The sequence below is a fragment of the Rouxiella sp. T17 genome (assembly GCF_036663475.1).
Classification (GTDB): domain Bacteria; phylum Pseudomonadota; class Gammaproteobacteria; order Enterobacterales; family Enterobacteriaceae; genus Rouxiella.
On record NZ_JAWUEA010000037.1, the window covers coordinates 115,343 to 173,013 of the forward strand.

Annotated in this window: 49 protein-coding genes (2 of these 49 running past the window's edge); 26 read left to right on the forward strand and 23 right to left on the reverse strand. The window is 51.8% G+C overall.

What is annotated here, in order from left to right; all coding sequences use genetic code 11:
* From nuoN to SC206_RS15855, 5 genes are all read left to right on the forward strand, one after another.
* Positions 1-931, forward strand: the 3' portion of a protein-coding gene (gene nuoN / locus SC206_RS15835) for an NADH-quinone oxidoreductase subunit NuoN (protein WP_332738540.1). 527 nt of this gene lie to the left of the window's left edge; the window shows 931 of its 1,458 coding nt (coding positions 528-1,458); its start codon lies beyond the left edge, outside the window; the stop codon is at positions 929-931.
* 236 nt (positions 932-1,167) lie between these two features.
* Complete coding sequence (gene elaB, locus SC206_RS15840) at positions 1,168-1,476, forward strand: stress response protein ElaB (protein WP_332738542.1); 309 nt, start codon at positions 1,168-1,170, stop codon at positions 1,474-1,476.
* 205 nt (positions 1,477-1,681) lie between these two features.
* The gene (locus tag SC206_RS15845; RefSeq protein WP_332738544.1) at positions 1,682-3,004 is read left to right on the forward strand and encodes an MFS transporter; all 1,323 of its coding nucleotides are present in this window, start codon (positions 1,682-1,684) and stop codon (positions 3,002-3,004) included.
* Between the two features lie 203 nt (positions 3,005-3,207).
* Complete coding sequence (locus SC206_RS15850) at positions 3,208-3,753, forward strand: YfaZ family outer membrane protein (protein ID WP_332738546.1); 546 nt, start codon at positions 3,208-3,210, stop codon at positions 3,751-3,753.
* A gap of 29 nt (positions 3,754-3,782) precedes the next feature.
* Complete coding sequence (locus tag SC206_RS15855; protein WP_332738548.1) at positions 3,783-4,982, forward strand: nicotinamide mononucleotide deamidase-related protein YfaY; 1,200 nt, start codon at positions 3,783-3,785, stop codon at positions 4,980-4,982.
* 930 nt (positions 4,983-5,912) lie between these two features.
* On the opposite strand, the gene yfaE is transcribed toward SC206_RS15855, so the two are convergent.
* From yfaE to ubiG, 4 genes are all read right to left on the reverse strand, one after another.
* Entirely contained in the window at positions 5,913-6,173 is a 261-nt protein-coding gene (yfaE, locus tag SC206_RS15860) for a class I ribonucleotide reductase maintenance protein YfaE (protein ID WP_332738550.1), read from the reverse strand.
* 1 nt (position 6,174) lies between these two features.
* Positions 6,175-7,305 (reverse strand): class Ia ribonucleoside-diphosphate reductase subunit beta, encoded by a 1,131-nt coding sequence (gene nrdB, locus SC206_RS15865; RefSeq protein ID WP_332738552.1) that lies wholly within the window; start codon positions 7,303-7,305, stop codon positions 6,175-6,177.
* Between the two features lie 93 nt (positions 7,306-7,398).
* The gene (gene nrdA / locus SC206_RS15870; protein WP_332738554.1) at positions 7,399-9,678 is read right to left on the reverse strand and encodes a class 1a ribonucleoside-diphosphate reductase subunit alpha; all 2,280 of its coding nucleotides are present in this window, start codon (positions 9,676-9,678) and stop codon (positions 7,399-7,401) included.
* A 498-nt stretch (positions 9,679-10,176) separates the two neighbouring features.
* Positions 10,177-10,944 (reverse strand): bifunctional 2-polyprenyl-6-hydroxyphenol methylase/3-demethylubiquinol 3-O-methyltransferase UbiG, encoded by a 768-nt coding sequence (gene ubiG / locus SC206_RS15875; protein ID WP_332738556.1) that lies wholly within the window; start codon positions 10,942-10,944, stop codon positions 10,177-10,179.
* Positions 10,945-11,103: 159 nt separating this feature from the next.
* On the opposite strand from ubiG, the gene gyrA reads away from it, so the two are divergent.
* The 3 genes from gyrA (at position 11,104) to SC206_RS15890 (ending at position 17,206) form a co-directional block, all read left to right on the forward strand.
* The gene (gyrA, locus tag SC206_RS15880; RefSeq protein ID WP_332738558.1) at positions 11,104-13,767 is read left to right on the forward strand and encodes a DNA topoisomerase (ATP-hydrolyzing) subunit A; all 2,664 of its coding nucleotides are present in this window, start codon (positions 11,104-11,106) and stop codon (positions 13,765-13,767) included.
* 88 nt (positions 13,768-13,855) lie between these two features.
* Positions 13,856-16,726, forward strand: a complete 2,871-nt coding sequence (gene rcsC, locus SC206_RS15885; RefSeq protein ID WP_332738560.1) for a two-component system sensor histidine kinase RcsC — start codon at positions 13,856-13,858, stop codon at positions 16,724-16,726.
* A gap of 27 nt (positions 16,727-16,753) precedes the next feature.
* The gene (locus SC206_RS15890; RefSeq protein ID WP_332738562.1) at positions 16,754-17,206 is read left to right on the forward strand and encodes an acyltransferase; all 453 of its coding nucleotides are present in this window, start codon (positions 16,754-16,756) and stop codon (positions 17,204-17,206) included.
* 146 nt (positions 17,207-17,352) lie between these two features.
* Here the strand turns inward: SC206_RS15890 and rcsB are convergent, their stop codons facing one another.
* From rcsB to SC206_RS15910, 4 genes are all read right to left on the reverse strand, one after another.
* On the reverse strand, positions 17,353-18,003 hold the full coding sequence (gene rcsB / locus SC206_RS15895) for a response regulator transcription factor RcsB (protein ID WP_332738564.1): 651 nt from the start codon (positions 18,001-18,003) through the stop codon (positions 17,353-17,355).
* A gap of 4 nt (positions 18,004-18,007) precedes the next feature.
* The gene (rcsD, locus tag SC206_RS15900; RefSeq protein ID WP_332738566.1) at positions 18,008-20,749 is read right to left on the reverse strand and encodes a phosphotransferase RcsD; all 2,742 of its coding nucleotides are present in this window, start codon (positions 20,747-20,749) and stop codon (positions 18,008-18,010) included.
* 21 nt (positions 20,750-20,770) lie between these two features.
* Positions 20,771-21,937, reverse strand: a complete 1,167-nt coding sequence (locus SC206_RS15905; RefSeq protein WP_332738568.1) for an MFS transporter — start codon at positions 21,935-21,937, stop codon at positions 20,771-20,773.
* Between the two features lie 168 nt (positions 21,938-22,105).
* Positions 22,106-24,124 (reverse strand): DUF4034 domain-containing protein, encoded by a 2,019-nt coding sequence (locus SC206_RS15910; RefSeq protein WP_332738570.1) that lies wholly within the window; start codon positions 24,122-24,124, stop codon positions 22,106-22,108.
* A gap of 812 nt (positions 24,125-24,936) precedes the next feature.
* On the opposite strand from SC206_RS15910, the gene ompC reads away from it, so the two are divergent.
* Positions 24,937-26,037 carry a porin OmpC gene (ompC, locus tag SC206_RS15915; protein WP_332738572.1) on the forward strand — a complete coding sequence of 367 codons (1,101 nt, stop codon included), beginning with the start codon at positions 24,937-24,939 and terminating at the stop codon, positions 26,035-26,037.
* 153 nt (positions 26,038-26,190) lie between these two features.
* Positions 26,191-26,676 carry a nuclear transport factor 2 family protein gene (locus tag SC206_RS15920; protein ID WP_332738574.1) on the forward strand — a complete coding sequence of 162 codons (486 nt, stop codon included), beginning with the start codon at positions 26,191-26,193 and terminating at the stop codon, positions 26,674-26,676.
* A 20-nt stretch (positions 26,677-26,696) separates the two neighbouring features.
* Here SC206_RS15920 and SC206_RS15925 read toward each other — a convergent pair whose 3' ends face one another.
* The 4 genes from SC206_RS15925 to SC206_RS15940 form a co-directional block, all read right to left on the reverse strand.
* Entirely contained in the window at positions 26,697-27,083 is a 387-nt protein-coding gene (locus tag SC206_RS15925) for a helix-turn-helix domain-containing protein (protein ID WP_332738576.1), read from the reverse strand.
* Positions 27,084-27,437: 354 nt separating this feature from the next.
* Positions 27,438-29,201: a penicillin-binding transpeptidase domain-containing protein gene (locus SC206_RS15930; protein ID WP_332738578.1), complete on the reverse strand. Its 1,764-nt coding sequence runs from the start codon at positions 29,199-29,201 to the stop codon at positions 27,438-27,440.
* A 111-nt stretch (positions 29,202-29,312) separates the two neighbouring features.
* Positions 29,313-29,555 carry a DinI family protein gene (locus tag SC206_RS15935; RefSeq protein WP_332738580.1) on the reverse strand — a complete coding sequence of 81 codons (243 nt, stop codon included), beginning with the start codon at positions 29,553-29,555 and terminating at the stop codon, positions 29,313-29,315.
* Positions 29,556-29,789: 234 nt separating this feature from the next.
* Positions 29,790-30,125: a hypothetical protein gene (locus tag SC206_RS15940; RefSeq protein ID WP_332738581.1), complete on the reverse strand. Its 336-nt coding sequence runs from the start codon at positions 30,123-30,125 to the stop codon at positions 29,790-29,792.
* Positions 30,126-30,283: 158 nt separating this feature from the next.
* Here SC206_RS15940 and SC206_RS15945 point away from each other — a divergent pair, with 158 nt between their 5' ends.
* Positions 30,284-30,445: a YqaE/Pmp3 family membrane protein gene (locus SC206_RS15945; RefSeq protein WP_332738583.1), complete on the forward strand. Its 162-nt coding sequence runs from the start codon at positions 30,284-30,286 to the stop codon at positions 30,443-30,445.
* Positions 30,446-30,597: 152 nt separating this feature from the next.
* On the opposite strand, the gene SC206_RS15950 is transcribed toward SC206_RS15945, so the two are convergent.
* Entirely contained in the window at positions 30,598-31,422 is an 825-nt protein-coding gene (locus tag SC206_RS15950; RefSeq protein WP_332738585.1) for an alpha/beta fold hydrolase, read from the reverse strand.
* A 478-nt stretch (positions 31,423-31,900) separates the two neighbouring features.
* Between SC206_RS15950 and SC206_RS15955 the strand changes: the two genes are divergently transcribed.
* From SC206_RS15955 to SC206_RS15965, 3 genes are all read left to right on the forward strand, one after another.
* Entirely contained in the window at positions 31,901-32,575 is a 675-nt protein-coding gene (locus SC206_RS15955; RefSeq protein ID WP_332738587.1) for a YoaK family protein, read from the forward strand.
* A gap of 56 nt (positions 32,576-32,631) precedes the next feature.
* Entirely contained in the window at positions 32,632-33,903 is a 1,272-nt protein-coding gene (locus SC206_RS15960; RefSeq protein WP_332738589.1) for a Gfo/Idh/MocA family protein, read from the forward strand.
* A 97-nt stretch (positions 33,904-34,000) separates the two neighbouring features.
* Positions 34,001-35,266, forward strand: coding sequence for a phosphatase PAP2 family protein (locus SC206_RS15965; protein WP_332738591.1), 1,266 nt, complete (start codon positions 34,001-34,003; stop codon positions 35,264-35,266).
* 121 nt (positions 35,267-35,387) lie between these two features.
* On the opposite strand, the gene SC206_RS15970 is transcribed toward SC206_RS15965, so the two are convergent.
* Positions 35,388-35,885, reverse strand: a complete 498-nt coding sequence (locus SC206_RS15970) for a hypothetical protein (protein ID WP_332738593.1) — start codon at positions 35,883-35,885, stop codon at positions 35,388-35,390.
* A gap of 338 nt (positions 35,886-36,223) precedes the next feature.
* Here SC206_RS15970 and SC206_RS15975 point away from each other — a divergent pair, with 338 nt between their 5' ends.
* From SC206_RS15975 to umuC, 3 genes are all read left to right on the forward strand, one after another.
* Positions 36,224-36,736 carry an AAA family ATPase gene (locus tag SC206_RS15975; RefSeq protein WP_332738595.1) on the forward strand — a complete coding sequence of 171 codons (513 nt, stop codon included), beginning with the start codon at positions 36,224-36,226 and terminating at the stop codon, positions 36,734-36,736.
* A 341-nt stretch (positions 36,737-37,077) separates the two neighbouring features.
* The gene (gene umuD / locus SC206_RS15980) at positions 37,078-37,500 is read left to right on the forward strand and encodes a translesion error-prone DNA polymerase V autoproteolytic subunit (RefSeq protein WP_332738597.1); all 423 of its coding nucleotides are present in this window, start codon (positions 37,078-37,080) and stop codon (positions 37,498-37,500) included.
* Positions 37,500-38,765, forward strand: coding sequence for a translesion error-prone DNA polymerase V subunit UmuC (gene umuC / locus SC206_RS15985; RefSeq protein ID WP_332738599.1), 1,266 nt, complete (start codon positions 37,500-37,502; stop codon positions 38,763-38,765). Before umuD ends, umuC begins: the two co-directional genes overlap by 1 nt.
* A gap of 18 nt (positions 38,766-38,783) precedes the next feature.
* Here the strand turns inward: umuC and SC206_RS15990 are convergent, their stop codons facing one another.
* The gene (locus SC206_RS15990) at positions 38,784-39,551 is read right to left on the reverse strand and encodes a lysine exporter LysO family protein (RefSeq protein ID WP_332738601.1); all 768 of its coding nucleotides are present in this window, start codon (positions 39,549-39,551) and stop codon (positions 38,784-38,786) included.
* Positions 39,552-40,117: 566 nt separating this feature from the next.
* Between SC206_RS15990 and SC206_RS15995 the strand changes: the two genes are divergently transcribed.
* The 4 genes from SC206_RS15995 (at position 40,118) to SC206_RS16010 (ending at position 43,922) form a co-directional block, all read left to right on the forward strand.
* Positions 40,118-41,221, forward strand: coding sequence for a YncE family protein (locus SC206_RS15995; RefSeq protein WP_332738603.1), 1,104 nt, complete (start codon positions 40,118-40,120; stop codon positions 41,219-41,221).
* 161 nt (positions 41,222-41,382) lie between these two features.
* The gene (locus tag SC206_RS16000) at positions 41,383-42,192 is read left to right on the forward strand and encodes a hypothetical protein (RefSeq protein WP_332738605.1); all 810 of its coding nucleotides are present in this window, start codon (positions 41,383-41,385) and stop codon (positions 42,190-42,192) included.
* 93 nt (positions 42,193-42,285) lie between these two features.
* Positions 42,286-42,660 (forward strand): YebG family protein, encoded by a 375-nt coding sequence (locus SC206_RS16005; protein ID WP_332738607.1) that lies wholly within the window; start codon positions 42,286-42,288, stop codon positions 42,658-42,660.
* A 503-nt stretch (positions 42,661-43,163) separates the two neighbouring features.
* Positions 43,164-43,922, forward strand: a complete 759-nt coding sequence (locus SC206_RS16010) for a YoaK family protein (RefSeq protein WP_332738609.1) — start codon at positions 43,164-43,166, stop codon at positions 43,920-43,922.
* A 98-nt stretch (positions 43,923-44,020) separates the two neighbouring features.
* Here SC206_RS16010 and SC206_RS16015 read toward each other — a convergent pair whose 3' ends face one another.
* The 3 genes from SC206_RS16015 to SC206_RS16025 all read right to left on the reverse strand — a co-directional run bounded on the left by SC206_RS16015 (position 44,021) and on the right by SC206_RS16025 (position 47,194).
* Entirely contained in the window at positions 44,021-44,728 is a 708-nt protein-coding gene (locus SC206_RS16015; protein WP_332738611.1) for a phage antirepressor KilAC domain-containing protein, read from the reverse strand.
* A gap of 172 nt (positions 44,729-44,900) precedes the next feature.
* Positions 44,901-45,851 carry a cytochrome d ubiquinol oxidase subunit II gene (locus SC206_RS16020; RefSeq protein ID WP_332738612.1) on the reverse strand — a complete coding sequence of 317 codons (951 nt, stop codon included), beginning with the start codon at positions 45,849-45,851 and terminating at the stop codon, positions 44,901-44,903.
* Positions 45,848-47,194 carry a cytochrome ubiquinol oxidase subunit I gene (locus tag SC206_RS16025; protein WP_332738614.1) on the reverse strand — a complete coding sequence of 449 codons (1,347 nt, stop codon included), beginning with the start codon at positions 47,192-47,194 and terminating at the stop codon, positions 45,848-45,850. The genes SC206_RS16020 and SC206_RS16025 overlap by 4 nt, the downstream gene beginning before the upstream one ends.
* A gap of 202 nt (positions 47,195-47,396) precedes the next feature.
* Between SC206_RS16025 and SC206_RS16030 the strand changes: the two genes are divergently transcribed.
* Together SC206_RS16030 and SC206_RS16035 are read left to right on the forward strand one after the other, a co-directional pair.
* Positions 47,397-49,013, forward strand: coding sequence for an NAD-dependent malic enzyme (locus SC206_RS16030; protein ID WP_332738616.1), 1,617 nt, complete (start codon positions 47,397-47,399; stop codon positions 49,011-49,013).
* A gap of 209 nt (positions 49,014-49,222) precedes the next feature.
* A complete protein-coding gene (locus tag SC206_RS16035) occupies positions 49,223-50,281 on the forward strand; it encodes an NAD(P)-dependent alcohol dehydrogenase (RefSeq protein WP_332738618.1) in 1,059 nt (352 codons plus the stop codon).
* 89 nt (positions 50,282-50,370) lie between these two features.
* Here SC206_RS16035 and SC206_RS16040 read toward each other — a convergent pair whose 3' ends face one another.
* On the reverse strand, positions 50,371-51,696 hold the full coding sequence (locus tag SC206_RS16040) for a YsnF/AvaK domain-containing protein (protein WP_332738620.1): 1,326 nt from the start codon (positions 51,694-51,696) through the stop codon (positions 50,371-50,373).
* Between the two features lie 26 nt (positions 51,697-51,722).
* Positions 51,723-52,130 (reverse strand): DUF2382 domain-containing protein, encoded by a 408-nt coding sequence (locus SC206_RS16045; protein ID WP_332738622.1) that lies wholly within the window; start codon positions 52,128-52,130, stop codon positions 51,723-51,725.
* A 300-nt stretch (positions 52,131-52,430) separates the two neighbouring features.
* Between SC206_RS16045 and SC206_RS16050 the strand changes: the two genes are divergently transcribed.
* Complete coding sequence (locus SC206_RS16050) at positions 52,431-53,936, forward strand: SulP family inorganic anion transporter (RefSeq protein ID WP_332738625.1); 1,506 nt, start codon at positions 52,431-52,433, stop codon at positions 53,934-53,936.
* Positions 53,937-54,047: 111 nt separating this feature from the next.
* On the opposite strand, the gene SC206_RS16055 is transcribed toward SC206_RS16050, so the two are convergent.
* Both SC206_RS16055 and SC206_RS16060 read right to left on the reverse strand, forming a co-directional pair.
* Positions 54,048-54,527 carry a DMT family transporter gene (locus SC206_RS16055; protein WP_332738770.1) on the reverse strand — a complete coding sequence of 160 codons (480 nt, stop codon included), beginning with the start codon at positions 54,525-54,527 and terminating at the stop codon, positions 54,048-54,050.
* A 21-nt stretch (positions 54,528-54,548) separates the two neighbouring features.
* Positions 54,549-54,983: a DMT family transporter gene (locus SC206_RS16060; RefSeq protein ID WP_332738628.1), complete on the reverse strand. Its 435-nt coding sequence runs from the start codon at positions 54,981-54,983 to the stop codon at positions 54,549-54,551.
* A 97-nt stretch (positions 54,984-55,080) separates the two neighbouring features.
* Here SC206_RS16060 and SC206_RS16065 point away from each other — a divergent pair, with 97 nt between their 5' ends.
* Positions 55,081-56,016 (forward strand): LysR family transcriptional regulator, encoded by a 936-nt coding sequence (locus SC206_RS16065; RefSeq protein WP_332738630.1) that lies wholly within the window; start codon positions 55,081-55,083, stop codon positions 56,014-56,016.
* 100 nt (positions 56,017-56,116) lie between these two features.
* Here the strand turns inward: SC206_RS16065 and SC206_RS16070 are convergent, their stop codons facing one another.
* Positions 56,117-57,505, reverse strand: coding sequence for an aminotransferase-like domain-containing protein (locus tag SC206_RS16070; RefSeq protein WP_332738632.1), 1,389 nt, complete (start codon positions 57,503-57,505; stop codon positions 56,117-56,119).
* Positions 57,506-57,639: 134 nt separating this feature from the next.
* Here SC206_RS16070 and SC206_RS16075 point away from each other — a divergent pair, with 134 nt between their 5' ends.
* A protein-coding gene (locus tag SC206_RS16075) for a DMT family transporter (RefSeq protein WP_332738634.1) crosses the window boundary here: on the forward strand, positions 57,640-57,671 show its 5' portion. Its footprint extends 835 nt past the window's final position; only the first 32 of its 867 coding nucleotides appear in the window; the start codon lies at positions 57,640-57,642; the stop codon falls past the right edge of the window.

A 57,671-nucleotide genomic window follows, 5' to 3' on the forward strand; every position in this document is an offset into this window, starting at 1 on the left:
GCTTTACGCGCAGTCCGGCGACCTGTCGTTTATGGCGCTCGGTAAAAATCTTTCCGACGCCGTGATGCACGAGCCGCTGCTGCTGGCGGGTCTGGGCATGATGATTGTGGGGCTGGGCTTCAAGCTTTCGCTGGTGCCTTTCCACCTGTGGACGCCAGACGTCTATCAGGGTGCGCCAGCGCCGGTTTCCACCTTCCTCGCGACTGCCAGCAAGATAGCCATTTTCGCCGTGGTTATGCGCCTGTTCCTCTACGCGCCGGTTGCCAACAGTGAAGCCATCCGCGTGGTGCTGGGCATTATTGCCTTCTGCTCCATTCTGGTCGGTAACTTGATGGCGGTTAGCCAGAGCAACATCAAACGCCTGCTGGGTTACTCGTCGATCGCGCATTTGGGTTATCTGCTGGTGGCGTTGATTGCCGTGCAGACCCATCAGCTGTCGATGGAAACCGTCGGCGTTTATCTGGCCGGTTACCTGTTCAGCAGCCTCGGCGCGTTTGGCGTGGTTAGCCTGATGTCCAGCCCGTACAGCGGGCCGGATGCCGAATCGCTGTTCTCCTACCGCGGACTCTTCTGGCACAAGCCGATTCTGTCTGCCGTAATGACGGTGATGATGCTCTCACTGGCCGGTATTCCGATGACGCTCGGCTTTATCGGTAAGTTTTATGTTATTGCAACCGGCGTGACCGCGCACCTGTGGTGGCTGACCGGTGCTGTGGTAGTGGGCAGTGCGATTGGCCTCTACTACTATCTGCGCGTGACGGTGAGTCTGTTCCTGAATGCGCCAGCGAGTCTGGTCCGCGATACGCCAAACAACTGGGCGTTTACCGCAGGCGGCGTAGTCGTCCTGATTTCGGCGATTCTGGTGCTGATTCTAGGTATCTACCCGCAGCCGCTTATCTCGCTGGTACAGATGGCGCAGCCGTTGCTCTGATAGGTAAACAGCAAACTGCTTTAACTAAACCGCGCATCGAAAGGTGTGCGGTTTTTTTTCGCCTCGGCTTTGCGCATTCCTTACACTAAGGTCGGAAGGTTCTTAAAATCCTGACAGTTAGGCTTTTCTCTTCGCGAGATTTCGGCAACCCTCTGAAAAATAGGCTACGGTTAATGGGGTAAGGTTTAGCGACCGCGAGTGTTAACTCGCCGCAATCACATCATAAGGAGAATAGAATGGCTAACCAATTCGAACCACAGCAAACCAGTCTCGACGATGACCTGAAAATGCTGAGTGAAACGCTGGAAGAGGTGCTTAAATCTTCGGGTGATAAAGCCGATGAGAAATACATCGAAATAAAGACCCGAGCCGAACAGGCGCTGAGTGACGTGCAATCGCGTCTGAGTTCGGCTTCAGATACCTATTACGCCAAGGCGCGTACCGTTGCCCATCAGGCAGACACTTATGTGCATGACAAACCATGGCACGGTGTCGGCGTTGGCGCAGCCGTCGGTCTGCTGATCGGCCTGCTGGTTCGCCGCTAAGCGATTTACTGACCGCAGCACGTAAAAGAGACAGCTTAGGCTGTCTCTTCTTTTTTGCACCATGAGCAGTGCAGGTTATTTCAGCGGTTATACGGGTAAATATCGTGTTACCAAAATTCAAATAGCAGGCTAACAAAGTGTGAATATCCTCACATAACGCGATGATAAAGAGCGGTTAACTGGGTTTAAAAAACCGGGAGTTAACATGACATCATCACTGAATGCCGCCTCGGGCGCGAACAGGCAGGGCAAGGCGATTAATATTTTCCGCGTCGCCAGCGGGAATTTCCTCGAGATGTACGATTTCATGGTTTTTGGCTATTACGCCAATGCGATCGCCCACACGTTTTTCCCCGACTCCAACCCTTTTGCTTCCCTGATGCTGACGCTGATGACCTTTGGCGCCGGATTTTTAATGCGTCCGCTGGGCGCGATGGTGCTGGGCGCATACATTGACCATCACGGCCGTCGAAAGGGATTACTGATAACGCTCTACCTGATGGCGTTCGGCACGCTGACCATTGCCTGCGTTCCGGGTTATCACAGCATTGGCGTGGCGGCTCCGATTCTTATTCTGCTTGGCCGTTTGCTACAGGGATTCTCGGCGGGCGTCGAGCTGGGTGGCGTTTCCGTTTATCTTTCTGAAATCGCACCGGAAGGGCGCAAAGGCTTTTACGTGAGCTGGCAGTCGGCCAGTCAGCAAGTGGCGGTCGTGTTCGCGGCGCTGCTCGGCGTGCTGCTGAATCATCTTTTGGGCAATGCCATTATGAGCGAATGGGGCTGGCGTATTCCGTTCGCCATCGGCTGTCTAATTGTGCCGTTCCTGTTCTGGATCCGCCGCATGATGGAAGAAACCGATGCGTTTCAACAGCGTAAGCATCATCCATCAATGCGTGAGATTGCCCGTTCGGTCGCGACACACTGGCAGATAGTGCTGGTGGGAATGCTGATGGTGGTCACGACGACCGTATCGTTTTACCTGATCACCGCGTTTACGCCGACCTTTGGCAAAAACGTGTTGCAACTCAGCCAGCAGCAGAGCTTTATCGTGACGCTGTGCGTCGGCGTTTCCAATCTATTCTGGCTGCCGATTATGGGCGCGTTTTCCGATAAGGTCGGGCGTCGTCCGTTGTTACTGACTTTCAGCGCGCTGATGCTGTTCACCTCTTATCCCGCCTTGCATTGGCTAGTTGGCGCGCCAAGCTTTGCGCGACTGCTTGAAGTCGAGCTGTGGCTTTCATTTATGTATGCCAGCTATAACTCCGCGATGGTCGTGGCCTTGACTGAAATCATGCCGCCAGAGGTCAGAGCGACCGGTTTTTCAATGGCCTACAGTCTCGCTACCGCTATTTTTGGTGGCTTCACACCGGCGATTTCGAGTTATCTGATCCACGTCACCGGCAACAAGGCGATGCCCGGCGTTTGGCTCTCTTTCGCCGCCGTCTGCGGCCTGCTGGCCATCGTCGTACTACCGTGGATCACCCGCCAGCGCGTCTATCAGCAAAGCATGGTTAAATCCCACGGCTAAACGTTAACTTTACTCTTAAATCCTCTTTAACCCTAAATCCGTCCCGCATTCAGTCCCGTCTTTCCGGCGGGACTTTTTATGCAGACTCACTGCTTCTTAAATGAATTCAATTTAAGCCTTTGGCCTACTTACTCCCGCCAAAAATTGCTTTAGACTGCCCGTGAAGGATTCACTTATAGTTTAATGATTAATCTGGATAAAAAATGAAAAAGACTTTAGTTGCCTGCTCGGCTGCCGCACTGCTGATGACCACCGTTTCTGCCCACGCGATTGGCGTTAACGCGCAAATCGGCCAACACTATACCAATCTGGGCGTCGGTTTCGGCACCACCACGCCGGGTCTGGCGCTGAGCGGAAACTGGGCACACAGCGATAACGACGGCGACGTCGCGGGTGTCGGTTTAGGCTACAACATTGCGCTGGGTCCAGTGATGGCAACCGTCGGCGGCAAAGCACTTTACACTCATCCAAAAGATGGCGATGAAGGTTACGCTGTACCTGTCGGCGGCGGTTTGCAGCTGCCACTTGGTCGCTACGTCAGCCTGTATGGCGAGGGTTATTACGCGCCAGACTCACTGTCCAGCGGCATCAATAATTACAAAGAAGCCAACGGCGGCGTGCGTTTCACCCCAATCAGCCTTGTGACGGTTGACGTGGGTTATCGCTATCAGGCGCTGGAAGGCAAAGACGGTCATCGCGACAACATTATCGCCGACGGCGCTTACATTGGCGGCGCGGTGAATTTCTAAGGTCAGTCATGTAACGGAAGGAGAGGGTAATGCTTAGGGTTGAGATGCTTAGCACGGGCGAAGAAGTGCTGCACGGTCAAATTGTCGATTCAAACGCGGCGTGGTTGGCGAAATACCTGTTTGATCAGGGTTTGCCGATGACCAGCCGTGAAACCGTCGGCGACAGTCTCGAAGAGCTGGTGTCCGTAATGCTTGAACGTAGTCACATCGCCGACGTGCTGATCGTCAACGGCGGCCTCGGGCCGACCAGCGACGACCTCAGCGCGCAGGCGGCGGCGAAAGCCTGTGGCGTCGAGCTAATCGAAGATGCTGACTGGATTGCCACCATGGAGTCGTTTTTCGCCCAGCGTGGCCGCCCGATGGCGGAATCCAACCGCAAGCAGGCGCAAATTCCGTCCAATGCCGAGGTTCTCGACAACCCTGTCGGCACAGCCTGCGGCTTTACCCTCAAACTCAACCGTTGCCAGCTTTTCTTCACCCCCGGTGTGCCATCCGAGTTCAAGGTGATGGTCGAGCAGCAGATTGTTCCACGTTTGCACCGCGCCCATCCCGCGCTGGAAGCTCCGCTGTGTCTGCGTTTGACGACTTTTGGTCGCGGCGAAAGTGACTTAGCCAGCGAGCTCGACGGCCAGCCGCTGCCCGAAGGCGTCGCGCTGGGCTATCGTTCGTCTTCACCGATTATCGAGCTGAAACTCACCGGTCCGCGCGCGCAGGAGACTGCTATGCGTGAAATCTGGGAGCGGATTCGTGAAGTGGCGGGCGAAAGCACGATTTTCGAAGGGTTCGGCAGTTTACCGGCGCGTCTGGCCGAGCGTTTGCTCGAGCAGAATCTCCGTCTGGCGATCAGCGAAAGTTTCACCGGCGGACTCCTGAACTGGCGCTTGCAGAATGCCGAGGTTCCTCTGGTTGGCGGCGATCTCATTCCCGTTGACGGCACCGAAGATGAAACTTTATCTGCGCTGTTGGCGCGAGCACAGCTGTTGGCCGAACGCACCGGCGCACAGTTGGCGTTGGCGATTGGCGCGCTTTCGGAGAATCGTTTAAGTTTGGCGCTGCATACGCCGGGTGGCACGAGCGGCATGACGATTGAATACACTGCCGGACGCCACGGGTTGGAGTTACGACAGGAGACGATAGCGATGATGGCGATGGATATGTTGCGTCGTTATCTGAATGAGTGGCCGGTGGTGGCGGACTATCCATGGATCAACGTGTTGGAAAAAGTTTAATCAATTGTTTTTAGTGCTGGCGCGCACGCTTTGATCAAAATCTTTTTGCGTCAAAGGCTTTTAGGTCAAAAGCTTTAAAATCAACTGCATGCGCTTCGCTTACTGGGCGCTGGCCCAGACCAGGCAGAAGGTGCTTTAACGAGCACCCTCTGCACTCCCGCGTTTTTCTTCCAAATGTGCAACTTGAAAGCTTAAAAGTGAGATCTTTCCAGTAACTCCGAAGTGTGGCGTAGGTCGCGCGGCTTCGCCGTTCCTTCATTACGGATTTGAGCCAAAAACGTCTCAAATCACTCCACTCAGCGCCGCCCCGATCCCGCCAATTACAGCCTCTACTACAAAAGCGGAAACTCTTCGGCGGTCAAGGGCCGATTACTCAACCTTCATTTTAATAATTTGCTCGAATATCACTTTCAAAGTTTGAGTTGCCCGATAAAAACAAAGGATGTATTCATTCGGAAGGATCGGTCCTTGACCGCCTAAGAGTTATCGGTTTTTCTTTTTAGCTATTATTGGCGGGATCGGGGCGGCGCTGAGTGGAGTTGAGGAAGACGTTTTTGGCTTCCGAACGAAATGAAGGGAGTGCGAAGCACCGCGACCTACGCCACGCGCTGTGGTATCTGGAAAGATCTCCCTTTTTCAGCTCTCAAGTTACAGCTGTGGATAAAAAGCTTGGGATTCCAAAGGGGCGAGCGACTGCGCCTCTTTGGGCGGTCTGCGCCGCCGCGCAGTAAGCGAAGCGCATGAAGTTGAACTTGAAGTTGAACTTAGAAATTGCAATTAGATTCAAAATCTAAACCCAGCTGCGTCTCTTTGGGCGGTCTGCGCCGCCGCGCAGTAAGCGAAGCGCATGCACTTGATTTTAAAGCTTTTGACCTAAAAGCTTTTGAATCAAAAGATTGAAGAGCAAAAGCTTTTGACCGAAAGGGAGTCTTAGAGCGCCAGCTCTATATCCTCAACCGGTAGGCAACAACACGGCAGAATGTCACCCTCGTTGATAAAGGCCAGCGGCTTTTGACTGTAAATCACGTCGCCTTTAACCAATCGCATGCGGCACGACCCGCAATAACCTTCTCGACACTGATATTCCACCACCAGCTGATGCTGTTGGAACAGAGCCAGCAGGTTAGGGTGCTCGCCTTTACAGACGAGCGTTTTGCCATGATCGTGCAGCGTGATGGTGGAATCACTCATCTTAGAACTCGAAATCGCTCAGGTCGTCAGCGTTCATTTCTGAATCAATCTGACCGACCAGATAAGAGCTGACTTCAACTTCCTGCGGTGCAACCTGAACGTTATCAGAGACTAACCACGCGTTGATCCACGGAATCGGGTTGGTGCGGGTCTTGAACGGCGCGGTCAAACCTACCGCCTGCATGCGGATATTGGTGATGTATTCTATGTATTGGCAAAGAATATCTTTGTTCAGACCAATCATCGAGCCGTCGCGGAACAGGTATTCTGCCCAATCTTTTTCCTGCTCGGCCGCCAGCACAAACAGGTCATAACACTCTTTCTCGCACTCTTTGGCGATTTCGGCCATCTCGGGATCATCGACGCCGCTGCGCAGCAGGTTCAGCGCGTGCTGCGTGCCGGTCAGGTGCAGCGCTTCGTCACGAGCGATCATCTTGATGATTTTGGCGTTGCCTTCCATCAGCTCGCGCTCGGCGAAAGCAAATGAACAGGCGAAGCTGACGTAGAAACGTACGGCTTCCAGCGCGTTAACGCTCATCAGACAGATGTAGAGCTTCTTCTTCAGCTCGTGAAGGTTAACGACAACGGTGTTGCCATTGACCTGATGCGTACCTTCACCAAGCAGGTGATAGTAGCTGGTCATCTCGATCAGCGAATCGTAGTAACCGGAGATATCTTTCGCGCGCTTGAGGATCTCTTCGTTAGTCACGATGTCGTCGAATACCAGACCCGGATCGTTCACGATATTACGAATAATATGCGTGTAGGAACGCGAGTGGATGGTTTCCGAAAACGCCCAGGTTTCAACCCACGTTTCCAGCTCTGGAATAGAGATAAGCGGCAGCAGCGCGACGTTAGGGCTACGACCCTGAATAGAATCCAGCAGCGTCTGATATTTCAAGTTGCTGAGGAAGATGTGTTTTTCGTGCTCTGGCAGACCTTGAAAGTCGATACGGTCGCGAGCAACGTCAATCTCTTCCGGACGCCAGAAGAAAGAGAGCTGTTTTTCGATCAGCTTTTCGAAGATTTCATATTTCTGCTGGTCGAAACGCGCCACGTTAACGGACTGGCCGAAGAACATCGGTTCCAGCAGCTGGTTGTTTTTGTTTTGTGAAAATGTGGTGTAAGCCATGGTAATCCTCTGACCCCATGCCCCGAAACACTGCAAGCCGTAGCAGATTGATTTTCCGCTACAGCTTGCTGGTTAAGGCATCGGTAAAATTAATTAGATCTTGCAGGCACCGCTTTCGCAGTCGTCCACTTCAGCCTTCATGTCTTCCTGAACATCGTCCGCGCCGTCGCGGGTATTCTGGTAGTACAGCGTTTTCACGCCAAATTTATAGGCGGTCAGCAGATCCTTCAGCAGCTGTTTCATCGGCACTTTGCTGTTGGCAAAACGCGATGGGTCATAGTTGGTGTTGGACGAAATCGCCTGATCGACGAACTTTTGCATCAGGCCAACCAAATGCAGGTAACCGTCGTTGTTCGGCATCTCCCACAGCAGTTCGTACTGGTCTTTCAGACGCTCGTACTCTGGCACAACCTGACGCAGGATCCCGTCTTTCGACGCCTTGATGCTGACGTGGCCGCGCGGTGGCTCGATACCGTTGGTGGCGTTCGAAATCTGCGAAGAGGTTTCGGACGGCATCAGCGCAGAGAGCGTGGAGTTACGCAGGCCGTGCTGCTTGATGCTGGCGCGCAGCGCTTCCCAATCGTAATGCAGCGGCTCGTCGCACAGGGTATCGAGATCCTTTTTATAGGTGTCGATTGGCAGCACGCCCTGTGAATAAGTGGTTTCTTTAAACCACGGGCAGGCACCTTGCTCGATAGCCAGCTCGTTTGAGGCTTTCAACAGGTAATACTGGATAGCTTCAAACGCACGGTGCGTCAGGTTGTTGGCGCTGCCGTCGCTGTAACGCACGCCGTTTTTCGCCAGATAATAAGCATAGTTGATTACGCCGATTCCCAGAGTACGACGACCCATTGCGCCACGTTTGGCGGCCAGAATCGGGTAATCCTGATAGTCGAGCAGGGCGTCGAGCGCGCGAACGGCCAGCGTTGCCAGCTCTTCGAGATCGTCGAGGCTGTCGATAGCGCCGAGGTTGAACGCAGAGAGCGTACAAAGCGCGATTTCGCCTTCTTCGTCATTTACGTCGTTCAACGGTTTGGTTGGCAGCGCGATTTCCAGACACAGGTTGGACTGGCGAACAGGCGCGACAGCCGGATCAAACGGGCTGTGGGTGTTGCAATGGTCAACGTGCTGAATATAGATACGGCCCGTTGAGGCGCGTTCCTGCATCATCAGGGAGAACAGTTCAACCGCTTTAACTTTCTGCTTGCGGATGCTGTCGTCCTGCTCGTACTGCGTGTACAGGCGCTCGAACTCGTCCTGATCGGCAAAGAATGCGTCATACAGGCCAGGCACGTCGGACGGGCTGAACAGCGTAATGTCGCCGCCTTTCACCAGACGCTGGTACATCAGCTTGTTGATCTGCACGCCGTAATCCATGTGACGCACGCGGTTGCCCTCAACGCCACGGTTGTTTTTCAGTACCAGCAGGCTTTCAACTTCAAGGTGCCACATCGGGTAGAACAGAGTTGCTGCACCGCCGCGCACGCCGCCCTGCGAACAGGATTTAACGGCAGTCTGGAAGTGTTTATAGAACGGAATACAGCCGGTGTGGAAGGCTTCGCCGCTACGAATCGGGCTGCCCAGCGCACGGATACGCCCTGCGTTGATGCCGATACCGGCACGCTGCGAGACATATTTCACGATAGCGCTGGAGGTCGCGTTGATGGAATCAAGGCTGTCGCCACATTCGATCAGGACGCAAGAGCTGAATTGACGCGTTGGGGTGCGCACGCCAGACATGATAGGCGTAGGCAGAGAAATTTTGAAGTTCGACACAGCATCGTAGAAACGCTTGATGTAATCAAGACGGGTTTCGCGCGGATAGCCGGAGAACAGGCAGGCGGCAACCAGAATGTAGAGGAACTGCGCGCTCTCGTAGATTTGGCCGCTGACGCGGTTCTGCACCAGATATTTGCCTTCAAGCTGCTTGACCGCGGCGTAGGAGAAGTTCATGTCACGCCAGTGATCAATGTAGCCGTTCATCTCTTCGAACTCTTCGCGCGAGTAGTCTTCCAGCAGGTGCTTGTCGTATTTGCCCATCTCGACCATTTTGGTCACCTGGTCAAACAGTGCCGGCGGCTCAAACTGGCCGTAGGCTTTCTTACGCAGGTGGAAAATCGCCAGACGCGCGGCCAGATACTGGTAGTCCGGCGCATCTTTGGAGATCAGGTCGGCCGCCGCCTTGATGATGGTTTCGTGAATATCGGCCGTTTTAATCCCGTCATAAAACTGAATGTGCGAACGCAGCTCTACCTGAGAAACTGATACGTTTTGAAGACCTTCCGCTGCCCAATCGATGACGCGGTGAATTTTATCAAGATCGATGCGTTCCTTGCGGCCATCACGTTTAGTAACAAGTAGACTCTGGTTCATTCGGGATTATACCTTTAAGGGTTTTTTTCCAAAAAACACAGCGCACGTCAAGGCATCATCGGACCGATTAAGTCTGACAATGTCTAGTGCGATGGTCAGGATGTAAACACTATATGTTGTGGGTGTATTATTTTCTGACGACAAGATAGTGTTGAGTCCAAAGATTTGCAAGGGACGAAACGAGCCGATTTTGTGGATAAGTTGGGGAGAAATTTTGCAGGTCACGCCACAGCGCCCATCGCTGCTGGGTTAGTGGAACTGTCAATATGCACGATACGATTTTCTTATATTTTTCGAAAACGCGATCGACTGCCGATTTATTAAACGTTAGATAAAATCGCTATATTGATGCCCGAAACTATTCTAAAAAATCATGTTGTCACGCAAAGGTAGGCCAACGCCCTAAAAACTAAGCTTTTATCTCCCCGTCCGCGTAAAAATTGCGCTGCAAGGCAGCAAATACGCCGTGCGGACGGGGAAGAAGCGCTTGACTAGACCTTAGCTTTCGGCACTTTCTTGATATTGAGTGTGCAACATATAGTTAACGTCGACATTTGGCCCCAGCTTGAAGTGATCCGACAGCGGATTGTAATGCAGGCCGATAATGTGGCGCTCAAACAGCGGCGTGCGGTCAATCCATGACAGCAATTCCGACGGCTTGATGAACTTTTTGATGTCATGCGTGCCTTTCGGCACCATTTTCAGCACGTATTCCGCGCCAAACACCGCCATCAGCCAGGCTTTGTTGTTGCGATTGATGGTTGAGAAGAAGACGTGGCCGCCCGGTTTGACCAGACGCGCGCAGGCTGCGACCACGGAAGCGGGATCAGGCACGTGCTCGAGCATCTCCATGCAGGTCACCACGTCGTAGCGCTGCGGATTGGCATCGGCGTGCGCTTCGACGGTTTCTTGCACGTAATTCAATTTGGCACCGCTTTCCAGCGCGTGCAGGCGGGCGACTTCGAGCGGCTCTGCGCCCATGTCGAGTCCGGTGACGTTGGCACCAGCCAGCGCCATGCTTTCACTCAGAATACCGCCACCGCAGCCGACGTCGAGGACCTCTTTGCCAAACAGCCCGTTCGAGCGCGCGAGAATGTAGTCCAGACGCAGCGGATTGATACGGTGCAGCGGTTTGAATTCGCCCTCGAGATCCCACCAGCGCGAGGCGACGGCCTCAAACTTGGCTATCTCGGAATGGTCCACGTTTTGGTTATCAACGCGTTGCGAAGGGGTCGTGCTTTGATTGCTGTTCGATGTGCTTGTCATTGGGCTGATAAACTCCTTATGCCTTGTGAAGTCGATTATACATATTCTAGGGACCGAGAGGCAGCTTCGTGCTATAGTTTGACACCTTTGCCTATACCCTGTGTAATTTGGGTATTTATAGGCAGCGGCCTTGAATAATCAGAGAGGGATAGCAGCTCCATGAGCGACCTTGCCAGAGAAATCACACCGATAAACATCGAAGAAGAGCTTAAAAACTCTTATTTGGATTACGCCATGTCCGTTATTGTCGGACGTGCGCTGCCAGATGTGCGCGATGGTTTGAAACCGGTGCACCGCCGCGTACTTTACGCAATGAATGTTCTGGGTAATGACTGGAACAAAGCCTATAAGAAATCGGCCCGTGTGGTCGGTGACGTTATCGGTAAATATCACCCACACGGTGATACTGCGGTTTATGACACCATCGTTCGTATGGCCCAGCCTTTTTCCCTTCGCTACATGCTGGTGGATGGACAGGGTAACTTCGGTTCGGTAGACGGCGATTCCGCTGCTGCCATGCGTTATACCGAAATACGCATGTCAAAAATTGCCCACGAACTGTTGGCAGACCTTGAAAAAGAGACCGTCGACTTTGTGCCGAACTACGACGGCACCGAGCAGATCCCTGCGGTTATGCCGACCCGAATCCCGAACCTGCTGGTTAACGGATCCTCCGGTATCGCCGTCGGTATGGCCACCAATATTCCGCCGCATAACCTGACCGAGGTTATCAACGGCTGTCTGGCCTTTATCGAAGACGAAAACATCAGCATTGAAGGGCTGATGGAACACATTCCAGGCCCAGACTTCCCAACCGCCGCCATCATCAATGGTCGTCGTGGTATTGAAGAAGCCTATCGTACCGGTCGCGGCAAAATCTACATTCGCGCCCGTGCCGAAGTCGAAGCCGACGCCAAAACCGGCCGCGAAACCATCATTGTTCACGAGATCCCGTATCAGGTGAACAAGGCGCGTCTGATCGAAAAAATTGCCGAGCTGGTAAAAGAGAAGCGTCTGGAAGGCATCAGCGCGCTGCGTGACGAGTCCGATAAAGACGGCATGCGCATCGTTATTGAAATCAAACGCGATTCCGTGGGCGAAGTGGTACTGAATAACCTTTATTCACTCACTCAGCTGCAAACCTCGTTTGGTATCAACATGGTGGCCCTGCATCAAGGGCAGCCTAAGATTTTGGGCCTGAAAGAGATTCTTTCTGCCTTCGTGCGTCACCGTCGCGAAGTCGTGACCCGTCGTACTATCTTCGAACTGCGCAAGGCGCGCGACCGTGCGCACATCCTCGAAGCGTTGGCGATTGCTCTGGCAAACATCGACCCTATCATCGAGCTGATTCGTGCTGCGCAATCTCCTGCCGAAGCGAAAGCCGGCCTGATCGCCCGTTCATGGGATCTCGGCAACGTTTCCGCCATGCTGGCCAGCGCCGGTGACGACGCCGCACGCCCTGAATGGCTTGAAGAGCAGTTTGGTATTCACGACGGCAAGTACTTCCTGACCGAACAGCAGGCGCAGGCGATTCTGGATCTGCGTTTGCAGAAACTGACCGGCCTCGAGCACGAAAAACTGCTGGACGAGTACAAAGAGCTGCTGGGCCAGATTGCCGAACTGATCCGCATTCTGGAAAACCCTGACCGCCTGATGGAAGTGATCCGCGAAGAGCTTGAAGCAATTCGTGACCAGTACAACGATCCGCGTCGTACCGAAATCACTGCCAACACCTCCGATATTAATATCGAAGACCTGATTAATCAGGAAGACGTCGTCGTAACGTTGTCGCATCAGGGTTATGTGAAATATCAGCCACTGACCGATTACGAAGCACAGCGTCGTGGCGGTAAAGGCAAATCAGCCGCGCGTATTAAAGAAGAAGACTTTATCGATCGCCTGCTGGTGGCCAACACGCACGACACCATTCTGATGTTCTCGAGCCGAGGCCGTCTGTATTGGATGAAGGTCTATCAGCTGCCGGAAGCCAGCCGTGGTGCCCGTGGGCGTCCGATTGTCAACCTACTGCCGCTTGAGCAGAACGAGCGTATTACCGCGATTCTGCCAGTGCGCGAGTATGAAGAAGGCCGTCACGTGTTTATGGCGACCGCCAGCGGTACCGTCAAGAAAACGGCACTGACCGACTTCAGCCGTCCACGCAGCGCGGGCATTATCGCCATCAACCTCAACGAGGGCGATGAGCTGATTGGTGTCGACCTGACCGACGGTAACAACGAAGTCATGCTGTTCTCTGCGGCCGGTAAAGTGGTGCGCTTCGCCGAATCTGCGGTGCGTTCGATGGGCCGTACGGCGACCGGTGTTCGCGGTATCCGTCTGGGCGAAACCGATCGCGTGGTGTCGTTGATTGTTCCTCGCGGCGACGGTGCGATTCTGACCGTGACCGAAAACGGCTTCGGTAAGCGTACCGAGTCTGAAGAATATCCGACTAAATCACGTGCGACGCAGGGCGTTATCTCCATCAAGGTGAGCGAGCGTAATGGTCCGGTGGTTGGCGCTATTCAGGTAGACGAAGCCGACCAGATCATGATGATCACCGATGCCGGTACGCTGGTGCGTACACGCGTTTCCGAAGTCAGCAAAGTAGGCCGTAACACCCAGGGTGTCACGCTTATCCGTACTGCCGACGACGAACACGTGGTAGGTCTGCAACGTGTTGCCGAACCTGTCGAAGATGAAGAGCTTGACGGCGTTGCTACAGTTGAAGGTGAACTGGAAGCCGCGCAGGAAAGTGAAGCGCCTGACGACGTTGAAGCAGAAGACATTGAAGCAGAAGACGACGAGCAGCCGTCAGAAGACGAGTAAAATCGGCTTCGTTAGTTGAAAATTAAAAGGCATAATATGAATTCATATTGTGCCTTTTTTATTGATTCGTTATTGCTATGGTAACCCCTTGAAGTATCTAACTTCCTTTAGAACGACATTAAGAATCTCCCGTTACCTGTTCAGGGTACTGGCTATCATGCTTTGGTCGCTTGGCGCCTTGCTGACGACGTTCTACGTGCTGAATATTTTCCATAATAAAGAAGCCGAAATTAGGGAAGAGGATAACCTTCACTACAATCAGGCCCAGGCTTACATCAAGAATACTGCCGATGTGGTGCGCAGCGTCCGCACCATGGCTGAAAAACGGCTGAGTGATTCGATGAACGGGCTCGACATTATCAACGGCGTGTTGAGCACCAAAAATGTCGATCCGACCTTCCACTCGCTGTTCCCCGAATCCAACTGTGCCGAGCTCACCGACAGCAATCGCAACGCGCTGACCTCGCTTGGTAACATGATCCATTACTGGAAAGATAATTTCTCCGACGACTATTCCCTGAAGCGAATTTTTTATATCGGCGGCGACAACCTTTGCCTGGTGGATTTTGGCATCGTAAACAACGCGACGCCTATCGAACGCGAAAACGTCCTCAAGTCGCTGCACGAAAAACTCATTAAATATCGCAACGGCAAGAATCAGGACAAGCAGAAGAGCCAATATTGGGTCGAATCCGGCACCAATAAAGATCAGGGCAATCTCTTCGTGCTGACGCCAATTTATGTCGGCAACAAGCTGGCGGCGATTATGGGCGTGCAGCAAACGCTGCGTCTGGAAGATTTAACGGCGTCAACGCTCGCGCATACGGGCGTCACCTTGCTGGATGCCGATAACCTGCCGCTGCTGAGCTTCCTCGAGGGCGATCGTTATACCTCGATTCTCGAAAGCTATCCGGGCGGCGGCAACTATTTTGGCTACATGAACGGCTATAACGATCTGATTTATAAGCGTCCGCTGCCGCCTTCGGGCATGAGCGTCGTTTATTCGCTGCCGTTTTCAACGGTAATCGAACGCTTCAAGCTACTGATTTTGAATGCCGTAATCCTGAATCTGGTCTCGGCGCTGGTGCTGTTTGTGTTGGCGTGGCTGTTCGAGCGCAAGATGTTTCTGCCCGCCGAAGACAACGCCTTCCGTCTGGAGGAGCACGAGCAGTTTAACCATAAAATTGTCGCCTCTGCGCCGGTCGGAATTTCGATTCTGCGTATCAGCGACGGCGTGAATATTCTGAGTAATGAGCTGGCGCACAACTACATCAGCATGCTGACCCATGAAGATCGTCAGCGAATTACTCGCATTATCTGCGACCAGCAAACCCGCTTTGTCGACATCATTACTCGCGATAACAACAACATCCAGCTGAGCTTCGTTCATTCACGCTATCGTAACGAAGACGTGGCGATTTGCGTGCTGATTGACGTCAGTGCGCGCGTCAAAATGGAAGAGTCACTGCAGGAGATGGCGAACGCCGCCGAGCAGGCGAGCCAGTCGAAATCGATGTTCCTCGCGACCGTCAGCCACGAGCTGCGCACGCCGCTGTACGGCATTATCGGTAACCTCGATTTGCTGCAAACGCAGGGGCTGCCGCAGGGCGTAGATCGCCTGGTGACCGCGATGAATAACTCGTCGGCGCTGCTGCTGAAAATTATCAGCGACATTCTCGACTTCTCGAAAATTGAATCCGAACAGCTGAAAATCGAGCCACAGGAGTTCTCCTGCCGCGAAGTGATCACTCACATCGCCGGTAACTATTTGCCGCTGGTGGTGAAGAAACACCTCGGGCTGTACTGTTTCATCGAACACAACGTGCCGGAAATTTTCGTCGGCGACCCCGTGCGTTTGCAGCAGGTGTTGTCGAATATCCTTAATAACGCGATTAAATTTACTGACACCGGCTGCATCGTGCTGCATGCGCGCACCTGCGGCAGCTATCTGGAATTCATGATCCGCGATACCGGCGTCGGCATTCCGCAGAAAGAAATTACCCGCCTGTTCGACCCGTTCTTCCAGGTGGGTAGCGGCGTGCAGCACCATTTCCAGGGCACCGGGCTTGGACTCGCTATCTGTGAAAAACTTATCAACCTGATGGACGGCGATATTTCGGTCGATTCGGAGCCGGGTCTCGGCAGTGCCTTTACCGTCCGCTTGCCGGTTTATGGACAGGAACATCCGGCACCGCCGCCGCTGCCGTTCTGGGCCGGAAAACGTCTTTGGGTCAATATTCGCAACGGCTACCTTGAAAGCTATCTGATGCAGCTGCTGCATCATCACGGCGCGGACGTCCAGCGTTGGCAGCCTGAAGATGAGAGCAGGGCAGAGGACGTGCTGATTACCGACATGCCGCTGATTCACCACGGCAGCCTGTGCGCGCAAATTGAATTTTCGATCGACCACATTGGCCCGCCGCAGGAAAGCAGCCCGGGTTACTGGATCCACAGCACCTCGACACCGCTGGAAATTACCCTGCTGCTCAATCGGATCTATCATTTAAATCGCGAGACGGAAACCAGTTTGCTGCCGGAAGTGATTGAATCGCAAGATAATGGCGACATTACGCTGCTGGTGGTCGACGACCATCCTATCAACCGCCGTCTGTTGGCCGATCAGTTAGGTTCGATGGGCTATATTGTTGCCACGGCCAACGACGGATTAGACGCGCTCGAGGCAATGAAAGTGCATCCGGTGGATATCGTGCTCAGCGACGTTAACATGCCAAATCTCGACGGCTATGGTCTGACTAAACGCCTGCGCGAGCTTGAATATTCGCTGCCGGTGATTGGCGTTACGGCCAACGCACTGGCCGAACAGAAACAGCTCTGCCTGCAGGCCGGCATGGACAACTGCCTCTCCAAACCGGTCACGCTCGATCAACTGCGTAAAACGTTGAGCTTCTACAGCCAGCAGGTACGCAGAAAACGCCACGCACCCGTGGAGATTGATTAACGGCTCGCCAACGAAAATAGGGACATTATGCAGATAATTGATTGCGACATTCGAGACGTCATCTCAGGGAGCAATGTTAGAGTCATGGCACCTGCGAATATTTACCAGTGTGTCATTCAGGATGACGTTTTCGTTGGGCCTTTTGTTGAAATCCAGAAGGGATGCGTTATTGGCCGCGGCAGCCGCATTCAGTCGCACACGTTTATCTGTGAAAATGTCACGCTGGGCGCAAATTGTTTTATCGGCCATAACGTTACCTTCGCCAATGACCTGTTCAAAGAGGGCGCGCCCGACCCCGAATCTTCTCACTGGATTACCATAAACCTCGGTGATAACGTGACGATAGGCAGTGGCGCCACCATTTTGACTGACTCTATTTGCAATGGAACGGTCATTGGCGCGGGAAGCGTAGTCGTAAAACCCATCACGGTTAAAGGCATCTACGCTGGAAATCCCGCGCGCCTTATTAGAGAGCTTTAACATCGCGTTAAGTCCTTCCCACCTGATAAACCTCACGCGACAAAACCCACGGGACAAAACCCACTCTCCAAACGTAAAAAAGGCACAATTTTCATTGTGCCTTTTTCAGTTGGCGGGACGAAATCCGCCGTTGTCCAACAGGTTAACTAGTCTTTATCGATCGGCGTAGAGCTGACGGATGAAAGGTAGTTGAGCAGGGCGATGTCGTTTTCGACGCCCAGCTTCATCATCGCCGACTTCTTCTGGCTACTGATGGTTTTGATGCTGCGGTTCAGCTTGCGGGCGATTTCGGTAACCAGGAAACCTTCCGCGAACAGGCGCAGAACTTCGCTCTCTTTTGGTGACAGACGCTTGTCGCCGTAACCGTTGGCGCTGATTTTCTCGAGCAGTTTGGCAACGCTGTCAGGCGTAAACTTCTTGCCTTTCTGCAATGCGGCCAGCGCTTTTGGCAGGTCGGTCGGCGCACCCTGTTTCAGCACAATCCCTTCGATATCCAAATCAAGCACGGAGCTCAGGATGGCAGGGTTATTGTTCATGGTCAGTACAATAATCGACAGCTGTGGATAGTGGCGCTTGATGTATTTGATAAGCGTGATGCCGTCACCGTATTTGTCACCTGGCATGGACAGGTCGGTAATCAGCACGTGCGCGTCAAGCTTGCTTAAATTGTTAATCAGGGCCGTAGAGTCTTCGAACTCTCCAACCACATTAACCCACTCAATTTGTTCAAGGGACTTACGGATCCCGAATAAGACGATAGGATGGTCGTCGGCAATAATTACGTTCATATTGTTCATGTGTTTAGCTACCTTGCTGCAGCAGTCTGGAGACAAAAGAATCGATCTGATTAATATTGTCTGAGATCATCAACACTTCACCTTCGGCGAGATGCTGTTCTAATTTTTCACACAGTTGCTTACCTGGCGTCAGGTTAAGCATGGCGAACACTCCCTTAAGCCTATGAGCTGTCTGGGAAAGCGATGTAAAATCACGACGTTGATTTTCATTATACAGTTTCTCTATATCTTCCGGTACTGTATCGACGAAAAGCGGGTAGTAATCGCTGGCGAGCAGCTGTCTTAGGTAGGCGTCAATTTCGTCGCCACCGGTACCGGAATCTGTATGGCCGGGTGCAAAATCGCCCGGCACGTGGAGAGGCGAAAGGGACGATTCGTTCTCGGCCTCTTCCAGCAGTTGCTGTTCAATGAGCAGCAACGTCGCGTCGATTAGCGCGCTGCCAATATTGTAATTGGCGCGCACATAACAATTTTCGAGCTTCTGATAACCGATTTCGTCGCTGGTGAGCAGCAGCGTATATTTGTCGCTGTTCTGCGCGTTATCAGTCAGCAGCACGTCATATTCGCGGGTCGGCTGGCGTTCATCGGCAACAATACAGATTGCGCCATAGCCGCTCATCACGCGAGTGACGATGCCGCGCACCTCGTCGGCGGTAATATCCAGCAGCACCGTCACATCTTCCAGCAGCCCTTCATCCGCCGTTTCGACCTCCGCCGCCTCGTGCGTCTGCCTGATACGCACAGTATAACGCGTGCCGATATCAATCTTGCTGCGAATCTCCAACTGTCCGCCCAGCTTTTTGCACAGCTGATTGCAGAGATAGAAGGTCAGGCCGGAGCCGTGATTGAAACGATCAACCAGCGTCTGGCTCAGGAACGGATAATTAAGGTTGCTGAGTTCTTCTTTCGACAGGCCGCTGCCGGTGTCGGTAATGTGGAACAGCAGCTGGCCCGGCTGATCGGGGTCCTGCTCGCTGGTCAGCGTAATTTTACCCAGCGAGGTCGCGACAATCGCATAATCAACCAGCAGCGCGAGAATTTTCTTCACTGCCAGCGGGTCACCAACGAAATTATCCAGAGGATTAAGCTGGAAATGGTTCAGCAGCACCAGGCCTTTCTGATTAATCTTCGGCAGCGCTTCAAGTAAAAGTTCGTCGATCAGCGCCGAAAGCGAGTAACGCTGCTGCGAAGGCTGCCAATCCTGCGTTTCGAGACGCGTGAGCAGAGTAATGTTATCGACCAGCGTCAGCACGTTGCGCGATTCACTTTGCAGCGTTTTTTCAATGTTGATGCGCTCGTCGACCAGCTCGGGAGAGGAGAGTTTATCGGCCAGCGTTTGCAGCTCAATCAGCGGCTGATGCAGCTCAATGCCGAGATTGTGCAGCATTAATTTACGCGCTTGCAGATTCTTGTCGTACTCGCGACGCGCCTGTTGCAGCGTTTTGTTAACCATCGCCTCGCGGTCCTGATCGTGCATCAGGAACAGGAAGGTATCGGGCGCTATCTGGCTGCGTACCATCCTGATTTCATAGACTTCATTATTGACCGTCGCCTGAATCACGCCGTGATGCTCTTCCGCCATATTGGCGATTTTATCGAGACTCAGGTGCGGCAGCAGTTGGTCGGCAATCTTGTTGCTAACCACTACGCTGTGACTGCTGAAATTATAAATCAGCAGGCCGACCGAAAGATTGGCAATAATCTCCTGATTCAACGATTGCTGAGTATGCAGCTGATGGGCCAGGTTTTCGCTCGGACGAATATACTTATGGCGGATCAGGTAGATACCCGCCATCGCCATGCCCAGCAGAATCACGTTAATCAGGATCAGCCAGAAATTATTGTGGGCCAGATCGACCGCCAGAGAGAGGACCGGAATGCGATAAGAAAGATTCAACGGCGAGTTGCTGAGCGGGGCAGAGAGGTAAATTGACCAGCCCTGCAGCGACATCGTGCTGCCCGCGTTAGGGTCTTGTGGCGCATCGCCTTCATTTACCGTGTCATTGTTGCTGGTCAGCGCGAAGTTGTCGCGCGCCATGCTCAGCGGGATCAGATCACTCATCGGCAGATCAAACGCAATAACCGTCGCAAGGTTGCCCGGATTGTTAAACGTGGTGCGCAGCGAGAAGAAATAGTCGTTGGCATTGCGCGACTTGCGCAGGTCGGAATAACTTTCGCGTTCGTCGAGCGTGTTGGCCTGTTGCAGCATTTCGGCGCGGCGCGCCTGCAACCCCGCGTAGAAATAGTTCTCTTTTAGCCGCGAATCCTGCTGTTGCAGCGCCTGCGTAGTGACCAGCATCAGGCTGTTGTCTTGGCCGTTCAGATAATACATCGAGTAGGGCTGATTTTTGGCGCCCCATTGGCTGTCAAGAAAAGTAGAAATCTTCAGGGTCAAATCAAGCGTGGCGGCGTCGTGCGTGCCGTAAATCAGCGCGTCGGTCTTCTGGCGCGGCTTGTTAATGAAAAACATATCCTGACGCAGTTTGACTTCCTGCACGTTGGCCGGAATTTGCGCCAGCGGCTGTCCGTTAAAATTATCGTAAATCTGATAGGTCAAATAACGGTAATGATCGATACGTTTTTGCAAACGATCGGCGGTATATTGCAACGTGCGCAGCTTGTCGTTGAGATACGCATTGGTGTAGTTATAGCCGTAAAGGCCGAGCCCCATCGCCAGCAGCAAAATGAAGATCCAGAAAAATCGCGTAATATTGGTCGACGTTAGCGATAAATATTTACTTGGCATGGTGGTGAGGCTTTTCCTTGTTTAGCGCGTAACGGCGCGAGCGCTGGCGGTAACCAGCAGCATGAGCGCGGCGACGCAGCCCAATGCAAACGACAAACTACTGAATTGTGCAACAAATCCGACTAGCGCGGGTCCGGCCAAAATCCCGGCATAGCCCAGCGTGGTGACCGAGGCGATCGCCAAATTGGCGGGCATGGTGGTCTGATTGCCCGCCGCGCTGAACATGATTGGCACCAGATTGGCGGCGCCCAGCCCGACCATAACAAAACCGACTGCCACCGCATAGAGGCTATCGACGCACACGGCCAGCAGCAAACCGCACGCGGCGGCAAGGCTGCCCACCAGCAATACTTTAAAACGGCCAAAATAGTTGACGGTTTTATCGCCGGTAAGACGGCCAATCGTCATTGCGACGGCAAACAGGGTATAACCGAGACCCGCGTGATCCGGATTAATGCCTCGCGCTTCGGTAAGAAACAGCGCGCTCCAGTCGAGCATTGCGCCTTCGCTCAGAAACATCACAAAGCACAGCAGGCCGAGAAAAATCACCCAGCCGCGCGGCATCACCAGCATCGGCTCGCCGCTTTTAGGTTTGGTATCCTGCCAGAAATCCTTGCTGATTCGCACTAGCGACAGCAGCACCAGCGCGATAACGATCAGGCTGGCAATTAAAGGCGATAAATTCAGCGTCAGCATGCCGCTTACCGCCAGCGCGCCGAGAATACAGCCGATGCTGAAAAAGCCGTGAAAGCCCGACATCATCGCGCGGCCGCTGGCTTTTTCAACCACCACGGCGTGAACGTTCATGGCAACATCGACCATGCCGATCGACATGCCGAAAATCAGCAGCGCCAGCGCCATACCGGCGGGCGTGTTCATTATCGTGAGCAGCGGCAAATCGAGGCAGAGGATCACCGTCGCTAAAATAATCACTGGTTTGCAGCCGAATCGGCCCGTCAGATAGCCGGTCAGCGGCATTGAAAAGGTCGACCCCGCGCCGAGGCACAGCAGCAGCAAACCCAGCGTACCGGCACTGATATCAAGGCGTATCTTAACGAATGGCACCAGAGGCGCCCAGGCTGACATGGCAAATCCCGAGAGCAGAAAAATAATCCGCGTGGCCATCTGCTGCGCGCGACCGGGCCGGGCTTCGCTGTTTGATTGAGGTAAAATCGATTCTGCAGGCATCTGATCGTCAATCCTTTTTATAATTCTATGAAATCCGTTTAGAGGATATAACGAATACTTATCGATAAAGGGTTTGCTTTCAATAAAAAAAGCCAGTTTTGGGTAAAACTGGCCGCGTATTTTAGCAGAAAGGTCAACGAAAGGTTATTTCCTGTCGTCTTAATCTGCCTATTGCAACGTAACGTCTTCATCAGGAAGGCGCGGCGCGCTGCTCTGGCGATACGGTGCGGTAAAATCGGCACCGTCAACTTTACGTTTATCCTGCCACAACCCCATGCGCGCGCGCAGTGAACCCTCAAGCTGGCCGATAGCCTGCCGCGCCACGTCGGATTCGGGATTTAGCTCAAGCACGAAATTCATTAACTGCCAGGCAATATATTTGTTCTTCTTGGTGCCGACGCCCTGCATCCACGCCATGCCGAGCGTATAAGCCGCCTCGAAACGTTCGGGATGGTGCTCGTCGGCGAGAATCGCGGGCAGCGTAATTTCAACGGCCTGACGTTTGTCTGCATCTGGCCCCAAATCCAGCGCGCAGCTGGCACGGAAATAGTCGGCGGAAGGGTGACCCGCGTCGATGGCGCGCTGATACCACTGCATCGCCTGATCGTAATCGACTTCACCGCCCAGCCCTTCCCGCAGCGCGTTGGCGCAGCTAAACATCGCCGGCACCAGCCCCGAACGCACGGCGCTCAAGACGCAGTCCAGCGCGTTACTCTCATTTTGCAGCGACTCGGGCACGTCCTGATGCCAGGCGTTGCGATAGAAAAAGAACAGCTCGTAGCTGTGTAGCGCACTGCCGCGACGGGCCATTTCGGTCATTAAATAGTGGGTCGCTTCAATATCATCATTTATAGCCATGTCGTGCGCCAGCACCAGTAGGTCTTTGCTGACACTCTCAACCGCCTGCTGCTGCTTCATCAACGCCCACGCGCGGTCCATCAAACCTTCGCTCAGCGAAGTATCCTGCGGCAGGCCATAAAGCCCGAACTCCACGGCGGCGGCGGCAAAGGCGGTGAGCAGCGCATCGTCGGCGCGATTAATGGCGCGCACCAGCAGCGAAGTGAGCACGGGCAAACCTTGCTGCTCTTCACTGGCGAGTACGGCGCGCGAAATAAACAGGGCGGCAAACTTGCTCGGCATAGCGTTGGGCGCAACGGCAAACAGCTCGGAATAGACCTCAAGTCCTGCGTTATCATCATCTTGCCAATAGGCGATGCAAGTACCCGCGAGATTTAACAGGGCAATTCGGGTATCAGGATCGAGAGGTTGCGCGAGCAGGGCGGCGAGGCGCTGCTGCAACTGCGCGGCACGCGGGGAGTCGCGATCGGCAATTTCTCCGGCCAGCGCGTCGAGCAGCGCGTTGGCGCGAAACTGATTGCGCTCGGCCTCGCTAAACTCCGCGCACAGCGGGCCATCGATAATCTGATTCTGCTGCTCGTCACCGCCGCCCCAGTACGTTGAATGAAACAGCAAATAAGACTCCATGCTGCCAACGTCGCTGTGACGCACCGACATCGCCATCCGTAGCCAGTAATCCAGCGCTTCTTCATCCTGACGGCGCGTCTGCTGCAGCGGCGCAGGAAGTTGTTGCGGCCAGTGCGTCGCCGGATTCACGCCCAGCTCATAAAGGTAGGCCGCGCCTTGCTGCCACACCGGGCTGTTTTGGATATTAAATTGTTCATGCAGCGGTTTGGGCTGCTCACCGGCGAACAGCGCGCGTAACCAATAAGGTTCGCCGAAGCCACCGCTCAGATTCATCATGTGCCTGAATGCGTGAGTTGGGCGAGGATGGCAGGCAATCGCGTTAAGAAACGCAAGCACCGCATAGTCACAGCACAGCTGCGCGCCGAGCCATTGGCTGTCTTCGACCTCGTGTTCAGGCCCGTTTCCACGGCGGATAACCCAGGCCTGTTCGTGCCAGAACATGCCTAGCAGGCAGTGAACGTGATAGCTGGTGGGACATTGCTGCTCCCAGTTACGCAAAATTTCCAGCCGCTGAATCGCCCCTTCATCTTTGGAAAACAGGGTGTCGGGATGCATGATCAGACCGTAAGCATTGCCGGCTTCACTCTGATTTTGCCAACCGCGCATTTGTGACAACAGCCACTCGTCGAGTTTGATAAAACGGCGGGTCGCCAGCAGCATTTGGGCCTTGGCGATGTTGTCTTGATTGTCCGGTTGTTGCATGCGATTCCTTTAGACCTGAGCGAGAGTCGAAATGTGCCAGTGTAGCGGCCCTGAAAGCTCGCTACAGCGGGATTGCTCTTATAGTAACGGAATCTGCCGCCGCCTTCTTGCCTAACTTAGGTTCAACGCCGGGATAAATTAGTCGTTAATTCGCCGTTTTAAGGCTCACTATTTAGCTAGCAACTATTAACAAAATCCTGATCATCGCGTGCGGTTATTTCTTCAAAGCCTTGGCGAATCGCCTGAATTCTCACGGCGTACCTATTTTATCGAGCGGCCTATAATAATTAATTAGCGGCGTAAAATAATGATAAGCTGCTCGAAATATCGCCTTTTAAAGATTAAGGATATTAATGGGATATTTTATACGTCGAAAGAGGTAGGCGAATGCGCAAAAAAAACCGACCAAAAGGTCGGTTGTCGTTTCCACAAATAGGGAATAAAGAAGGTAATAAATAACAAATAATGATGATAGCAGGAGAGAGTATAGGGTATTAGCCGATTTTTCATTTATCACTTAGTGCGATTTAGTTTTTCAGTATCTAACTGAATATCATCATTATTTATATTCTTTACCACAACGTGCTTTATTTTTGTTATTTACAATAAAGAGTATGGATAGTCTGAATTTACATGCTGATACATTTATTTATACTTATGAAACACTATCGCGAAGTCCGTATCATTTTCTTTCTGGATTAATAAACCTCTAATCCTGAGAATAGGCCCGCCTGTCGAGCATAACAATTTTTAAACATTTCCAAAGTATAAATCCGTGGCTACGGCTCGACACCCTAATGAGGATAGACCAAATGAAACTTCGCGTTCTTTCACTGTTGATCCCTGCCTTGATGATGGCAGGAACTGCAGGTGCAGCAGAAATCTATAATAAAGATGGCAATAAATTAGATCTGCTAGGAAAAATCGACGCCGAGCACTATTTTTCCAATGATGACGGCGTAGATGGCGACCAGTCTTATTTGCGTTTCGGCTTCGACGGGCAGACTCAAATTAGCGACCAACTGACCGGCTATGGCCAGTGGGAATATCAAGCAGCGTTAAACACTTCCGAAGCCGAAGGCACCGCCAACAGCTACACGCGTATCGGTTTCGCCGGGCTTAAATTCGGCAACAGCGGCTCGCTGGATTACGGCCGCAACTATGGCGTCATGTATGACGTAGGTTCCTGGACTGACGTATTGCCAGAGTTCGGCGGCGACACTTACGGTGCCGACAACTTCATGGAACAACGCGGTAACGGCATGCTGACCTATCGCAACACCGATTTCTTTGGCCTGATCGACGGCCTGAGCTTCGCCTTGCAGTATCAGGGCAAAAACGATAATCCAGGCGGCGAGACTTCCGGACGCTCCGTACAGGGCGAAAACGGCGACGGCTATGGCCTGTCAGCCACCTACGCGCTGGGTTGGGGCATCAGCGCGGCAGCCGCTTACAGCAGCTCGGATCGTACCAACGACCAGAACCAGCTGGACTATGGCCGCGGCGACAAAGCGCAGGCCGTGAGCGGCGGTCTTAAATATGACGCCAACAACGTTTACCTCGCGGCGATGTACACCCACACTGAAAACATGACCCGCATCGGCTCTGCCGACGACGACATCGACGGTTACGCCAACAAGGCCGACAACTTCGAAGCCGTGGCCCAGTACCAATTCGACAGCGGCCTGCGTCCTTCTCTGGCCTACCTGCAATCGCGCGGCAAAGAGATCGAAGGTTACGGCGATCAGGACATTGAAAAATATATCGATTTGGGCGCGACCTATTACTTCAACAAAAACATGTCGACCTTTGTTGATTATAAAATCAACCTGATGGATGACAGCGACTTTACCCGTGCAGCCGGTATCTCTACCGATGACATCGTGGCACTGGGTCTGGTTTATCAGTTCTAAGCCCGTCTCGCTATAGCTGATGAGCTTCTTGCAGCCTTTTCATCTCTCTTTCAGATAAGGCTCGAGACTTTCAAAGAAAAAGCACAGCTTCGGCTGTGTTTTTTTTGGCCGTTTGCTAGGATGACAAACCTACTTCATTGAAGAGAAAACCCGATGAATCAGAATAATGAAACCTTGCTTAAAAAGCCGCTGCCGCCGTTCACGCGTGAAAGCGCCACTGAAAAAGTCAGGTTGGCGGAAGATGCCTGGAACAGCCGTGATCCGCAGCGCGTGAGTCAGGTTTATTCAGCCGACACCTACTGGCGTAATCGCAGCGAATTTGTGACAGGGCAGTCGGGCGTGGTCGAGTTTCTGCAACGAAAATGGGTCAAAGAGCTGGATTACCGGCTGATTAAAGAGTTGTGGGCATTTGACGGTGAGCGTATTGCCGTGCGTTTCGCTTACGAATGGCACGACGATTCGGGTAACTGGTTCCGCAGCTTTGGCAATGAAAACTGGGCCTTTAACGAACAGGGGCTAATGTATCAACGTTACGCCTGCATCAACGATTTACCGATCAAAGAAGCTGACCGCAAATTTCATTGGCCGTTAGGGCGTCGACCCGACGATCATCCGGGCCTAAGCGAGCTGGGGTTTTAGTCCGACAGAGTTGAGCAGAATCAGGCCGATTTCTGCTGCATGAGATGCAGTGGCGGTGCAACATCAAGTTTAATATCAGGATTTTGGCGGAATTCGTAAGGCGTAATGTTAAAACGCTTGCGGAACATATAGGTGAAATGTGACTGCGAGCCGAAGCCGAAATCCATCGCGATATCAAATATGGTTGAGTCGCTGCTGCTCAATTGATAAACCGCGCTCGCCAGTCGGCGTTCACGAATATATTTGCCGAGAGAGATGCCGGTCGACTCTTTGAACAGTTTTTGCATGTGCCAAAGCGAGTAGCCGGAATATTCCGCCAGCTCCTCAAGATGGATTACTCTTCCCAAATGGCCTTCAATCCATTTGCTGAGAGCATTAACGACAGTAAGGTGAATATCTTGTGCCATAGCCGGTCAGTGATTGATTTCGATAAGTTGATTATACACAAATTCGCCGTGAAGGCGGACACAGCGAGCAGGTTGCACGGCGAGGCATTGGATTAACGGCGTTTTCACGGTCTATAGCAGCCTGCCTGTTTCTCTAAACGGCTAACCCCACGGACCGCTGCCGCGCATGTTCAATGCAATGACCAGCAAAAAGACGGCGATGAAAATCAGGGTGACAATAAATAACCTTTTCATAAAGATAGAATATATTCTGTCGAGGGTAATTAAATGAAAAGGTACAAAATTTCACGGTATAAATCTAGTCGGCCACCGTGAAATTCTGCCACTTTTACCTTAAATGACAGCTACCGTAAATTACAGCGCGCCTTTTTCTTTGAGTTTCACGGCCTTACTGCTTGAAGCGACCGTGGTTGGCGGCGTTTCAGGTACCAGCGCATCTGGCGCGATGTTCATGTGATTCAACACCTGACCCATAATATCGCCGAAGATTGGACCGGCTACCGAGCCACCAAAGTGACGTCCGGCCTGCGGGTTGTTGACCATCACCACCAGCGCCACGCGTGGGTTACTCGCAGGGGCAACACCGGCCGTATAGTTGATATAACCGCCGTCGTATTTACCGCTCGGGCCCATTTTTTCAGCGGTACCCGTTTTAATCGCCAGTCGATAGCCCGGCACTGCGGCGCTTAATCCACTGCCGCCCGGCAAGGCGTCGCTTTCCATCATGTGTACTACGGTTTCGACGACGTTTTTATCCATCACGCGGGTGCCCAATACTGGCGGCGTGACTTTGGTGATCGAGAGAGGGCGATAAACGCCAAATGAGCCGATGGTGGCGTATTCACGGGCGATTTGCAGCGGCGTGACGCGCAGTCCATAACCAAACGCGAAAGTGGCGCGTTCGATATCGGCCCAGCGTTCGCGGTGCAGCGGGAAATATCCCGAGCTTTCGCCGCCGATACCAAGGTCAGTCGGTTTACCGAGCCCAAAGGCGTGATACTGGTCGACCAGTACCTGCGCAGGCATGGCCAACGCGATGTGTGAAACGCCGATGTCACTGGATTTTTGCAGCACGCCCGTAATCGTCAGTGCCGATTCATGACCTACGTCGCGAATCAAGTGGCCGTTAACCGTGTACGGGCGCGTGTCGAGCACCGTATCTGGACGAACAATCTTGTGCGCGAGGCCCGACATCACCACGAGAGGTTTAACCGTTGAACCCGGCTCGAAGCTGTCACTTATTGCCACATTTCGCATATCTTTTGGCTGCGTGCCGGCATAGTTGTTCGGGTTGAAAGAAGGGTAGGAGGCCATGCCCAGCACTTCGCCGGTATTGACGTCAACCATCACCGCCGCGCCCGAATCTGCCTGGTTCAGCATCACGCCTTTGCGCAGCGCAGCATAAACCACGTATTGCACATAGCTGTCGATACTCAGGTTTACCGTCGGTGGCTGCTGAGGCGGCACGTCTTTCAATATGCCAATCACGTTACCGTGACCATCCTGACGGTATTCGCGCATGCCCGGTTTGCCTTCGAGCAAAGTATTAAAGCCGCGCTCGATGCCGGTCAAACCTTCATTATCAGTACCGACTACGCCAACCAGATTGGCCGATGCCTCGCTCATTGGATAATAGCGGCTGTCATCGTGTTGCAGAATAATGCCGCCAAGATGCAGTTCGCCAATGTCTTTGGCGATGCCTTGTTCGATTTTTCTGCCGAGGAACACGAAGCGACGTTTAGGGTCACTGGTAATGGTCTGCTGGAGCTGAGACAGCGGCATGTCGAGCGCCGAGGCCAGATATTGCCATTTCGGGCTATTCAGATCGCTATGCAGCTGTTCGATACGGAAGGGGTCGGCAATAACATCTTTTGACGCCACGCTCAGCGCGAGAGGATGGCCGTTGCGATCGACAATAGTGCCGCGATCGGCAGGAATAATTTGTGTGCGTAATGAGCGTTGGTCGGCCTGACGCTCAAGCATGGGGCGGTTGAGCAGCTGTAAATAGCCTACGCGGCCCAGCAGCAGCGCCATACAGACGACGATCCCCAAACAAATCAACGCAAAACGCTTGGAATAAAAATGAGGTTGGGCGCTGTTTTTCTTGGGATTAGGCATCGATTACTTCGCAAAGTCGTTAAAATATTTTATCTTCTGCGGCTATCTTATAATAAGCAGTCGCAGTGATATGTTTATTTCAATTGCGCTTTGTAAGTAAATAAGAACAGCTTATTCGTGAGAGAGCCATTCATCGGCTTCGTCAAACATCTCTTCAAGCATTTGATTCAGCTGTGACTTTTCTTGCTTGCTGACGCCGTGGGTGCTCAGGCCGTTTGCCTGCATGGCTTTCACCTTGATTTCCGCATCGGGAAACATGCGATGAACACGTTTAGTCAGTTCCCGAGTGATCTTTTCACCGGCGTCAGGAATACGCGCCACGTTTCGTTTGTCGTAACTCAGTTCAACCCGCATAGCCGCTCTCTATTGTTTCTGGGGATATCATTTTTTGGAAATGTATTGTTTGTGGAAATGTGTTGCTCGAAATACGTTTTGCTTTCGTAACCTACAACGCGTTCTGAAAGGCTCAAATAGCACGACGATTTGACTGGATAAATATACAGCTAAATGAGCCGCGGGCCAAGCATTTTTCTGTGCTTTCGCCACTCACTCTGGCCGCACTTTGCGCCATTAAAGGTTGTTAAATCATTAACGCTCGCGCTTGCTAAAACGACTCACTCCGCGCCACAGTCCTGTCACCACCAAACCCAGCACGGAAGCATACATGCCGAGCTGAACGACCGAGCCTGCAAGGCCCAACTCCGGCGGCATTTCACCCTGAACGCTGCCATCGGCAAGGCGATGCTGCTCGGGAAAAGCCAGAAAATAGATAAACGACAGGCTGCCAATACCCAGTAAAAAGCTGCACAGCAGCCAATAAAGTTTTTTCAGCCCCTTGGCGCGCACGGCGATACTGGTCGCTGTCCCAAAGAGGATAACGATAAAAATAATCGCCAGAATCAGTAATACGACATCCTGTTTCATCGGCTGTGTCTCCCTTGTTCTTTCCACTGTCTGCAGCATTGCCAATGCGATACTAATCGTCTGACTCCCCCGAGGCAATCGTTAAACAGGAGAACTCTTATTGTTACAGGGATTTATTGGCTTTAGGATGGACGCTTAATGACGAAAAGGAGAGCACCATGGGATTTTGGAGAATACTGTTTACCATCATTTTACCTCCGCTGGGTGTACTACTTGGCAAAGGATTTGGCTGGGCGTTTATTATTAATATTATTCTGACGCTCTGCGGCTATTTCCCCGGACTTATTCACGGCTTTTGGGTACAAACTAAAAAGTCCTGATAGCCTGATGAAAAATTGATAGAAAAATAAAGAATTGATAGTAAATAAGCCCCTCCGCTGTTCAAAGCCGAGGGGCTTTTTCATTCTATGGCTTCAGGATTTTATACCTCTATCCTTTTACCTCAGCACGCTTATTTGCTTCAACGCGTTTCTTAATAGACGCTTTTGATAAAGGCCAGCAGGTCATCATTTAACTGATCCTGATGCGTTACCGCGAAGCCGTGCGGCGCGCCGTCATAAGTTTTCAGATGGGATTGAGTAATGATTTCGGCCGCCAGTTTGCCCGTCGCTTCAAAAGGAACCACCTGATCTGCGGTACCATGAATGATCAGCGCCGGCACGTCTACTTTGGTCAAATCGTTGCGGAAATCGGTTTCCGAGAAGGCCGTTACACAATCAATCGTGCCTTTCAGCGAGGCCAGCAGCGCAATATTCAGCGTTTGCGTCAGCACACCGTCAGAAACTTCCATGCCTTTATTCAGGCCGTAGAATGGCGTGGCAAAATCTTTGATAAACTGCGCGCGGTCTTTACGCAAACCGTCACGGATCCCTTCGAAAACAGCAGGTTCGACACCTTCCGGATGATCGGCGGTTTTGATAAAGATAGGGGTCACGGCACCCAGTAATACCAGGCTGCTGACACGATCGGTACCGTAATTACCAATATAACGCGCCACGTCGCCGCCACCCATCGAGAAACCGACCAGCGTAATATCGTGCAAATCCAGGTGCTCAATCAGGCCGTTGAGATCGGCGGCAAAGGTGTCGTAGTTATAGCCTTCCCATGGCTGATCCGAACGGCCAAAACCACGGCGGTCATAGGCAATAACGCGATAACCACGCTCTGCCAGAAACGTCATCTGGCTGTCCCACATATCGGCATCCAGCGGCCAACCGTGACTGAATACGATCGGTTTGCCCGTGCCCCAGTCCTTATAATAGATGTTGGTACCGTCTTGCGTTTTGAATAAGCTCATGAGGTTCCCTTATTTACCGTAGATTGTGGACATTTATCGAAATAGAGGACCGTATTTGTTGATCCGCTATTGTTTAGTCATGACATCTCGTCTGGCAATAACATTAGCCCTCTTGTATCAATAAAGATAAGGCAAAATTTTTGATAACTTGTTGAAAATTTATCAATAACTGCGTAATAGCATGGTCAACACGTTGCCAAAGATAAAATTATAGCCGCTCTTTTGAGAGTTGATAAAACGGCAAGATTTTGGGGGAAGTGCTTAATGTGGGACGATAAACCTTTCAGGCTATTAACATTTCTTCATAAATGAAATATATCTCTCATCATAAATAGCGAGATATTACTCTCTGTTTATTAAGGTTTTTTATTAGCCCTAAGTTTTAGTGAAATAAGCTTTGCTGGCACAATCGCCAATTATTTCCTATAACTTTACCTATCGTAGAATATTTATTTCATTTTCTTTGGGAGTAATCGTTTTGTCATCTACAGAACTGCATAAAGACCACTCTCAGGAATTATCACCGACCTTTATTATATTTATCGTCACTGTCGCAGGGCTGGTCGACGCCTGTTTTTATCTGCACAGCAAAGATCTGCTGGGCGTATATGTGACGGGCGATACTTCTAAAATGGCGCAATTTTCACAACAGGGTAATCTGCAAAAAGCCTTGCCCTTACTCGGAATTATCGCCGCCTTTTTAGCCAGCACTACGCTCGCCGCGTGGCTGGGAAATCGGCTGGGGCGCTATCGTGCGCCTTTGATTCTGTTTGTCGTCGCGCTGTTTATTCTTGCTACCTGGCCCGCCAGCGCCCCCGATTATCCGTACGGCGTGGTGCTGTCGCTGGTGGTAGCGATGGGTTTTCTCAATCAGGCCTGTAGCAATGAGCCGGGCGTCACTTTTATTACCGGCACGCTGGTCAAGCTCGGACGCGGTTTGGCGAAAGGTAACGTGCGTGAAAGTTTGCCTTTGGCCCTGCGCTGGCTTGCCTGGTTCGTAGCCGCTTTTGTCGGCGCGTTTCTCAATCAAAATGTTCCGGCCTACGCGCTGCCTCTCATCGCTATCTGGTGTCTGCTGTTGGCGGTGGCCAGCGTATTCACCCAGCACGCCATCCCGCAGCGCGCCCCGTCATCCCGTCATGTTGGGCGTTGAATAGGTTCGCGAAATCTTTCACGAGCACTTTTTTTTGCAAAAAATGGAGAAGAATTATGTCAGATTCATCATCCACCCGCTTTTCAAACCGTCTATCAAATACGGGCCCCGGCACGCCTGCTGGACCTACGCTGCCTGTTGCCGCCGAAAATCTCGACCCTAAATCTATTGATGTTGGCGGCGTAGAGCAGGGCAAAGTCAGTTTCGAGAACTGGAAGGGCGAGGCCGATCGCCCCGAGCCTGAGCCACCGGTGATTTTGCCGCCTGAAAAAAGGCTGGGCATTGCAGTTATTGGCCTGGGTCGATTGACGCTAAATCAAATCTTGCCCGCTTTTCGCCAGAGTTTGCATGCCCGGCCCGTCGCGCTGGTTTCCGGTCGTCCCGAAAAAGCCCGCGTGGTTGCCAAACAGTACGGCATTGAGGAGTCGTCGATTTATGGCTACGACGAAATCGAGCGCATGGCGGAAAATAAAGAAATCGACGCCGTATATGTGGTGACGCCAAATGGCCGCCACCGTGACCACGTGTTGGCCGCCGCCAAAGCGGGCAAGCACGTGCTGTGCGAAAAGCCGATGGCAAATAATTCCGCCGAAGCGCGCGAAATGGTTGATGCCTGCAAGCAGGCCGGCGTGAAGCTGATGATTGCCTATCGCTGCCAGTATGAATTATTTAACGTTGAGGCGGCGCGGCTGACGCAGTCGGGCGAGTTGGGCCGTCCACGCATTATTCACGCCACTAATACTCAGGTTCATGGCTCTGGCGAACAGTGGCGGATCCGCGCGGCACTCTCCGGCGGCGGCGCGTTACCTGATATCGGGCTTTATTGCCTGAACGGCGTGCGTACCATGCTGGGCGAAGATCCGATTGAAGTTTATGCCCAGATTGTGAATCCCGAAGGCGACGCGCGTTACGCCGAAGTTGAAGAGACTATCTCTTTCACGCTGCGTTTCCCGTCGGGCGTGATAGCCAACTGTGTGACCAGCTACGGCGCGCACGAGTGTAAAGATATGGAAATTCGCCTCGAAAAAGGGTGGGTTTCACTCGAAAATGCATTTGCCTACGCGGGCCAGCGAATGTATGTCGCCCAGCGGCATGGCAGCGGCGAGCAGGTGAACGAAATCCGCATTTCGCCAAAAAATCAGTTTACCCTTGAAATCGACCACTTTGCCGACGGCGTGTTAAGCAATAAAACTTTCCATACGCCTGGTGAAGAAGGGGTGCAGGACCACCTGCTGATGGAGGCGATTTATCGCTCTGCCCGCGAAGGATTGCCGGTCAAGATTGACCACGATTCGGCGCACAAGCCTCTTCCGGCAAGCCAGCGTTAGCGTGATCATGAAAAACTTTCCCTGCAATAAAACTGTCACCTTGTAGTGCTAGCGTTGAACGACTACAGGCTAATGGTTTGATTATAAGGGAAAGTTAATGAAAATTCGGTTAACGCTCGTTGCGATGACCCTGCTGATGGCTCAACAGGCGCAGGCAACTTCACTACCGCAGGCCGCGGCGCTGGCAAACGGCACCACGGCTGCGTCGGCCAGCACGGCTTATGACGCGCTTGAAAATCAGATTTCGCAGGCGACGATCAATGCGCTGAAAGGCAACGCGCCGTCGCTCAAACGCGAACAGTTAGAGAAAACCAAACAGACGGATACGCAAGCCGACCGCGCATGGTTGAAAGCGAGCGCTTACGATTTCCAGACCAAAGCCAATCAGCAAGCCGGTATTGCGCTGTTATCTGGCTTTAGTTCGCTGCCAGATTCCGTATTGAAAGCCAATTTGCAAACCGTTACCGAGATCAATCTCAACGCTTCGCAGGCCACCCGTCAAAAAGCGCTGACCGATGCCGAAGGGCAAAATTACCTCTACTTTCTTGCCGACGCGCTCGGACCGCGTCTTGGTAAAGCCTTCCTGACTGCCTATGATAAAGGCGAAATCGGCAAGGCCGCCGCGCTTATCAAGGCCAGCGAAGTCAGCACCAGCGCGGCTAAAAAGCACTTTAACTATGACCGTCCGTTTCTGATTAAAGGCAACACTATTCATCTGGTGCCAGATGACGCGGTAGTGAAAGACAACCAGCCGTATACCGCTGACGGCGGCTCTTTCCCGAGTGGCCACACCAATGCCGGTTACACCGATGCCCTGCTGCTGGCGCAAATGCTTCCCGAACGTTATGACGCGCTGGTTGAACGCGGCGCGCGTTACGGTTATTCACGCATCGTGCTTGGCGTGCATTATCCGCTCGATATTATGGGCTCGCGCATGCTTACCCAGCGCAACGTTGCGAATTATCTAAACGATCCGCGTTATCAGGCGCTGTTTAAGGAAGCCAGCGATCAGCTGCGCACCGCGTTGGAAAAAGAGTGCGGCACTTCGCTTGTCGAATGTTCTAAAACTGACGCCAAAGACGATCCTTATCGTTCGGCAGATATGAAGCAATTCTACCGCTTCTCAATGAGTTATAACCTGCCGAAGTATTCCGAAAAAGCGACGCGCGTTTCCGTTCCGCAAGGTGCCGAAGTGCTGTTGCAGACTGCGTTACCTAATTTGTCGGCCGCGCAGCGCCGTCAGTTGATGATTAATAGCGCCTTGCCGGCCGGTTATCCGCTCTCGGGTTCAACCCCGGAACAGGCATTCTGGCAGCGCCTCGATCTCCCCGCCGCGTTCGCAATGGCGAAGCATAAAAGCTGAATACGCTTTTAAATCGTGCTTATACGTGACTAGACTGCACCCCAAAAGTTGGATACACGACTGAGTAAGGTGCAGTTCTGTGATATTACATTACCGGTCGATGGTAGGCCGGATAACGCTCCTACTTTACTTTAAAGAGAGCACTAACAAAGGCTATATTTAAGTTAAAGATACAAACATATTCCTTTTGTCCCCCAGAAGTTACTTTATTAATCGCCTTGATGCTTTTGAGAAGATAACGCTTTTTTTCAGCAAATGTAGTTTCGATAAACGGTGCGCCACATATATCATCAATGTTTTTAAGATCAACATATTTCAATACTTCTAATGGGCTTTTAGGCAAGGCATAGGCCATAGCTATGTTTAGACCTTCCTGGAAAAACGTTGTATCCAAAAATGGCTTTTTATTTAATATCGGGTAAAGGGTTATCCAGCGTGTCTTACCCTTAGAAATGTATTTCAACACTCGATCATAATCCACGTCTGATAAATTCTTGCCGTCGTTATCTTTTGAAGCTGCAATGACTTTATCAAACAAAGCTTGTTCTGTGGATTTAGAGTTGTTTAATGAGCAGGATGAAAAAAACAGTATAAATATAAATACAATAAAAATTTTCATTTCACGATTAACTCCTTGTCAGCACTCTCTGCAATTTTTCTTTTAACATCTAATGATGCGAAGATGTATCCATTTTAATTTGTTAAAATAAAAACCTCATATACAGTTAAGTATATAAATCTACTGGAGCAGCCCCCAGAATAATTGATGTACATCAAGAAAAAGTCGTCTGTAATTATTAAAGATTAATAAAAGCAATTTTGTTGATGAGGTATTTAGGGTAAATCTTGAGGCCACGATGACTTTCTTTATATTAATAAAAAGCATTAATTAAGCGTCAAACGCGACAACAGGCTATAGTCGATATCTAAACAAACACGTTATGGAGATCAGCTTTTATGGTAGATATCGTTAACGATCCGACAATTCCGGCCGCGCCTATCTTGCACTTGCTGTGCGGGAAAATAGCCTCCGGAAAATCCACTTTGGCGGCGCAGTTAGCGACGCAGGCGGGGACGATTATTATCAGCGAAGATCGTTGGTTGTCGCAGCTTTATAGTGACGAAATGCATTCGGTCGCTGACTATGCGCGCTGTGCCGAAAAACTCAAAAATGCCATGAAACCGCATCTGATTACGCTGTTGACGGCGGGGATTTCCATCGTGCTGGATTTTCCAGCCAATACGCTGGCGAGTCGGGAATGGATGATGAGTATTATTACGGCCACGGGTGCCGATAATCGCCTGCATTATTTAAACGTCGCGGATGAAGTCTGCAAAGCGCGTTTGCACACCAGAAATGAGGCGGGTGAGCATGATTTTTCGGCCACCGATGAGCAGTTTGCTGTCATCTCGCGTTACTTTGTCGAGCCGCAAGAGGCCGAAGGTTTTACGTTAGTTGTACACGAATAAGCCGAACGCGCCGATAAGCGCATCATCCTGATAGAATTTTTTTATCTCAATAACCCTTATTAAGAGGTAAAAAAATTCTTAGCGTTTTGCTTTATAACCCGCCATCCGTTCTCAATATTCCGCCTTTTAAATCTATTAAATATCTTTTCTTTCAATAAGGTGCCGCGACTTAGCCTTTTACGCTATTTGCCAGGCCATTTAGTGAATAATCTTACCTTTCCTCTTTTTCATTAGCCCTTTAGCCTAGGTTCGACGATAAACCTTACGCGGCGCCACCCTTCACAAAATCAGCGCGCCATGCTTATACTGTATAAATAACCAGTATAACATGGAGGCCTATTATGATTCTTTCACGCCCGGCGATTTCGCCTATTAAGCTTACGATTCCTCTTTTTCAAGATAGAGTGCCTGCGGGCTTTCCCAGCCCTGCGCAGGACTATATTGAAAAAGATATAGATTTAAACAGATTGTGCATTTCTCATCCCGCAGCAACCTATTTTGTGATGGCGACGGGGCTATCAATGATAGATGCCGGTATTTACGAAGGTTCGATGCTGGTGGTCGATCGCAGCCTTCAGCCCAAACACGGCGATATTATTATTGCCTCGATAGCCGGCGAATACACCGTTAAACGTCTCTGCACCCATCCCATAGTTAAGCTCGAATCAATGAATCCCAACTTTCCTCCCATACTCCTTCACGACGGCGGCGACGAACTCGAAATTTTCGGCGTGGTGACTTTCAGCATTAACGGTTTTCAATAATGTTCGCGCTTGCTGACGTAAATTCATTTTATGCCAGCTGCGAAACTGTCTTCAGGCCGGATTTGAAAGGGCGTCCGGTGGTAGTTCTCTCGAACAACGACGGTTGCGTCATTGCGCGTAGCAAAGAAGCCAAGCAGCTCGGCATTCCAATGGGGGCGCCGTTCTTTAAAATACGCCGCGAATGTGAACAGAAAAATGTGGTGATTTTTAGCAGCAATTACGCGCTGTACGCCAATATGTCGCATCGTGTCATGACCATACTTGAGGACATTTCGCCCGCCGTCGAGATCTATTCTATTGATGAAGCCTTTCTGAATTTGACCGGCGTCAGTAACTGTCAGAATCTCGAAGATTTTGGCCGCGAAGTAAAAGAAAAGGTCTATAAATGGACTGGCCTAACGATGGGGGTCGGGATTGGTCCGACCAAGACGCTGGCCAAGCTGGCTAACCACGCGGCGAAAAAGTGGACTAAGGCGGAAGGTGTCGTCGACATCTCGTTGTTGGCTCGTCAACGAAAACTAATGGCGCTGGTGAACGTGCAGGATGTGTGGGGCGTAGGTCGCAGAATAGGAAAACGGCTTGAGGCGATGGGAATTACCACCGCGCTCCAGCTCGCCGATGCGCCTACCGAGCTTATCCGCAAACATTTTAGCGTCGTGCTTGAACGCACGGTGCGCGAACTGCGTGGCGAGCCCTGTCTGGAAATGGAAGAAATGGCGCCGACCAAGCAGCAGATTGTTTGCTCGCGATCGTTTGGCGATCGCGTTTCTCAATACCAGCTGATGCGTGAAGCCATCTGTTCACACGCCTCTCGAGCGGCTGTAAAGCTGCGCAAAGAGCATCAATATTGTCGCCATATTTCCGCCTTCGTTAAAACAAGCCCCTTTACACCCGGTGAAGTTTACTACGGTAATACGGCTTCAACGCGCGTCGAAACACCGACTCAGGATACGCGAGACATTATTGCCGCCGCGACAAAATGCCTGGACGCCGTCTGGCAGGAAGGGCATCGGTTTCAAAAATGCGGCGTGATGCTCGGCGACTTTTACAGTCAGGGCGTGGCTCAACTCACTCTTTTTAATGAGAATCCGCCGCGCGCCAACAGTGAAAAACTTATGGCCGCGCTCGACAAAATACACAGCGACAGCGACGCCCGCGTCTGGTTTGCCGGACAGGGCATAGAAAAATCCTGGGAAATGAAGCGCGAGATGTTGTCACCGGCTTATACCACACGTTTTAAAGATTTAATGAAAGTGAAGCTTTAAGCTGTTTCTCTCTGTTTTCTAAAGTAAAGAAACGGAGAAGGCGATAAACAGGGGCGCCAGCAGAGACAGCACAAAGCCGCTGATAATGGCGTGTTTGATATATTCCTCGTGACAGTTTTGTTTAATAAACGGCAGCGCTAAATCAAGCGCTGCCGCTCCAGATATGCCAATCGCGCTTTGTGGCTGCCTTTTACCCAGAAAATAGAGAAAAATAATGCTAAACATCTCTCTGAAAAAATCGGTCATAAAGGCCATTGCGCCCATTTCGGGTGAGACCAATGATTTTACCATCGGACCAGACAGTGAAAACCAGCCAAAACCGCTCGCGACGACCATTGATTCGACGAAAGAATAGGGTCTTACTTGCGCAAAAATCAGCACGGCAATAAGCGTTCCGGCGAGGGTCAGCGCAGGTAAGGCGAGAAGCCGTCGATTAATGCTCGAAAGTTTAAAATTCACCAAATCCATGCCGACCAGAAAAATAAGCAGGTATAGCAAATAGTGACTCGAAATATGGCTCGCTGCCAATTTAGTATGGATGTAGGGATAAACCAGTAAACCCAAGCAAAACGAACCGCCTGCTTTAGCGCAGCCATAAAATGGCGCAAAGAAGCTGGCAAAACCTTTGCCTCTCTCTACGACGCTGTTTCGTTTTATAAGCAATAAAAAAGTAATGAGAGAAATTAAACCAGAGAGCAGCAGTGCGTTTATTACAATATCTACACTGGTCTCTTTATTAATAAATACTTGACCAAACTCCACGCCCATGACAAATAACAGCAGCATAACGATTCCTGACAAGCAGGAAAGGCAGGCCTGACGATAAGAGGCTTTTATCCTATTGCCGAAAAAGTAACCCAGAGATAATAAAAAGATTACCGCAAATACGGAAAGCAATGACTCCTTCATTTTTGTCTCTTTATTAATTTAACATTAAAAATAACTTATTATATTGGCGGCGGGAGAGGGTGTTATTATTATAATTGACGACTCATTGAGTCAATCAATATCGGCTTTTATTTTCTTGCATTACCTACGGTTATATTTCATGACAATAAAATTGTTAATTAATATATGACAAAATTATAAACGTGCGTGCATGCTTTCGGTTAATTACAAACACGATATAAATGATTACCTCTTATCATGTTCAACAGCATCCCATAAGGTGGGACAAAGTTGGACAGGTACCCGCCCTTAACTCCCTGTTTTTAATGTGGGAAAGGGCAACGTTTCGTAAGATTTGCTGCATTTACTTAGTATTTGCTATTGCGTATGATTCTCATTCTTTTTATCAGCTTTCGTCGTGGATCATTCTGGCGGGGGCCGTTTAATCCTTGATGGAGTCAAGAATGAAATCTTTGTTCAGCGCACGTAAAGCCGCGGTCGCGGTTGCCGTTATCGCCACTTTTGGTCTGACTGCCTGTCAGGCGCCGGCAAAAAATGCCGCCGCTTCCCATGCTTCTACCGCGACGACGGTTGCGCCAAAACCTGTTAACACTCAGGTTACCCAGCGCGTATTAGGCGATGGCCTGTACGAGATGGCATATCTCTCTGAATCAAAAGCGCTTTATGTTGCCAGCGCGCAGTCATTTAAAGACGTTAACGGCGGCATGCTGTATCGCCTTGATCCAACAACGTTAAAAACCACCGCCGAAACGCATACCGATCTTAAAAACTTCGCGATGGCTGCAGACTCTGACGGTAGCGTGTTCTACACCACCAACTCGCTGGACGGCGGCATCTCAAAAGTTGACGCCAAAACCGGTAAAGTATTGCAGCACCTGAACTTTAATGAGAAAGCAAAAGATGGCGACCCGATTCCGGCGCGCGAAATCTTCCTGCATAACGGCCTGTTGTACATCGGCGGCGTGAGCGATAACGGCATGATCTGGGTGGTCGATGCCAAAACCATGAAGCTGAAAAAACGTATCGCCAACGCGGGCAAATGGGTAACCGGGATTATTTACTCCTCCGCGACCGATAAAATTTATGCTGCAAACGGCGGCGGCGAAATCCTGGTTATCAATCCGCACACCTATAAAATTGCCAAGCGCCTGACGCCAGCTGACGGCAAAGCCTATCTGTTCCTGAACATGGCAGAAGATCCGGCAACCGGCCGCCTATTCGTGACCGACGATTCCAAAGCCAAAACTACGCTGGTATTTGACGAGCGCAGCGGCAAAGTTATCAAACGTATCGAAGGCGATGCGCTGGGCATTAAATTTAACCCGACCCGCAACGAAATTTACATCAGCCAGCGCGAATCGAAAAAAGTGTTGCAGCTTGATGCCACCACTTATGCCGTGAAAAACAGCTGGTCCTTCGAGACACATCCAAACAGCCTGCTGGTATCTCCAGACGGCCAGACGCTGTACGTTTCTCTGAAACAGGATTTCAACAAAGATAGCAGCACCAAAGGTCCAGACAGCGTAGCGCGTATTGCTCTGAAATAACCTTTTCGAGGCGGTTAATTCCGCCTTTTTAGCAGGGGACAGGGAGACGTCCCCTGACGTATTCGGAAAGTCTGACATTCATCTCCCTTTCGTTATCAGTTATATTGTTACGTAGGTCACAAACCATTAGTTGCAAAACATTCGATAGGAAGACGTTGTCCATGATTAATCGTTATACGTTGGTTGCCTTTACGGCAGCACTCGCGCTGACCGGATGCGCAAAAATTACCGCTGCCACCTCGGCTGCCGGTTCCGCTGCTCATGCAGCTTTGGTGCCTTCTCAACCCGATGCTCCCGATTTTTCAAGCGGTCCAACCGCGATAACTGTCACCCACATTCGCACGTTGGCTGACGACGGCGCGCCTATTTATGTCACCGTTGACGGTACCGACGCCGGTATTCTTGCCGCCGGACAAACCGTGGTTCTGCATCTGCCTGCGGCCAAACACAAGATTGGCGGCTATGCGCGTTCACTGATTGGTCGCGTCACCATTGCGCCAGTTGAAGTGACTTCAACCACCAATACCGTTCAGCACGTCAATTACTCTGTGACCAACGCCGCGCCTGCGTTTAAAAAACGTCCAGCGACGCCGGTAGTGACCGTTTCAAACGATCCTGAGCCAGCGCCTGCCGCCAAGCCAGCGACCCCTGCTGCGCCAGCGACGACGACACCTGCGACGACAGCGCCAGCCACGGCGACCCCAGCAGCGACCACGCCAGCGACGACCACAACGACACCCGCCGCGACCAGCACGGTGCCTTCAGCCCCAACCACTATCACCACCCCGGCGACGTCTTCCGCGACTTCGACGACAACCACGACACCAAGTACGACATCAAGTACTACAGCCACGACGCCGAGTACCACGACGACAACTCCAGCTACAACCACAACGACCACTCCAGCGACGACCACGACGCCGAGTACAACAACCACGACACCAGCGACAACGACGACGCCGAGCGAGTAAAACGCGACGTGTGCAACAAATAGTGAAACGGATGCTGCATCTCGAAAGGCTTGCTGCTATACTGTATATAATTACAGTATAGAGAGGTGCGTCATGGCTGTTGAAACAAAATTTGTTGTCGTCAGAAAAGGTGAAGAGAAAATGACATTTGCCAGCAAGAAAGAAGCAGACGCCTACGACAAAATGCTCGACATGGCAGAAGCTTTCACCGACTGGCTGTTAGAAAGCAAGCTTCAGCTAGACGAAGAGCAGGCCGAAAATATGGCGCTGTTCCTTGCCGAGCAAAAAGACGCGGTCCAGCATATTCTGCGTACCAGCAAGGTGCCCGATGCCACCAGCCTTGCAGCTAGCGTAGACAAAGCAAGTGCTGCTGAGAAGCCTGCTAAAGCAGACGCCAAAAATGTCGATGTTGAAGATGCCGAAGCCGAAGAAAGCGGTAAAAAAATCCGCGCCGTAAAAGCTGCGTGATGTAACGGTCGTTGACGTCAAAAAACCCGCCTTTCTCCACGAAATGGCGGGTTTTTTATTATCGTTTTTAAGATACAAATTCTTGATAGCCTAACTCTAAATAATTATAAAAATAATCTGCAATTTTTATTTATTAACTTTGCGCCACCTCAAATATAACTTTTTCTTATGGCTGGCTTAAGGATTAATAAACTAATAAAACGTTGCAGTTATCTCTAGATGATGTATGCAATAAAGAGCGTAAACAATGGGCTACCTTATGCCTAAAGTGGAAAATTAAATTAAGAGTTTGTGTTTTGTTATCCACTGATTAATTGACATAAAATTTACAATACTTTAATTAAACTTAGAACTAATCCTATTAAAATAAATAATTCAGGATTGATTCCACTTTAAACCTAATAATACTCGGTAACCGACTATATTTATGTGTTACAAGAGGTAGGTATTGATGAATTCATCTTTGCTATAAAGCACGGCTATTGAATCAAAAGGGGCGGCATATGTTGAGAATGTTGATTAAAAGAAAGAAGGCCAGAACGCACACGGAAGATCGCCGCCTGGCGCTGGTGCTGGCGACGACCGCCGGTACACTTAACGCGATGGCGCTGGGCGCTTTCGGTTTTTTTCCGTCGCATATGACGGGCAATACTTCACAGCTTTCATCTGAGGTTTCCAATACCGATTTTAGCGATATCCTTTTTCTTTCTTCGATCATTTTAGCCTTCGTGGTGGGGTCGGTCACTTCGCGGCTACTGGCAATTAGCGGTACCAAGAATAATATTCGAACTATTTTTAGCCTTATTCTCTTGATGGAAGGGATGCTGCTGGTCGGAACATCAGTGTTTGAAATAATGTTTTTCTCGCATAAAAATAATCAGGAGATCATTATTTTTCTCGCCTTCCTGATGGGCGTACATAATTCAACCTCGACGCAATTATCGAATGGCCGCGTGCGTTCAACACATATAACCGGCACGTTAACCGACATTGGTATCGCCTTCGGTTCTGTCGTCGCCACCATTTTCAGACGCGACCCTTCAAAACAGATTAAGGCCCAACGTAGTCAGTTGGTCACCCATTTAGTGACTTTGATTTCATTTATGCTGGGCGGCATCGCCGGACTCTTGCTGTATAAACAGTTTGGTTTTAATTCGATGGCCGCTGTCGGGATATTCCTGGTGCTGGTGGCAATCAGCTCAATTACCGTGACTATTTTGGTCGCCAAGAAAAGGCTGCTGAAGCCGCACTATTTGCTGTAATTAATCCCCCTTTCTAGCATGCAAAAAAGCCGGTAATGAAAATTATCGGCTTTTTTTAGACGCTTAGACATTAGAGGCTTAGACAAGAGGGGAAACTGTCAGGCGACAGCATCTCTTGGCTGCTCAATCAGATGATTGGCATACAGGCTAGCGACCCATTTCACCCCTTTCGAAGTAAAACGCGCCTGCGAGAAGGCGTGCAGGTTTTCACCCACGCCTGCCCGCAGCGTAAAGTAGCCCGCCTGCATATAATGCTGATGTGGCGTCAACACGCCGCTGGCGCGGTACATGATGTTGCGCTCAAGCAAAAACTGACGGAAGTCAGGCTCTTTAACCTTCAGCATTTTGCACAGCTGGCGAAAGCCCATTGAGTCTTCAACCTGCACAAAACGGTCAAAGAATTCGGCCTTTGGGCTGGAGAGCGCTAACTGCTGCTCGGCTGCCTGACGCTGCTCGAACTGCTCGGCCCATGCGCGCGCCGCCGCCGCCGGATTGGTAAAATCGGGCAGGTGCGCCGTTTTTTCACGCTCTTGCCAGTTATCCAGCAGTTCGGCAGTAAAGCCCGGCGAAAGGCGAGCGACGGCCAGCAACGAGTCTCGTTTGTTCAGCCAGTATTCCTGACGCATCTCTCCATCACGCTCATAATGGCTAACCGTGATCGGCTGCGAAAGGCGCTGTGCCGTTTCCAGACTTTTAATCAAACGTTTAACTTCACCGTGAGAAATACCAATCATACGGGCAATCTCGCGGCTGCTCATCGTGACTGACTGATTCAGAGAATTCAGGTGTTCTGTCGAAATCATCATAGGCCTCACCACTTACGGACTTTATCGATACCCTAGCAGGCAGTAGAAATATTATACAACTACCTGTTCAAATATCCAGTACTTTTTTTAATCGATTCTATAACAGTAACGACTAAAAAGAGGCGAGGCGAAGAGGAAAACGGCGCGCGTTTAACCCTTTGAATCTGCGAATTTATTCGACCTTTCCACGAAACACCCAAAACGACCAGCTGTTATAAATCAGCGTAAGTGGCATGACAATAGCAATGCCAGTGAGGATAAAAGACTGGGTCGCGGGCGAGGCGGAAGCCTGTTGCAGCGTGATAACGTTCGGGATCAGCCACGGATAAATCGCGGCAACCACCACGCCGAGCAGGCAGGTCATCAGCAGCAGCGCGGCAATCAGCGGCAGTATCAAACGCTGGCTAAACAGCAGCAGCGCGACGACAAAACACAGCGCCAGACTCGCCAGCAGTAAAATTTTGCCGCCCGCATACTGCCACGCCATGGCGGGATAAGCCGGATGCAGACAGCCCAAGGCGACGAAAGCGGCGATCGTCAGGCCCAAAAATAGCAGCGCGAGACGGCTGGCGCGCTGGCCTATGTTGCCTCTTAAGCGCCAACGCACCCAACCACAGCCTAATAATAGATAACTTGCGACCACCGCGACGCCGCAAAGTAGGGGGAAAGGGGCAATCCACGCGAGAGGTCCGCTGGGCAGCAGGCCGTCTATCACTACGCCCGCCATGATTCCCTGAAAAAAAGCGGCCAGCAGCGACGAAAGGATAAATACCACATCCTGCATCAAGCGAAAGCGCGACGAAGCATGGCTGCGATATTGCAACGCGACGGCGCGGCCAAACAGTGCCAGCAGCATAATAAAGAGGGGAAGATAAAGTCCTGTAAACATGAGGCTGTAAGCCGCCGGAAACAGCGCCAGCAGGCCACCGGCAAACAGCACCAGCCAGGTTTCGTTGGCGTCCCACACGGGCAAAATCGAGGCAACCAGGCGCCGTCGATCGTCCTGATCGGTAAAGAGGGCAAACAGCATGCCGACGCCCAAATCTGCGCCGTCCAGCAAGATGTACATCAGCAGCGAAAATATCACCACGGCGGCGCAAAGATTGACGACATCGAAGCTCATGACGCCTCCCCCTGTTTGTAAGGCTGCGGCGAGTTAACGTAATGCAGGAAATAAGCCATCCCCGAGATAAAAGCCACCAGATAAATCAGCAGGATGCTGATAAACGAGGCGATAACCCACGAAGAGGGCAGCGCCGAGAAGCTGTGTTCGGTGCGCAGCAGGCCCCAAACGGTCCACGGCTGGCGACCCGTTTCCGTCACCACCCAACCCGCCAGCATGGCAAAAAATCCTGCGGGCGTTAGCAGCACCAGAAATTTGAGTAATAAAGGTGAGTCGAACAGCCGCCGCCGAAATCTGAGGATTGCCGCGCAAAGGCTGGCCGCCAGCATCAGTAATCCTAAACCGACCATCATCCGAAACGCATAAAACACCGTCGCCACGTGGGGGATATCCTGCGCAGGAAATTCGCTGAGGCTCTTAATATGGCTGTGTAAATCGTGGCGCAGATAAAGTGACGCGATTTCAGGGATCGCTATCTGCGCCCGATTGCGCTGCGCCTGTTGGTCTGGGATCGCAAACAGCCGCAGCGGTTCACCTTCACCCGGCGGCGGCTGATGCCAGCTTCCTTCCATCGCCGCCACTTTTTGCGGTTGATATTGCAAGGTATTTTCGCCGTGCAGGTCACCTATCACGATTTGCAGCGGCATAAGAAACAGCAGCAGCCAGAGCGAAAAAGAGAGCATGTTTTTGGCGCTCGCCGGTTGCAAACCCTTTATCAAGCGCCACGCGCCGACGCCCGCCACCAAGCTGGCCGTGGCAATCAGCGCGGCCAGCACCATGTGCATAAAGCGCCACGGAAACGACGGCGCCTGAAGAATCGTCAGCCAGCTTTGCGGATGAAAATTGCCCGCCGCATCGCGGATAAAACCGGTAGGCGTGTGCATCCACGAATTGGCGGCCAAAATCCAGAATGCGCTAATCAGCGCGCCAATCGCCACCATGCAGGTGACAAAAAAGTGCAGTTTCGGGCCGATGCGATCCATACCCAGAATCATCACCCCCGTCAGCGCCGACTCCAGAAAAAACGCCACTAGCACTTCATAAAACATCAGCGGGCCAAGCACGCCGCCGGTTTGTCTGGCAAAAGGCCCCCAATTGGTGCCGAACTGAAACTCCATGACCACGCCCGACACGGCACCTACCGCCACTGAAAGCGCAAACAGCTTGAGCCAAAAACGATAGGTTTCAAGAACGTGGCGATCTTTACGCCACAGCCACAGTGCTTCCAGAAACACCAGAAACGGCGACATTCCCAGCGCAAACGCCGCCAGAATAATGTGTAACCCCATCGTAGTGGCAAACTGCCCGCGCGAAAGCAGCAGCGTCAGGTCGGCATCGAGCATTTTATCTAAATTCCTGTCCCTTTGGTTTGTACGGTTATCGAAAGCATTTAGAAACAAGCATAGCTGCTGATTCGCTTTCTGAAACAAACAATCATCTACCGGAAAGCCGCCTTTCAGCATAAAGTTGATTTAACGACTACACTTGTTTATTCATTAATATTTAAGGTAAACAATAGGTTATATGTAACCGGGAGAAGTAGAAATGAAACACAACGACATACTTTCAAATCCGGCGAAAAATAAAGGCACGGCTTTTAACCAGCAGGAACGCAAAAAATATCAGCTTGAAGGGATGATTCCCGGCGCAGAAGAGAACCTCGAGCGGCAGATTTCCCGCGTGCTCGAACATCTGGCGGCCAAACCTGACGAGCTGGAACAGTTTATCTATCTGCAAGAGTTGAGCGATCGTAACCAGACGCTGTTCTATGCCGTAATGATGCGCGACCCGGCCCGATTTATGCCGATAATCTACGATCCGACCATCGCCAAAGCGTGCCTGACCTATGGGCAAATATTCCGCCAGCCGCAGGGCATGTATCTGAATAAAAACATGAAAGGGCGGATGAAGGAGGTGTTGTCGCACTGGCCCGAAAAAGTACGCTTTATCTGTATCTCCTCCGGTGGACGTATTCTCGGCCTTGGCGATATTGGCCTTAACGGCGCGCCCATCCCGATAGGCAAGCTACAACTTTATACCGCCTGCGCCGCGATTCCTCCGCAGGCTTTACTGCCGATCCATTTTGATCTCGGCACGACCAACGAGGCGTTGCGCGCCGATGCGCACTATCTTGGCCTGCGCGAAGCTCCTCCAGATGAGAGTGAAATCGATGCGCTGATGGACGAATTTATGCGCGCCGCCAATGAAGTGTTTCCGGGCGTTTGCGTGCATTTTGAGGACTGGAAAGGCAGCGACGCCATTCGCCTGCTTGAACGTTATCGTGAGCAGTATTGCGTATTCAACGATGACATTCAGGGCACCGCGAGCGTCACGCTGGCCGGTTTGTTAACCGCGCTGAAAATCAAGGGTGAAAAATTGGTCGACCAGCGTATTTTGTTCGCCGGTGCAGGTTCGGCGGGCACAGGAATTGCGCAGATGCTGGTGCAGGCGATGCAGCACGAGGGGTTGGACGAAGAGGGCGCGCGTGCGCAAATTACGCTTTTTGATGTCAACGGCGTAATCAGCGAGCAAAGGGATGATTTAAATCAGGCGCAGCAGCCTTTTGCGAAACAGCTTTCGCCAAAAGACGATTTTCAGAAAATTGTAGAGCAGGTGCAGCCGACCATTCTGATTGGCGTCAGCACGGTGGGCGGAATGTTTAGCGAGCACGTGGTCAAAACGATATATAAACAGTGCCAACGGCCGATTATTTTCCCACTGTCGAACCCGACTGACTGCGCCGAAGCCACGCCGGAACAGCTTTATCAGTGGACCGACGGCAACGCGCTGGTGGCGTGCGGCGTGCAGTTTGACGACGTGACGCTTGACGATAAAACCTTCCATCCTGGTCAGGCCAATAATGTCTACATTTTTCCGGCGCTGGCCTTGGCGGTTTACGCAACGCGGCCTGAACGCATCACCGATGAGATGTTTATCGCCGCCGCGCACGGCTGTGCCGATCAGGTTAGCGCAGGTCAGCGCGAGCAAAGCATGCTCTATCCGCCGCAAAAAAATATTCTCGAGGTAGAAATCACCACGGCAGTGCGCATTGCCGAGCATATTTTTTCTCATGATGCGGCCACGGTAAAACGTCCAAAAGATTTACGGGCGTGGATCGAAAGCCTGCTTTATCGCCCCGAATATGCTGATTCAGAAAAGTAGCCGTTAAAAAGTGGCCGTATTCTATCAACCATAATCTGAAAGATTAATGAGCTCGGCTCATAAGCCCTTTCAGGACGAGATAGGCCACATCTGCTGAAAATCAGGCTATGGTTATAGGGTCCACCATTCTAATAATTCCAAAATTCTGCCTTCCTTAATCACAACTCGGGTAACTATCCACCGAATCGACCTATGTCGGGAGTTTGAACATGAAAACGATCGGATTTGCTGCTTACGATACTGAAACGCCTTTGGCCCCTTTCGAATTCGAAAGACGTGGCCTGCGTGCAAATGATGTCGCGATGGAAATTTTGTACTGTGGCGTTTGCCACTCTGACCTGCATACCGCCCGCAATGACTGGGGATGGAGCTACTATCCGATAGTGCCGGGCCACGAAATTGTGGGCCGCGTAACGCAGGTTGGCGCGTCGGTTTCCAAATTTAAAGTCGGCGATAGCGTGGCCGTGGGCTGTATGGTCGACAGCTGCCAAGAGTGCGATCAGTGTAAAAAAGGCGAAGAGCAGCTGTGCCGCGAAGGCATGACCGGCACTTATGCAGGCTATGATCGCGTGACCAAAGAGCCGACGCAGGGCGGTTATTCCAAGCATTTAGTGGTGCGCGAAGAGTTCTGTCTAAGCGTTTCCGACCAGCTGGATCTCGCCAAAGCCGCGCCGTTACTCTGCGCCGGTATTACCACCTGGTCGCCGCTGAAAACCTGGAACGTGGGCGAAGGCAGCCGCGTAGGCGTAATTGGTTTGGGCGGGTTGGGCCACATGGCGGTCAAACTGGCGGTCGGGCTGGGCGCAGACGTGACGGTTATCAGCCGCACCAAAGATAAAGAAGCCGACGCGCTGGCGCTGGGTGCAAATCGTCTGCTGGCGTCGAGCGACAACGACGCCATGGGTCAGGCTGCCAATCATTTTGATTTGATCATCGATACCGTGCCGGTAAAACACGATTTGATGCCTTATCTGGCGCTGCTTGACGTCGACGCGACGCTGGTATTGGTCGGACAGGTCGGACCGCTTGAAGAGCTGAGCACCGTGCCGCTGTTAATGGGGCGTCGTCGCGTGGCGGGTTCACCTATCGGCGGAATTAAAGAAACGCAGGAGATGCTGGATTTCTGTGCCGAGCACAATATTTTGCCTGACTGTGAAATGATCCGCATGGATGAAATCAATGAGGCTTTCGAACGAATGGAAAAAGCCGACGTACGTTATCGTTTCGTGATTGATATGGCTTCGCTAGAAGCCCCGGCGACAGCCTGATTTTCATAGAAACCTGACTTTCATATAGTAATAAGCCCGCGAAATAGCGGGCTTTTTTATTTACTAGTAGGATTTAGTAGGATTACTGATTAGCGTGAACCAAACTTGTCCTGCGATTTGTTTTTCAAATCAGTGGCTTTGTCGGCGATTTTATCCGTCATGCCCTCATCTTTCGATTGATCCATTCTCTCTTTGTCATACTGATCGCTTTCCAGCCGATCTTTATCCACCGTACTGCGATCGAAATCAGGATCCGTTGTGCGTGGCGCGCCGCCCGCAGGAGAAATATTATCCAGCTCTCTGGCAAACTCGGTGTCTGTATGAATCCGCGTGGTATCGTCTTCGTCATCCAGCACGCTGCCGCGATCTGCCGCGCCTTCCCTAAAACTGTTCGGCGAGGTGCGGTCGATATCAACCTCTTGATGACGTACAGAATCTTTAACGGTTTCAACGCGATCGGTCACGTCTTTGCGCACCACAACCTCTTCTTTAATGTGCGCAGTTTTGTTAATCACCGGCTGCTCGTGAGACTCGGCAATTTCGACGGTTTTTTCTGACCAATCAATGCTATTTGACGCGCCTGGCTCATTGACGGCACGACGGAAAATGTCGGCGTGCTGTTCCTGAAGCGAGATATCTTCCGACACCTGATCGGTCACGGTGTATCGACGAACGCGGGTTGAACCTTCACTGACCAGACGCTTTCCGACCTCAAGACGTTCCTCGGCCAGACGCAGCACGTCGGCTTCACTTTCATCGCCAGTTAACGAAGCGCGAAGGGGAACCGTTTTATTGTCAGGGTAACTGTCATCATGATGAGGATTATCAACGGTATAGGAGTCCTGAACGGGCTCAAGTGCATCGAGCTCTTTCTTGTCTTCGGTCAGCGGACGCGAATCAGAAATCGCCGGCGAGGTAATATCGGCATTACCGTACTGGTTGTCGGCGACATCCGCCGCACCGAATTCTTTATCTGTACTGCTAAATTCTTTATCCGTTGAGCCAAACGGCTTATCTGTACCGCCAAATTCTTTATCGGCAGCGCCGTACTGCGTGTCGGCAGGAGAATCGGTGGTCAGATTGCCAAATCCGCGATTCGGCATATCGACGGTATCATGGGCATCAAGAATACCGAGCGCGCGCGGCAGCTCCTCTTCTTTGGCTTTTAGCGTCAGCACAACGCCGCCGGATTTCATGGCGTCTTCATAAACGGCGGCCTGAGATTCATCCACAGTATCGCCAAATAGCCGCTGCCAAAGCCCGGGATGACGCGCTTCATGGCCTTCCGAACGCAGGCGTTCGCCCGAGATAATGTCTATGTCACTTTCCGAAAACCCGGCTTTGCTCAGGTTACGTTTTGCGCCCTCGGCCTGCGCCACAGTATTGAACATCGTTACAATCTTTTCGTGTGCCATGATTCAATCCTCGTAATAAGTGTCGACTATGTTTCGTCTTCCTTTTTATCCACATTGACCTGTTGCTTACGCAGCGTGACCACGTCTTCATAGGGAACCTGCTCGGATATCTTGCGAATATGCAGTTCTTCCCTAAGCACCAGTCTGCGGATAACTTCGATTTCCTCTTCAACTACCGGCACAATCAGTACGCCATTTTCTTCTCGGATTTCAGGCATTTCCTCAATTCGCTGGCCTTTCGCCACGTGAACCACTTCAACCCGTTCGCGGTTAAGGAGTAGATTAATCGCCTCGTCGTGTTCAACCGTTGAACGCGTCACACGCACACGACCATCGCTAACCTGCTCCCGCGTCACCGATAACTCTTCTTCAGCAAGTTCGATCACGATTTCATGAGGATCTTGCTGCGGATCGTTGGGTGGAATTGAATTCATGTTCGTCTCGTCGTGGTTATCAAATGAAAGGCGGAATGAATTAAACGAAAATGCTCTAATAAAGCAAACCGATAGAGAAACTGACTGCGTTAATTAGAAAGTCTAGCATACCCCCAGTATTTAGGCGGTCAGGGTCGTAAGGCGGCTAATTATGAAAGGCGTTATATTTGTCAGTAATTGATAACGCTAGAAAAAATATGCGCTTAATATTATTCCTAAAATGCAATATGCCGCTGAATCGTTGATCCTCTTTCAGATTCCTTTATAGTTAGAGCACTTTTCCCCGTTTAATGAAACTCAATGAATAACGATATAAACCTCTCGGCCCAGGCGGAGCAGGATAATGAAGGGCGCGTGCTCGACGTGCTGAAATCGCCGCGATTAATGACCCGCGAATGCCTGGCCGGTGTGGTGACCGCGCTGGCGCTTATCCCCGAGGTGATTTCGTTTTCGGTAATCGCCGGTGTCGATCCGAAAGTCAGCCTGTTTGCTTCGATTGTGCTCTGTTTTACCCTGTCGATTCTGGGGGGGCGTCCGGCCATGGTGACGGCGGCGGCGGGTTCGGTCGCGCTGGTCATTGGTCCGATGGTACACGCGCACGGCGTTGAATATATTTTACCGGCGGTGGTGCTGGGCGGCGTGGTGCAGATTATTTTTGGTCTGACCGGACTGTCGCGCATGATGCGTTATATTCCGCGCTCCGTGATGATTGGCTTCGTCAACGCGCTCGGCATTTTGATTTTCTTCGCGCAGGTGCCTCACGTTTGGGGGCAGTCGTCGCTGGTGTGGGTGATGTTTGCCGTCACCTTGCTCATCGTGCTGTTGCTGCCAAAAGTGCTGAAAAGCGTGCCTTCGCCCCTGATTGCCATCATTGTGGTAACCGGCGTCGCGCTATTTATGGGCTACAGAATGCCGAACGTCGGCGATGAAGGCCCGATGTCGCCAGGCCTGCCGGGTCTGACCCAACTGCTGGTGCCGCTTAGCTGGCAAACCCTGCAAATCGTTTGGCCGACCGCGCTGAGCATCGCGTTTGTAGGTTTGATGGAGTCGCTGCTGACCGCCAAGCTGGTGGATGATATTACCGACACGCCCTCTAGCAAGCGCCGCGAATCGTGGGGCTTGGGCATCGCCAATATTTTTGCCGGCTTTTACGGCGGGATTGCGGGCTGCGCGATGATTGGTCAGACCATCGTTAACGTTGAGCTGGGCAAGGCGCGCAGCCGTGTATCAACCGTCGCGGCGGCGCTGGTGTTGCTGTTGCTGGTTACCGGCCTGAGCAAAGTGCTGGCGCAAATTCCGATGGTGGTGCTGGCGGGTATCATGATGGTGGTCGCCGTTAAAACCGTTAACTGGCATAGCCTGCAACCGGCAACGCTGAAACGCATGCCGTGGTCTGAAACGCTGGTGATGGTGCTGACGGTGGCGATTACTGTCTGGACCAGCAATCTGGCGCTGGGCGTGCTGGCGGGCGTGATTGTCGCAATGATGCTGTTTGCACGTCGCATCGCCCACGTGATTCACGCCGAACGCGCGCTGAGCGAAATGGGTGACAGCGTGCGTTATACCGTGCGCGGCCCGCTATTTTTTGCCAGCAGCAACGATTTGTTCGAACATTTTGATTACCCGCACGATCCTAAACAGGTCATTATCGACCTAACGCACGCGCAGATTTGGGATGCCTCAACGGTCGCCGCGTTAGACGGCATCGTTTATCGCTATCAGCGTTACGGTTGTGAGGTAAAGATTGAAGGATTAGACCTGCGTAGCAGCGATTTCCATAACCGTCTTACCGGCAATTTGGGCTAACAAGTCGTCGCCGGAAAGGTAATAATGATAAAAAATAAACCCCGCGCTCTTGATAGAAACGCGGGTTTTTTTTTGGCCAACCGGGTAAACAATAAAACCACGACGAAAAAATTAGTCGCGGATTGGAGCGTCTTCCGAGGTTAACTCGCTGGTTTTATTGCTCGAATAGATAAAGTACAGCGCGATACCCAAGCAAACCACCGCGCCAAGACGGGTCATCGAGAAGTGAATCGCCTGATTGCCCAACCAGCCGAAGTTATCGATCAACATGCTCATCGCCAGCTGACCGAAGATTACTGCAACCGTTGCAACCGCCGCGCCGATGCGTTGTACCGCCAGCACCATAATCACGATATAAGGCACGCCGCACAGCGCACCCAGCAGCTGCCATTTCGGTACATCAAGCAGCGTGACCGCGTGTTTCGGTTCGAAAAAGAAGATCAACAGTGCGGTAACCAGAGCGCCAAGCGAAAATGTTAAAAAAGCACAGCGGAACACACCCACCTTACTGCCGAGCTGTCCGTTAATCGCCGCCTGAATACTCAGAAAAGCACCGCCAACCACCGCCAGCGCAATCATAAAAACAGTCATCAAAATAGTCATAATAATTCCTTACCCTCTCGCCACAAGAATCAGCGCGGCAATGATAAACACCAAAGCGATAATGCGTTTATTATCGATTTTGCGATGCGCGGTGCCGAATAGCCCGTAATGATCGATAACCAGACTTTTGAATACCTGTCCGGCCAAAATACCGATCATGGTCATCGCGATGCCGATTGCTGGTACGGCGATAGTTAAAATCACCACGTAAACCGGACCTAAAATACCGCCCAGTAATTGCCAGCCCGGCTGCGCAAAGAAGGAAGGGCTGTTACGAGGGCTGAAAAACAGCATCAGTAGAAAAGTCAGCCCTGCGCCGACGCCGAAAATACTGAAGGTTGCCCATAAATCACCGACTTCACTGCCTAAAGGTCCTAATAACCCTGCTTCAACGGATAATCCCATCCCGCCTGCAACGACGAGTAATATAAATAACAGCTGCATAAAACAGTCTCCAAATAGTTTAGGGGCGCATCATATAGCAGTCGGGGATGATGAAAAACGGTATAATCTAGGAAACACTTTTGCGGGAATCGAGATAATGCATGATGCCAACGCGATAAATTTTCGCGCCTTGCTGTTTTTTATCGGCGTTTTCGATGCGCAAAGCTTTTCCGTGGTCGCGCGTCGTGAGGGCGTGTCGGCCTCGATGATTTCACGGGTCATTTTGCAGCTTGAGGATACGCTCGGCCAGCAGCTGTTCTATCGTAATACTCGCGCCGTAATCCCTACCGAAGCCGGAAGGCTGTTTGTTGAATATGCGCGCACGATGACCGAACAGCTGAGCGAGGCGCGCAAGCAGTTGCAAGACCGCTCGCTGGAACCCGCTGGTTTAGTGCGTATCAACGCGCCGGTATTCTTCGGCCAGCGACATATTGCGCCGTGGCTGACGGGGCTTTCTGTCCGTTATCCAAAGCTGTTGATTGAATTGACACAAACCGACGACTATATCGACCCGCACCGCGACGCCTCCGACGTGCTGTTTCGTATCGGCACGCTAACCGACTCTTCATTTCATGCGCGAATTTTTGGCGATCAGCATTATCATTTAGTGGCCTCGCCGAGCTATGTGAAAACGCACGGCGCGCCAACTACGCCTGCTGATATCGCGCACCATCGCTGTCTGGTGTATAGCGGTTCGTCGGGGCCAAATCGCTGGTTATTCAGAAAGTCCGATGCGGGTTGGACCCACTATCCGATTGCCGCGCTGCTGACCTCCAATAATGCCGAATCGCTGCTGACCGCCGCGCTGGGCGGCATGGGCATGGTGTTATTCCCCGATTGGCTTATCGGCGACAGTATAAAAAAGGGTGAGTTAGTCAGAGTAATGACCGATTTCGAGGGGGCCATCAAGACCGAACCGCAGCACATCGCCGCCATTTACCCCAACGCCCGCCACCCGCCGCTCAACGTCCGCGCCGTCATCGACTACTTCGTCGAAGTCTACGGCTCACCCATGTACTGGCAGTTTGAATAATTAATTACTCGTTATCGGGCGTGCCTGCTTATCGAATGTTTGTATTCAACCTTTCGAATGAAAACGTTTTTAAACGGTGACGGCTTTCCAGCCTTTAATGCTACGTTTCACTCTTTAGGGCCAACTCTAGCGCCTGATAGATTTTTGGATCCGCCGATTGCGAAACGTTAAAGCGCATAAAATGGGTGGCGTTGCCGGACTGGCTGAAGGTGTTTCCGGGCGCTAATACCACGCCATGCTGCATGCAGACACGCGCGACGGCGGCAGCATCCGCGCCTGTAGGCAGTTTGCACCAGAGAAACATGCCTGCCTGAGGAATATGCCAAGGTGTAATTCCCAGCTTCGCGAGTTTTCTCATCGTTTCTTTCATCGCCTCTGCCAATTTTCTCTTTAATGCCTCCATGTGGCGGCGATACCCGCTGTCCGTCAGAATGGCCAGCATGATTTCGGCGGCTAACTGTCCGTTGCTAAAGCTGGTGGCAATGCGTAAATCGGCGAGGGTATAAACCCAATCTGCCCGCGCCGCGATATAGCCGCAGCGCAAAGAAGCAGAAACGGTTTTCGAAAAGCTACCGATATGAATCACGCGTGATAGGCCGTCAAAAGAGGATAACCTTGGTGCGGGCTGGCTTTCGAAATCGGCGAAAATATCATCCTCGACAATAACTAAATCGGAGGCTTCGGCCATTTTCAGCAGTTGATGGGCCGTCACGGGTGAAAGGGTCGCGCCAGTCGGATTATGAATACCCGAATTGGTGATATAAAGACGCGGCGAATGCGTCTTGATTGCCAATTCGAAAGCGGCCAAATCGGGGCCGTTTGGCAGATAAGGCACGCCAATAATATTGACCCGATGAGCTCTGAGCAGCGCGTGAAAGTTAAAGTAACAAGGGTCATCGACCAATACCGTGTCGCCGGGTTGCAGCAGAAAACGGCAAATCAGGTCGATGGCGTGCGTACCGGAATCGGTAAGCATAATTTGCTCCGGCTGCGCCTCGATCCCCGCCTGCGCCAGTCGTCGCAGCAAAAATTGACGCAACCCCCAGTGTCCGTTCGGCGCAGCATAGTCGGTCAGCAGTGCCGTTTCGGCCCGCGCCACCTTACGTAGCGCGCGCCGCATGCCATCTTCATACATCCACGAAGTCGGCAGCCAGCCACAGCCGGGTTTTAATACCGAAGGGTCAGCCTCCAGCGATTGCCGCGAAATCCAAAGTGAGTCAATGTCACGTTCGGTTGAAGGGACAAGCTGCGCCAGATCCAGAGGCGCGACCGGACCCGTGACGAAAAAACCTGCACCGGGCCGTGAAATCAAGACGTTTTCGGCGGCCAATCTTTCGTAAGCTTCAACGACGGTCGAGATGGAAACCGCCGATATTTTTGCCTGCGCACGTACCGAGGGCAGGCGCGCGCCAGGCAGATAGGCACGCGCTGCAATCTGCACGCGTACTTGCTCCATTACGGTGGTGATTCGGGTCTGGCCGCGCGACATCGCTGCTCCTCGTTAACTATTCTGACTGTACTGCTTTTTCTAACAATACAGTTTCCACTAATTGTACCGGATTGTATCTGGCTGCCATGCCCACGCCAATGGTTAACTGTCCACCACTTAACAAGGAGAACGTGATGAACTGGATAAAAGGTGGTTGGCTAACGGG

Coding starts and splice junctions, on each gene's coding strand:
- SC206_RS16055 (WP_332738770.1), bottom strand. CDS start 54,527: ATGACTGTTTTTATGATTGCGCTGGCGGTGGTTGGCGGTGCTTTTCTG.
- SC206_RS15995 (WP_332738603.1), top strand. CDS start 40,118: ATGAAATCTTTGTTCAGCGCACGTAAAGCCGCGGTCGCGGTTGCCGTT.
- SC206_RS15940 (WP_332738581.1), bottom strand. CDS start 30,125: ATGAAACAGGATGTCGTATTACTGATTCTGGCGATTATTTTTATCGTT.
- SC206_RS15855 (WP_332738548.1), top strand. CDS start 3,783: ATGCTTAGGGTTGAGATGCTTAGCACGGGCGAAGAAGTGCTGCACGGT.
- SC206_RS16030 (WP_332738616.1), top strand. CDS start 47,397: ATGAAACACAACGACATACTTTCAAATCCGGCGAAAAATAAAGGCACG.
- SC206_RS16035 (WP_332738618.1), top strand. CDS start 49,223: ATGAAAACGATCGGATTTGCTGCTTACGATACTGAAACGCCTTTGGCC.
- SC206_RS16065 (WP_332738630.1), top strand. CDS start 55,081: ATGCATGATGCCAACGCGATAAATTTTCGCGCCTTGCTGTTTTTTATC.
- SC206_RS15930 (WP_332738578.1), bottom strand. CDS start 29,201: ATGCCTAATCCCAAGAAAAACAGCGCCCAACCTCATTTTTATTCCAAG.
- SC206_RS15990 (WP_332738601.1), bottom strand. CDS start 39,551: ATGCTGCTGTTATTTGTCATGGGCGTGGAGTTTGGTCAAGTATTTATT.
- SC206_RS16025 (WP_332738614.1), bottom strand. CDS start 47,194: ATGCTCGATGCCGACCTGACGCTGCTGCTTTCGCGCGGGCAGTTTGCC.
- SC206_RS16000 (WP_332738605.1), top strand. CDS start 41,383: ATGATTAATCGTTATACGTTGGTTGCCTTTACGGCAGCACTCGCGCTG.
- SC206_RS15970 (WP_332738593.1), bottom strand. CDS start 35,885: ATGAAAATTTTTATTGTATTTATATTTATACTGTTTTTTTCATCCTGC.
- SC206_RS15910 (WP_332738570.1), bottom strand. CDS start 24,124: ATGCAACAACCGGACAATCAAGACAACATCGCCAAGGCCCAAATGCTG.
- SC206_RS15845 (WP_332738544.1), top strand. CDS start 1,682: ATGACATCATCACTGAATGCCGCCTCGGGCGCGAACAGGCAGGGCAAG.
- umuC (WP_332738599.1), top strand. CDS start 37,500: ATGTTCGCGCTTGCTGACGTAAATTCATTTTATGCCAGCTGCGAAACT.
- SC206_RS16050 (WP_332738625.1), top strand. CDS start 52,431: ATGAATAACGATATAAACCTCTCGGCCCAGGCGGAGCAGGATAATGAA.
- elaB (WP_332738542.1), top strand. CDS start 1,168: ATGGCTAACCAATTCGAACCACAGCAAACCAGTCTCGACGATGACCTG.
- SC206_RS15850 (WP_332738546.1), top strand. CDS start 3,208: ATGAAAAAGACTTTAGTTGCCTGCTCGGCTGCCGCACTGCTGATGACC.
- SC206_RS15925 (WP_332738576.1), bottom strand. CDS start 27,083: ATGGCACAAGATATTCACCTTACTGTCGTTAATGCTCTCAGCAAATGG.
- gyrA (WP_332738558.1), top strand. CDS start 11,104: ATGAGCGACCTTGCCAGAGAAATCACACCGATAAACATCGAAGAAGAG.
- ubiG (WP_332738556.1), bottom strand. CDS start 10,944: ATGACAAGCACATCGAACAGCAATCAAAGCACGACCCCTTCGCAACGC.
- SC206_RS16010 (WP_332738609.1), top strand. CDS start 43,164: ATGTTGAGAATGTTGATTAAAAGAAAGAAGGCCAGAACGCACACGGAA.
- SC206_RS16040 (WP_332738620.1), bottom strand. CDS start 51,696: ATGGCACACGAAAAGATTGTAACGATGTTCAATACTGTGGCGCAGGCC.
- SC206_RS15935 (WP_332738580.1), bottom strand. CDS start 29,555: ATGCGGGTTGAACTGAGTTACGACAAACGAAACGTGGCGCGTATTCCT.
- SC206_RS15950 (WP_332738585.1), bottom strand. CDS start 31,422: ATGAGCTTATTCAAAACGCAAGACGGTACCAACATCTATTATAAGGAC.
- SC206_RS15890 (WP_332738562.1), top strand. CDS start 16,754: ATGCAGATAATTGATTGCGACATTCGAGACGTCATCTCAGGGAGCAAT.
- SC206_RS15945 (WP_332738583.1), top strand. CDS start 30,284: ATGGGATTTTGGAGAATACTGTTTACCATCATTTTACCTCCGCTGGGT.
- nrdB (WP_332738552.1), bottom strand. CDS start 7,305: ATGGCTTACACCACATTTTCACAAAACAAAAACAACCAGCTGCTGGAA.
- rcsB (WP_332738564.1), bottom strand. CDS start 18,003: ATGAACAATATGAACGTAATTATTGCCGACGACCATCCTATCGTCTTA.
- rcsD (WP_332738566.1), bottom strand. CDS start 20,749: ATGCCAAGTAAATATTTATCGCTAACGTCGACCAATATTACGCGATTT.
- umuD (WP_332738597.1), top strand. CDS start 37,078: ATGATTCTTTCACGCCCGGCGATTTCGCCTATTAAGCTTACGATTCCT.
- SC206_RS15960 (WP_332738589.1), top strand. CDS start 32,632: ATGTCAGATTCATCATCCACCCGCTTTTCAAACCGTCTATCAAATACG.
- SC206_RS15975 (WP_332738595.1), top strand. CDS start 36,224: ATGGTAGATATCGTTAACGATCCGACAATTCCGGCCGCGCCTATCTTG.
- SC206_RS15965 (WP_332738591.1), top strand. CDS start 34,001: ATGAAAATTCGGTTAACGCTCGTTGCGATGACCCTGCTGATGGCTCAA.
- SC206_RS16060 (WP_332738628.1), bottom strand. CDS start 54,983: ATGCAGCTGTTATTTATATTACTCGTCGTTGCAGGCGGGATGGGATTA.
- ompC (WP_332738572.1), top strand. CDS start 24,937: ATGAAACTTCGCGTTCTTTCACTGTTGATCCCTGCCTTGATGATGGCA.
- SC206_RS16005 (WP_332738607.1), top strand. CDS start 42,286: ATGGCTGTTGAAACAAAATTTGTTGTCGTCAGAAAAGGTGAAGAGAAA.
- nrdA (WP_332738554.1), bottom strand. CDS start 9,678: ATGAACCAGAGTCTACTTGTTACTAAACGTGATGGCCGCAAGGAACGC.
- SC206_RS15905 (WP_332738568.1), bottom strand. CDS start 21,937: ATGCCTGCAGAATCGATTTTACCTCAATCAAACAGCGAAGCCCGGCCC.
- SC206_RS16015 (WP_332738611.1), bottom strand. CDS start 44,728: ATGATGATTTCGACAGAACACCTGAATTCTCTGAATCAGTCAGTCACG.
- SC206_RS16045 (WP_332738622.1), bottom strand. CDS start 52,130: ATGAATTCAATTCCACCCAACGATCCGCAGCAAGATCCTCATGAAATC.
- SC206_RS16020 (WP_332738612.1), bottom strand. CDS start 45,851: ATGAGCTTCGATGTCGTCAATCTTTGCGCCGCCGTGGTGATATTTTCG.
- SC206_RS15920 (WP_332738574.1), top strand. CDS start 26,191: ATGAATCAGAATAATGAAACCTTGCTTAAAAAGCCGCTGCCGCCGTTC.
- SC206_RS16070 (WP_332738632.1), bottom strand. CDS start 57,505: ATGTCGCGCGGCCAGACCCGAATCACCACCGTAATGGAGCAAGTACGC.
- yfaE (WP_332738550.1), bottom strand. CDS start 6,173: ATGAGTGATTCCACCATCACGCTGCACGATCATGGCAAAACGCTCGTC.